The organism is Nocardioides nanhaiensis (genome assembly GCF_039542785.1).
GTDB classification, from domain to species: Bacteria; Actinomycetota; Actinomycetes; order Propionibacteriales; family Nocardioidaceae; genus Nocardioides; species Nocardioides nanhaiensis.
Map to the genome: position 1 here is coordinate 1 of NZ_BAABIM010000004.1, position 55,852 is coordinate 55,852.

At 73.5% G+C, this 55,852-nt stretch carries 53 protein-coding genes and 2 tRNA genes; 18 read left to right on the forward strand and 37 right to left on the reverse strand.

Annotated features, from left to right (window positions below; all coding sequences use genetic code 11):
* Positions 1–407: 407 nt before the first annotated feature.
* On the reverse strand, positions 408–1,676 hold the full coding sequence (gene tyrS, locus ABD948_RS17065) for a tyrosine--tRNA ligase (RefSeq protein ID WP_345268060.1): 1,269 nt from the start codon (positions 1,674–1,676) through the stop codon (positions 408–410).
* 285 nt (positions 1,677–1,961) lie between these two features.
* On the opposite strand from tyrS, the gene ABD948_RS17070 reads away from it, so the two are divergent.
* The 3 genes from ABD948_RS17070 (at position 1,962) to ABD948_RS17080 (ending at position 6,722) form a co-directional block, all read left to right on the forward strand.
* Complete coding sequence (locus tag ABD948_RS17070) at positions 1,962–3,473, forward strand: serine/threonine-protein kinase (protein WP_345268062.1); 1,512 nt, start codon at positions 1,962–1,964, stop codon at positions 3,471–3,473.
* Between the two features lie 95 nt (positions 3,474–3,568).
* On the forward strand, positions 3,569–6,424 hold the full coding sequence (locus ABD948_RS17075; protein WP_345268064.1) for an ATP-binding protein: 2,856 nt from the start codon (positions 3,569–3,571) through the stop codon (positions 6,422–6,424).
* Between the two features lie 28 nt (positions 6,425–6,452).
* Entirely contained in the window at positions 6,453–6,722 is a 270-nt protein-coding gene (locus ABD948_RS17080) for a DUF3072 domain-containing protein (RefSeq protein ID WP_345268066.1), read from the forward strand.
* Between the two features lie 7 nt (positions 6,723–6,729).
* Here the strand turns inward: ABD948_RS17080 and ABD948_RS17085 are convergent, their stop codons facing one another.
* From ABD948_RS17085 to ABD948_RS17095, 3 genes are all read right to left on the reverse strand, one after another.
* Positions 6,730–7,125: a hypothetical protein gene (locus ABD948_RS17085; protein WP_345268068.1), complete on the reverse strand. Its 396-nt coding sequence runs from the start codon at positions 7,123–7,125 to the stop codon at positions 6,730–6,732.
* A gap of 333 nt (positions 7,126–7,458) precedes the next feature.
* A tRNA-Ile gene (locus ABD948_RS17090) sits at positions 7,459–7,532 on the reverse strand.
* A gap of 97 nt (positions 7,533–7,629) precedes the next feature.
* Positions 7,630–9,231 (reverse strand): LCP family protein, encoded by a 1,602-nt coding sequence (locus ABD948_RS17095; RefSeq protein WP_345268070.1) that lies wholly within the window; start codon positions 9,229–9,231, stop codon positions 7,630–7,632.
* 99 nt (positions 9,232–9,330) lie between these two features.
* On the opposite strand from ABD948_RS17095, the gene ABD948_RS17100 reads away from it, so the two are divergent.
* Together ABD948_RS17100 and ABD948_RS17105 are read left to right on the forward strand one after the other, a co-directional pair.
* Complete coding sequence (locus ABD948_RS17100; RefSeq protein ID WP_345268072.1) at positions 9,331–10,092, forward strand: PIG-L deacetylase family protein; 762 nt, start codon at positions 9,331–9,333, stop codon at positions 10,090–10,092.
* A 61-nt stretch (positions 10,093–10,153) separates the two neighbouring features.
* Positions 10,154–11,161 carry a GNAT family N-acetyltransferase gene (locus ABD948_RS17105; protein ID WP_345268074.1) on the forward strand — a complete coding sequence of 336 codons (1,008 nt, stop codon included), beginning with the start codon at positions 10,154–10,156 and terminating at the stop codon, positions 11,159–11,161.
* On the opposite strand, the gene ABD948_RS17110 is transcribed toward ABD948_RS17105, so the two are convergent.
* Positions 11,119–11,472, reverse strand: coding sequence for a hypothetical protein (locus tag ABD948_RS17110; RefSeq protein ID WP_345268075.1), 354 nt, complete (start codon positions 11,470–11,472; stop codon positions 11,119–11,121). The two genes, ABD948_RS17105 and ABD948_RS17110, sit on opposite strands and share 43 nt — an antisense overlap.
* Positions 11,473–11,550: 78 nt before the next feature.
* On the opposite strand from ABD948_RS17110, the gene ABD948_RS17115 reads away from it, so the two are divergent.
* The gene (locus tag ABD948_RS17115) at positions 11,551–12,522 is read left to right on the forward strand and encodes an alpha/beta fold hydrolase (protein WP_345268078.1); all 972 of its coding nucleotides are present in this window, start codon (positions 11,551–11,553) and stop codon (positions 12,520–12,522) included.
* A 68-nt stretch (positions 12,523–12,590) separates the two neighbouring features.
* Here the strand turns inward: ABD948_RS17115 and ABD948_RS17120 are convergent.
* The 11 genes from ABD948_RS17120 to ABD948_RS17170 form a co-directional block, all read right to left on the reverse strand.
* Positions 12,591–12,663 (reverse strand) — tRNA-Asn (locus ABD948_RS17120).
* Between the two features lie 51 nt (positions 12,664–12,714).
* Entirely contained in the window at positions 12,715–13,227 is a 513-nt protein-coding gene (locus ABD948_RS17125; protein WP_345268080.1) for a hypothetical protein, read from the reverse strand.
* Entirely contained in the window at positions 13,224–15,107 is a 1,884-nt protein-coding gene (gene dnaG, locus ABD948_RS17130; protein WP_345268081.1) for a DNA primase, read from the reverse strand. Before dnaG ends, ABD948_RS17125 begins: the two co-directional genes overlap by 4 nt.
* Before the next feature lie 26 nt (positions 15,108–15,133).
* Positions 15,134–16,072, reverse strand: a complete 939-nt coding sequence (locus tag ABD948_RS17135; protein ID WP_345268083.1) for a 2-hydroxyacid dehydrogenase — start codon at positions 16,070–16,072, stop codon at positions 15,134–15,136.
* Positions 16,069–17,337, reverse strand: a complete 1,269-nt coding sequence (locus ABD948_RS17140) for a deoxyguanosinetriphosphate triphosphohydrolase (protein WP_345268085.1) — start codon at positions 17,335–17,337, stop codon at positions 16,069–16,071. The genes ABD948_RS17135 and ABD948_RS17140 overlap by 4 nt, the downstream gene beginning before the upstream one ends.
* A 49-nt stretch (positions 17,338–17,386) precedes the next feature.
* Positions 17,387–18,316: a VldE C-terminal domain-containing protein gene (locus ABD948_RS17145; protein WP_345268087.1), complete on the reverse strand. Its 930-nt coding sequence runs from the start codon at positions 18,314–18,316 to the stop codon at positions 17,387–17,389.
* Positions 18,317–18,450: 134 nt separating this feature from the next.
* Positions 18,451–19,608, reverse strand: coding sequence for a tRNA dihydrouridine synthase DusB (dusB, locus tag ABD948_RS17150; RefSeq protein WP_345268089.1), 1,158 nt, complete (start codon positions 19,606–19,608; stop codon positions 18,451–18,453).
* Between the two features lie 70 nt (positions 19,609–19,678).
* Positions 19,679–20,698 carry a TolB-like translocation protein gene (locus tag ABD948_RS17155; protein ID WP_345268091.1) on the reverse strand — a complete coding sequence of 340 codons (1,020 nt, stop codon included), beginning with the start codon at positions 20,696–20,698 and terminating at the stop codon, positions 19,679–19,681.
* Positions 20,699–20,730: 32 nt separating this feature from the next.
* Positions 20,731–21,462: a hypothetical protein gene (locus ABD948_RS17160; protein ID WP_345268093.1), complete on the reverse strand. Its 732-nt coding sequence runs from the start codon at positions 21,460–21,462 to the stop codon at positions 20,731–20,733.
* 82 nt (positions 21,463–21,544) lie between these two features.
* Positions 21,545–22,942 (reverse strand): glycine--tRNA ligase, encoded by a 1,398-nt coding sequence (locus ABD948_RS17165; RefSeq protein WP_345268095.1) that lies wholly within the window; start codon positions 22,940–22,942, stop codon positions 21,545–21,547.
* Positions 22,943–23,013: 71 nt separating this feature from the next.
* The gene (locus ABD948_RS17170) at positions 23,014–23,334 is read right to left on the reverse strand and encodes an antibiotic biosynthesis monooxygenase family protein (protein ID WP_345268097.1); all 321 of its coding nucleotides are present in this window, start codon (positions 23,332–23,334) and stop codon (positions 23,014–23,016) included.
* A 74-nt stretch (positions 23,335–23,408) separates the two neighbouring features.
* On the opposite strand from ABD948_RS17170, the gene ABD948_RS17175 reads away from it, so the two are divergent.
* The 3 genes from ABD948_RS17175 to ABD948_RS17185 are packed head-to-tail and all read left to right on the forward strand — an operon-like array spanning position 23,409 to position 26,259.
* Positions 23,409–24,455 (forward strand): metal ABC transporter substrate-binding protein, encoded by a 1,047-nt coding sequence (locus ABD948_RS17175; RefSeq protein WP_345268099.1) that lies wholly within the window; start codon positions 23,409–23,411, stop codon positions 24,453–24,455.
* Positions 24,446–25,261 carry a metal ABC transporter ATP-binding protein gene (locus tag ABD948_RS17180; protein ID WP_345268101.1) on the forward strand — a complete coding sequence of 272 codons (816 nt, stop codon included), beginning with the start codon at positions 24,446–24,448 and terminating at the stop codon, positions 25,259–25,261. The genes ABD948_RS17175 and ABD948_RS17180 overlap by 10 nt, the downstream gene beginning before the upstream one ends.
* Complete coding sequence (locus ABD948_RS17185; RefSeq protein ID WP_345268103.1) at positions 25,258–26,259, forward strand: metal ABC transporter permease; 1,002 nt, start codon at positions 25,258–25,260, stop codon at positions 26,257–26,259. Before ABD948_RS17180 ends, ABD948_RS17185 begins: the two co-directional genes overlap by 4 nt.
* A 212-nt stretch (positions 26,260–26,471) precedes the next feature.
* On the opposite strand, the gene ABD948_RS17190 is transcribed toward ABD948_RS17185, so the two are convergent.
* The 3 genes from ABD948_RS17190 to ABD948_RS17200 are packed head-to-tail and all read right to left on the reverse strand — an operon-like array spanning position 26,472 to position 28,880.
* Positions 26,472–27,245, reverse strand: a complete 774-nt coding sequence (locus ABD948_RS17190; RefSeq protein WP_345268105.1) for an isoprenyl transferase — start codon at positions 27,243–27,245, stop codon at positions 26,472–26,474.
* Between the two features lie 10 nt (positions 27,246–27,255).
* Positions 27,256–27,984: a DNA repair protein RecO gene (gene recO / locus ABD948_RS17195; protein WP_345268107.1), complete on the reverse strand. Its 729-nt coding sequence runs from the start codon at positions 27,982–27,984 to the stop codon at positions 27,256–27,258.
* A 23-nt stretch (positions 27,985–28,007) separates the two neighbouring features.
* Positions 28,008–28,880: an alpha/beta fold hydrolase gene (locus ABD948_RS17200; RefSeq protein ID WP_345268109.1), complete on the reverse strand. Its 873-nt coding sequence runs from the start codon at positions 28,878–28,880 to the stop codon at positions 28,008–28,010.
* Positions 28,881–28,978: 98 nt separating this feature from the next.
* Between ABD948_RS17200 and ABD948_RS17205 the strand changes: the two genes are divergently transcribed.
* Entirely contained in the window at positions 28,979–31,777 is a 2,799-nt protein-coding gene (locus ABD948_RS17205; RefSeq protein WP_345268111.1) for an ATP-binding protein, read from the forward strand.
* Between the two features lie 70 nt (positions 31,778–31,847).
* Here ABD948_RS17205 and leuA read toward each other — a convergent pair whose 3' ends face one another.
* Positions 31,848–33,599: a 2-isopropylmalate synthase gene (gene leuA, locus ABD948_RS17210; protein ID WP_345268114.1), complete on the reverse strand. Its 1,752-nt coding sequence runs from the start codon at positions 33,597–33,599 to the stop codon at positions 31,848–31,850.
* Positions 33,600–33,798: 199 nt separating this feature from the next.
* On the opposite strand from leuA, the gene ABD948_RS17215 reads away from it, so the two are divergent.
* Both ABD948_RS17215 and ABD948_RS17220 read left to right on the forward strand, forming a co-directional pair.
* Positions 33,799–34,626, forward strand: coding sequence for a septum formation family protein (locus ABD948_RS17215; RefSeq protein ID WP_345268116.1), 828 nt, complete (start codon positions 33,799–33,801; stop codon positions 34,624–34,626).
* Positions 34,626–35,456 carry a septum formation family protein gene (locus tag ABD948_RS17220; protein ID WP_345268119.1) on the forward strand — a complete coding sequence of 277 codons (831 nt, stop codon included), beginning with the start codon at positions 34,626–34,628 and terminating at the stop codon, positions 35,454–35,456. The genes ABD948_RS17215 and ABD948_RS17220 overlap by 1 nt, the downstream gene beginning before the upstream one ends.
* Here ABD948_RS17220 and ABD948_RS17225 read toward each other — a convergent pair.
* The 7 genes from ABD948_RS17225 to ABD948_RS17255 form a co-directional block, all read right to left on the reverse strand.
* A complete protein-coding gene (locus ABD948_RS17225; protein WP_345268121.1) occupies positions 35,429–35,869 on the reverse strand; it encodes a nuclear transport factor 2 family protein in 441 nt (146 codons plus the stop codon). The two genes, ABD948_RS17220 and ABD948_RS17225, sit on opposite strands and share 28 nt — an antisense overlap.
* Positions 35,869–36,822, reverse strand: a complete 954-nt coding sequence (gene era, locus ABD948_RS17230) for a GTPase Era (protein WP_345268123.1) — start codon at positions 36,820–36,822, stop codon at positions 35,869–35,871. Before era ends, ABD948_RS17225 begins: the two co-directional genes overlap by 1 nt.
* Positions 36,819–37,601 carry a siderophore-interacting protein gene (locus ABD948_RS17235; protein ID WP_345268125.1) on the reverse strand — a complete coding sequence of 261 codons (783 nt, stop codon included), beginning with the start codon at positions 37,599–37,601 and terminating at the stop codon, positions 36,819–36,821. Before ABD948_RS17235 ends, era begins: the two co-directional genes overlap by 4 nt.
* The gene (locus ABD948_RS17240; protein ID WP_345268127.1) at positions 37,598–37,975 is read right to left on the reverse strand and encodes a cytidine deaminase; all 378 of its coding nucleotides are present in this window, start codon (positions 37,973–37,975) and stop codon (positions 37,598–37,600) included. Before ABD948_RS17240 ends, ABD948_RS17235 begins: the two co-directional genes overlap by 4 nt.
* Complete coding sequence (locus tag ABD948_RS17245; RefSeq protein ID WP_345268129.1) at positions 37,968–39,281, reverse strand: hemolysin family protein; 1,314 nt, start codon at positions 39,279–39,281, stop codon at positions 37,968–37,970. The genes ABD948_RS17240 and ABD948_RS17245 overlap by 8 nt, the downstream gene beginning before the upstream one ends.
* Complete coding sequence (gene ybeY / locus ABD948_RS17250; protein WP_345268131.1) at positions 39,274–39,753, reverse strand: rRNA maturation RNase YbeY; 480 nt, start codon at positions 39,751–39,753, stop codon at positions 39,274–39,276. Before ybeY ends, ABD948_RS17245 begins: the two co-directional genes overlap by 8 nt.
* A 71-nt stretch (positions 39,754–39,824) precedes the next feature.
* On the reverse strand, positions 39,825–40,886 hold the full coding sequence (locus tag ABD948_RS17255) for a PhoH family protein (protein ID WP_345268133.1): 1,062 nt from the start codon (positions 40,884–40,886) through the stop codon (positions 39,825–39,827).
* 103 nt (positions 40,887–40,989) lie between these two features.
* Between ABD948_RS17255 and ABD948_RS17260 the strand changes: the two genes are divergently transcribed.
* A complete protein-coding gene (locus ABD948_RS17260; RefSeq protein ID WP_345268135.1) occupies positions 40,990–41,277 on the forward strand; it encodes a hypothetical protein in 288 nt (95 codons plus the stop codon).
* Between the two features lie 34 nt (positions 41,278–41,311).
* On the opposite strand, the gene ABD948_RS17265 is transcribed toward ABD948_RS17260, so the two are convergent.
* The gene (locus ABD948_RS17265) at positions 41,312–41,653 is read right to left on the reverse strand and encodes a histidine triad nucleotide-binding protein (protein WP_345268137.1); all 342 of its coding nucleotides are present in this window, start codon (positions 41,651–41,653) and stop codon (positions 41,312–41,314) included.
* Positions 41,654–41,809: 156 nt separating this feature from the next.
* On the opposite strand from ABD948_RS17265, the gene ABD948_RS17270 reads away from it, so the two are divergent.
* The gene (locus tag ABD948_RS17270; protein WP_345268139.1) at positions 41,810–42,787 is read left to right on the forward strand and encodes a Gmad2 immunoglobulin-like domain-containing protein; all 978 of its coding nucleotides are present in this window, start codon (positions 41,810–41,812) and stop codon (positions 42,785–42,787) included.
* A 31-nt stretch (positions 42,788–42,818) separates the two neighbouring features.
* Here the strand turns inward: ABD948_RS17270 and ABD948_RS17275 are convergent, their stop codons facing one another.
* From ABD948_RS17275 to hrcA, 4 genes are read right to left on the reverse strand one after another with little or no spacing between them, the layout of a single operon-like run.
* Positions 42,819–43,607, reverse strand: coding sequence for an enoyl-CoA hydratase (locus ABD948_RS17275; protein WP_345268141.1), 789 nt, complete (start codon positions 43,605–43,607; stop codon positions 42,819–42,821).
* Positions 43,608–43,612: 5 nt separating this feature from the next.
* On the reverse strand, positions 43,613–44,374 hold the full coding sequence (locus ABD948_RS17280; protein ID WP_345268143.1) for a 16S rRNA (uracil(1498)-N(3))-methyltransferase: 762 nt from the start codon (positions 44,372–44,374) through the stop codon (positions 43,613–43,615).
* A 29-nt stretch (positions 44,375–44,403) separates the two neighbouring features.
* On the reverse strand, positions 44,404–45,579 hold the full coding sequence (gene dnaJ, locus ABD948_RS17285) for a molecular chaperone DnaJ (protein ID WP_345268145.1): 1,176 nt from the start codon (positions 45,577–45,579) through the stop codon (positions 44,404–44,406).
* 32 nt (positions 45,580–45,611) lie between these two features.
* Positions 45,612–46,628 (reverse strand): heat-inducible transcriptional repressor HrcA, encoded by a 1,017-nt coding sequence (hrcA, locus tag ABD948_RS17290; protein WP_345268147.1) that lies wholly within the window; start codon positions 46,626–46,628, stop codon positions 45,612–45,614.
* Between the two features lie 218 nt (positions 46,629–46,846).
* Here hrcA and ABD948_RS17295 point away from each other — a divergent pair, with 218 nt between their 5' ends.
* The 4 genes from ABD948_RS17295 (at position 46,847) to ABD948_RS17310 (ending at position 49,726) form a co-directional block, all read left to right on the forward strand.
* The gene (locus ABD948_RS17295; RefSeq protein WP_345268149.1) at positions 46,847–47,587 is read left to right on the forward strand and encodes a hypothetical protein; all 741 of its coding nucleotides are present in this window, start codon (positions 46,847–46,849) and stop codon (positions 47,585–47,587) included.
* A gap of 80 nt (positions 47,588–47,667) precedes the next feature.
* Positions 47,668–48,519 carry an MBL fold metallo-hydrolase gene (locus ABD948_RS17300; RefSeq protein WP_345268151.1) on the forward strand — a complete coding sequence of 284 codons (852 nt, stop codon included), beginning with the start codon at positions 47,668–47,670 and terminating at the stop codon, positions 48,517–48,519.
* 29 nt (positions 48,520–48,548) lie between these two features.
* Positions 48,549–48,788 (forward strand): hypothetical protein, encoded by a 240-nt coding sequence (locus ABD948_RS17305; protein WP_345268153.1) that lies wholly within the window; start codon positions 48,549–48,551, stop codon positions 48,786–48,788.
* 83 nt (positions 48,789–48,871) lie between these two features.
* Positions 48,872–49,726, forward strand: coding sequence for a DUF3097 domain-containing protein (locus tag ABD948_RS17310; protein ID WP_345268155.1), 855 nt, complete (start codon positions 48,872–48,874; stop codon positions 49,724–49,726).
* A gap of 13 nt (positions 49,727–49,739) precedes the next feature.
* Here ABD948_RS17310 and hemW read toward each other — a convergent pair whose 3' ends face one another.
* The 5 genes from hemW to ABD948_RS17335 form a co-directional block, all read right to left on the reverse strand.
* Positions 49,740–50,969 carry a radical SAM family heme chaperone HemW gene (gene hemW / locus ABD948_RS17315; RefSeq protein ID WP_345268157.1) on the reverse strand — a complete coding sequence of 410 codons (1,230 nt, stop codon included), beginning with the start codon at positions 50,967–50,969 and terminating at the stop codon, positions 49,740–49,742.
* Between the two features lie 23 nt (positions 50,970–50,992).
* Positions 50,993–51,979, reverse strand: a complete 987-nt coding sequence (locus tag ABD948_RS17320) for a dioxygenase family protein (protein WP_345268159.1) — start codon at positions 51,977–51,979, stop codon at positions 50,993–50,995.
* A 67-nt stretch (positions 51,980–52,046) separates the two neighbouring features.
* Positions 52,047–53,867 (reverse strand): AMP-dependent synthetase/ligase, encoded by a 1,821-nt coding sequence (locus ABD948_RS17325; protein ID WP_345268161.1) that lies wholly within the window; start codon positions 53,865–53,867, stop codon positions 52,047–52,049.
* Between the two features lie 68 nt (positions 53,868–53,935).
* Positions 53,936–55,168, reverse strand: coding sequence for an MFS transporter (locus tag ABD948_RS17330; RefSeq protein WP_345268163.1), 1,233 nt, complete (start codon positions 55,166–55,168; stop codon positions 53,936–53,938).
* An 11-nt stretch (positions 55,169–55,179) separates the two neighbouring features.
* Positions 55,180–55,761, reverse strand: coding sequence for an MOSC domain-containing protein (locus ABD948_RS17335; protein ID WP_345268165.1), 582 nt, complete (start codon positions 55,759–55,761; stop codon positions 55,180–55,182).
* Positions 55,762–55,852: the final 91 nt, after the last annotated feature.

Here is a 55,852-nt window from a genome sequence, read left to right on the forward strand (position 1 = left end):
CAACCACACCCACACACCCCACCCAACCCACCACAAAGGCAGACCAGACAAGACACACAGATGCAGTCGCACAAACTTCCATCGACTATCTGACACACTGTTGAGTTCTCAAGAATCAGACGCACACGCTGAGCCGCTTCCACGACTCCCACGCAGCTGATCTGCTCCACCCGCTCCACGAGCCCGGGCCGAGGATCTCGTTCGTGCTGAGGTCCGTGGCACCGGGGGCGGTGCGAGGGGATGTCTACCGGGGGCCGGGAGCCCGGCGCTTCGGCCTTGCTCCCCGCCGCTCCCTGGCGACAGGTGAAACATTAGGGCACGCCAGGTGACGCGTGCAAATCGGGTGGCGGTGACCCGCGCCACAGGGGGCACACGGGCCCCTGTGGCCCCGTTGGTGGGCCTGGCCCTCAGGTCAGGCGCACACCGGCGAAGCGCTTCTTGCCCCGCCTCAGCACCAGGAGCGACCCGGCGAGCAGGTCCCTCTCGGCGACGACGGTCTCGGCGTCCGGTACCCGCTCGTTGTTGAGGTAGGCACCCCCCTCGGCGACGGTGCGCCGCGCCTCGCTCCGGCTGGCGCACAGTCCGGTGCCGACCAGCAGGTCCACCACCGCCGGCCACCCGTCGGCGGCGGCGACCTCGACGGTGCCCGTCTCGGCGAGCGCCGCGGAGAGCGTGGCGGGGTCCAACGCGTGGAGGTCCCCCCCACCGAACAGTGCGGCGGCCGCCGCCGTCGCCTGCTCGGTCTCGCGCCGACCGTGCACGAGCGTGGTGACCTCGTCGGCGAGCGTGCGCTGCGCCAGCCTCAGGAACGGCTTCTCGGCGTGCTCGCCCTCGATCCGCTCGATCTCCTCGCGCGGGAGGAAGGTGAAGATGCGCAGCAGCTCCCCCACCTTCTCGTCCTCGGCGTTGAGCCAGAACTGGTGGAAGGCGTAGGGGGAGAGCATCTCGGGGTCCAGCCACAACGCCCCGCCCTCGGTCTTGCCGTACTTCGTGCCGTCGGCCTTGGTGATGAGTGGTGTCGCGAAGGCGTGGGCGCGCACGCCGTCGGCGCGGCGCAGGAGCTCCACTCCCCCGGTGAGGTTGCCCCACTGGTCGGACCCGCCGAACTGGAGCGTGACCCCGTGCCGACGGTGGAGCTCGAGGAAGTCCATGGACTGCAGCAGGACGTAGCTGAACTCCGTGTAGCTGATGCCGGCCTCCAGCCGGGTGCGCACGACGTCGCGCGCGAGCATCCGGTTCACCGGGAAGTGCTTGCCGATGTCGCGCAGGAAGTCGATGGTCGAGAGTCCGCGGGTCCAGTCGAGGTTGTCGACCATGGTGGCGCCGTTCTCGCCCTCGAAGGAGAGGAAGCGCTCGATCTGCGCGCGCACCCGCCCCACCCACTCGCGCACGGTCTCCTCGGAGTTGAGGGTGCGCTCGCCACTCTCGCGAGGGTCGCCGATCATCCCCGTGGCGCCCCCGACCAGCGCGAACGGCGTGTGCCCCGCCAGCTGGAGACGCCGGGCGGTCAGGATCTGCACGAGGTTGCCCAGGTGCAGGCTGGGGGCGGTGGGGTCGAAGCCCACGTAGTAGCGCACTCCCCCGGCCAGCGCCTCGCGCAGGGCCTCGCGGTCAGTGGAGTGCGCGACGAGGCCGCGCCACTCGAGGTCGTCGAGGAGGGTGGGGTCGACGTGCACGGAGTGCCTTTCTCGTGGGGCCCGGGAGGGTCCCGTGCCGGGCCGGCTCACCGCCGGCGAGTGGGGTTGACACCCCCCAGCCTGCCGCACGCGGGGGCCCGGGTGGTCCAGCGGCACGTGACACGGACCCGTCCACGGGGTACCCCTCTGCCTGGCGCCTACGCTCGTCGTCGTGCCCCCGGGCACGCGGCGAGGGTGGGCCCCGGGACACGGCCCGCCCGACCGGGCGACAGCGAGCTGCGGAGACGCAGGGACGGGTACGAGGTGGGACACCAGGTGACCGAGGTGATCGGCGGACGCTATTCACGCGATCGAGTGGTCGGACGCGGCGGCATGGGCGCGGTGTGGTTCGGGCGCGACGAGCTGCTGGGGCGCCCGGTGGCGGTCAAGCGGCTCGGCGGGCAGGTGGGTGTCGACAACACCGACGCCGAACGCGCCGAGCGCGAGGCGCGCATCGCCGCCCGCATCGTGCACCCCAACGTGGTGGCGGTCTTCGACCTCGTCGACGCCGAGGACGGACTCTGGCTGGTCATGGAGTACGTCGCCGGCAGCACGCTGAGCGAGCGCATCAAGGCCGCGGGACGGCTGACGCCCGACGAGTCCGCCGCCGTGCTCGCCCAGGCGGCCGAGGCACTGACCGCCGCCCACGAGGCCGGCGTCGTGCACCGTGACGTCAAGCCGTCCAACATCCTGGTGACCGAGGACGGGGTTGCCAAGCTCTCCGACTTCGGCATCGCCCGGGCCGAGCAGGACCCCTCGCTCACCGCCACCGGTCTGGTGACCGGCTCGCCCGCCTACATCTCCCCCGAGGTCGCCTCCGGACGCCCCGCGACCCCCGCCAGCGACGTGTGGTCGCTCGGCGCGACCGCCTTCCACGCACTCACGGGCCACCCGCCCTACGACGTCGGGGACAACGTCCTCGGGGCGCTCTACCGGATCGTGCACGAGCAGCCGCCCGAGCTGGCGGACGGCGGCTGGCTGGCACCGCTGGTGCGCGGCACGATGGTGCAGGACCCGGCGGCACGCTGGTCGATGGTGCAGGTGACCGAGTTCCTCCACGCCGGCCCCGACCGCAGCGCCCAGGTCTCGGTCCCGGTCTCGGTCTCGGCTCCGGGACCCACGCCCTCCTCCTCGACCCTGGAGGAGCCGCCGACGGCGCTCGCCCCGGTCCTGGCGGGTGCCGGCCCCGTCATCGACGAGGCAACCACCCAGGTGGCCCCGACCCCGGCCGCGGCCCCGGCACCCCCGCCGGTGATCCCCCCCGGGCGCCCCGGCTCCGAGGGAGGGCGTCGGGCCGCCCGCCCCGGGCGCGCGCTGCCCGTGGTGGTCGGCGTCGTCCTGCTCGCCGTCACGGTGCTCGTGGCGCTGCTGCTGCTCACCGGCGGCGACGACGAGCAGCAGACGCCGTCCGCCGGCGGCTCCACCTCGGCGACGGGCGAGCCGAGTCCCTCGCAGGGCAGCCCCTCACCCAGCGAGCCGGCGGCACCGACCGCCGACGAGATGGAGTCCTACGTGGCCGACTACGTCAGCCTGGCGGCCAGCGACCCGAGCGCGGCCTTCGACCAGCTGACCCCGGCCTACCAGCGCGCCAGCAACGGCTTCCCGGGGTACGAGGGGTTCTGGGGCGGCGTCACCGACGTGAACGTGCGCTCGGCCACCGCCGACCCCGACACCCTGACCATCACCTACGAGTACAGCTACCGGTTCGAGGGCCGTCAGCGTCGCGACACCGTCCGGATGACCCTCGAGCAGACCGACGACGGCGCCCTGCTGATCGCTGGGGCCGACACGCTCTGACGACGAGCCGACGACGAGCCGAGGCTGAGCCGGGACGGGCGTTCGTGCCCCCGGCCTCCGCCGGCGGCACTACGGTGGACGCCGGGAGGCGCACGGTGGACCACGAGGACCTGTTCGGACAGATCGTCCGCGGCTTCGCCGACGGCATCGTCGCGCTCGACGCCACCGGCCGCGTCGACTTCGCCAACCCCAGCGCCGAGGAGCTGCTGGGAGTCTCGCCCCTGGCGGGGCGGCACGTCGACGACTTCCTCGACGAGCAGGGCCGCCGCGAGTCGGCCGAGCACCTGCGGCGGGCCGCCGGAGGCGAGTTCCTGGCCCACGAGGTCGACACCATGCTGGTCCGGGGGGACGGCCAGCCGCTGTGGGTGCGGCTGCGCCAGAGCCGACGCCTCGACGGCGGGCGACCCGCGGGGGTCATCCTGCGGCTGAGCGACAACGACGAGTCCAAGCGGCTCTCGGACCAGATCGCCACCAGTCGCGCCGAGCTGATGCGCGCCGAGCGGATCGCCCGGATGGGCAGCTGGACGTGGGAGGTCGCCTCCAACCAGGTGGCGTGGACCGAGGGGCTGCAGGAGCTGTACGGCGAGCGGACGGCCGACCTGGTGTCGGTCTCGCAGGACCGCCTGCGGTCGATGACCCACCCGGAGGACCACAAGCGACACACCCAGGCCTACGAGGGACTGATCTCCGGCGCCACCCCCGAGATCGACATCGAGATCCGTCAGCTGGGCGGGGAGGGGTGGATGTGGGTGCGGATGCGCGCCGTCGGCACCTACGACGACGCCGGACGCCTGCTCCGGGTGGCGGGCACCCACCAGGACATCACCCGGGCCCGGGACACCGACAACCAGCTGCAGGACCTGGTCACGCAGAACTCGCTCATGCAGGCGGTGGCGACCGCCGCCAACGAGGCCACGACGCTCGACGAGGTGCTCGCGCAGGCCCAGCACCTGGTGGTGCTGCACGACGACTGGGAGCGGGCCCGCGCCTTCGTGCCCACCGCCGACGCGACCGGTGTCGAGCCGCACTACGTGAGCGAGTCGGACCTGGCCGCCGACCACGACCGCGCGGAGACCGCCGAGCTGGAGCGGCGCACCGCCCAGGAGTGCTACGCCACGGGCCGCACCGTGTGGGACCCGGTGCACCGCCTGACCATCGCCTTCGCCGTCCGGCTGGGCGAGGAGGTCGTCGCCGTCATCACCATCACCTCCAAGCCTCCGCTCTACCGCCACGACATGATCGTGACGATGGTGGAGCAGGCCGCACTCCAGCTCTCCCGCGTGGCCGAGCGCGAGCGAGCGGCCCAGGAGCTGGCCGCCACCCGCGACCGCGCCCTCGAGGCCTCGCGCCACAAGTCGGAGTTCCTGGCCACGATGAGCCACGAGATCCGCACGCCCCTGAACGGCGTCATCGGGCTCAACGAGCTGCTCCAGCAGACGCCGATGAGCACCCACCAGCAGCACCTGGTCAGCGGCATCGCGGTCTCGAGCCGAGCGTTGCTCGACGTCATCAACGACATCCTGGACTTCTCCAAGATCGAGGCCGGGCACCTCGAGCTCGTGGTCGTGGACCTGGAGGTGCGCGAGGTGCTGGAGCAGGCGGCCAGCCTGCTCGCCGAGAGCGCGCGCGCCGCGGGCGTGGAGCTGGTGGTCTCCTGCAGCCCCGAGGTGCCGGAGGTCCTCGCCGGCGACCCGGTGCGGCTGCACCAGGTGCTGCTGAACCTCGGCAGCAACGCCATCAAGTTCACCGCCGAGGGGTCAGTGGGCATCCGCGCCACCAGCACCGCCTCCCCCGACGGCGGAGCCGTGCTGCGCGTCGAGGTGAGCGACACCGGCATCGGGATCGGGGCCGAGGAGCAGGCCCGGATCTTCAGCCCCTTCACCCAGGCCGACGCCACCACCACGCGCCGCTACGGCGGCACCGGCCTGGGTCTGGCGATCTGCGCCGAGATCGTGCGGGCCTTCGGCGGCGAGCTGGGGGTGGAGAGCGAGCAGGGCAGCGGCAGCACCTTCTGGTTCACCGCCCCGCTGGGTCCTGCCCTCGGCAGGCGCGGCGACCACGCTCCGGCGTCGACACACGCAGCGCCGCAGCCCCAGCAGCCCGAGCCGCCGACCGCGCTGTCGGATCCGGCGCTGGCGCCGGGAGCGGCGGGACCGCCCGTGGGCGCGGGGCAGGTGCTGGTGGTCGAGGACAACGCCGTCAACCGGATCGTCGCGCGCGGGCTGCTCGAGAGCCTCGGCTTCGCCGTCGAGCTGGCCGAGGACGGCAGCGAGGCGCTCGCCATGCTCGAGCGCGGCCGCTACGACGTCGTCCTCATGGACCTGCAGATGCCCGTGCTCGACGGCTACGCGGCGACCCGGGAGCTGCGGGCCCGTGAGCGCGACCGCGGGTCACGACGGCTGCCGGTCGTGGCGATGACCGCGGCGGCCGTGACCGGGGAGCGCGAGCGGTGCCTGGCCGCGGGCATGGACGACTTCCTCACCAAGCCCGTGGCGCTGGCCACCCTGGCCGGCGTCCTGGCCCGCTGGGTGCCGACCGTCGAGGCGGTCATGGCCTCGGCGCCTCGGCTGCCGGACGACGCACCCACCAGCCCCCACCTGGACCTGCTGAGGCTCGAGGAGCTGCGCGAGCTCTCCCCCGGCGACACCGGCTTCCTCGACCGGGCCATCGACGGCGTCCTGGACCGCGCGCCGGCGACGGTGGCCGACCTGCGGCGCGCGGTGGCGCAGGCCCAGGCAGCCACCCTCGCCAGCACCGCCCACGCCCTCAAGGGCAGCGCGCTCAACCTCGGACTGGTCACCATCGGCGAGCAGTGTCGGGCTCTCGAGGCGCTGGGGCGCTCCGGCACCCTCACCGGCGCCCCGGCGATCCTCACCGAGCTGGAGCCGACGCTGGAGAGCACGCTGACGGCGCTGCGGGCCTACCGGGACTGGTACCACGCGAGCGCGTGAGGGCCGACGAGGTGGGTACCGGCAGCCCATGAGCGATTCGAACACCAGTGCGACCCCCGACGACGCGGCTCCCGAGATGCTGGGAGCCGAGACCCCCGACCCCACCGCCACCGAGAAGGACCCCGAGCAGTGGGTCACCGGCGACGAGCCGATGACCGGCGCCCAGCGCAGCTACCTCGACACGTTGGCCCGTGAGGCCGGCGAGACCATCTCGGCCGACCTGACCAAGGCCGAGGCCTCCGAGCACATCGAGCGCCTGCAGGCCGCCACCGGGCGCGGCGACCCCAGCGGGGCCTGAGGCGCGTTCAGGTCCGCTCGGCGAAGATCGCCATCACGTACCAGGTCCCGTCGGCCGCCTGGCGGGCCGCCGAGGCCTGGATGCGCCAGCGCCGGTCGAGCACGAGGTCGCGCGCGTAGCGCAGGTAGACGTGCTGCAGGGTCCTGGTGCCGTCGGACCCGCCGACCGCGCTCTGCTGGGTGACGGCGTGGAGGTCGCACCGACGGTCCACCTCGCTCACGGAGACGGTGTCGTTGACGTCTCCGGCGGCGGCCATCCGGTGCGCGGAGGCGGCGGCGAGCCTCGTCATGCACGTGTCGACGCCCAGGCGCCGACGGTCCGCCTGCGCGCGGGCCCGGTTGACGGCGCGGTTGAACTGCGAGGCGTAGGTCGTCGGGCTGACGTCCCGGGACACGGAGGACACGGAGGACACGGCAGACGCGGACGAGCTCTCATCTGCGGCGGCAGACGTGTTCGAGACGCCGCAGATCAGGGCGGCGATCAGGGCGGAGGTCGCCGCGAGCGGGGCGAGGGACGGACGCATGAGGGCTCCAAGCTGGGGGGAACGAGGACCCACACGCTAGGGCGCCATCGAACCGATCGTGCGCGGTTCGGCCTGATGAGCGCCCGGGGTCCGTACCAGGCGCATCTCACCGTGACCTCACGCCTCGTCGCGACGTTGAGCCGGGGTTTGCGCCCGCTGGCAGCCCCGAGTGGTGGTCGGCTCGCGGCCAGGGTGGGACACGGCCTCGCCCGGTAGGGCGGGTGGGGCTCGAACCCACGACCCAAGGATTATGAGTCCTCTGCTCTAACCGACTGAGCTACCGCCCCGCGTGATCGCCCGCGAGCCTACCGAGCGGGCGACTCGGCACCCACCGTGGTCCGCGGAGGCTCCGTCCACCCACGACTCACCGGGAGGCGGCGTACCTCACTCGCCTGCCGTGGTGGTGACGTCCTCGTCGCCCTCGGGGGCGTAGGCGCAGACGTCGACGGGCTTGACGGCCTCGCGCTCGATCGCGGGGGCACCCGGCTTGCGCTTGGGCGGGCGCAGCGTGTTCTCGACCGTGGTCTGCACGTAGTCGAAGTCGGGGTCGCCGGAGAAGAACTTCTCGGAGTTGCGGAAGACCACCGAGCGCAGCGGCTGGTCCTTGACCTTGAGCGCCAGCTCGACGAAGGCCGGCGCCAGGTCGCGGGGGATGTCGGTGTAGACGACGTCCTCGCCGGCGGCGGCCAGCTCCTGGTAGCGCCGGAACAGGTTGAGCGGGTTGGCCTCCTCGATGATGGCGTCGACCATGCAGCGCTGGCGCTCCATGCGCTCGTAGTCGTCGCTGCCCCAGCGCCCGCGGGCGAACCACAGGGCGTGGAAGCCGTCGAGGCGCTGGTCGGGGCCGGGGTCGAGGTAGCCGGTGGGCGGGATGCCGAGATCGGTGTTGCCGTTGATGGCGACCGGCTCGTTGATGTTGACCGTCACGCCGCCCATGGCGTCGACGATCTGCTCGAAGCCGCGCAGGTTGACCAGCAGGTAGTAGTGGATCGGGATCCCGAGGCTGCCGGCGACGGCCTGCTTGAGCGCGTCCGCGCCCTCGTTGTCGCTCTTGCCGAGGACGCCGGGGTGCAGCTCGGGGACGGTCTTGTAGACCGCGTTCAGCATGTAGGTGGCGTCGTCGCCGTAGCCGCCGAACCCGTCGGGGTAGAGGTCGTGCAGCGGACTGCTCTCGGGGAACTGCGCGTCCATCATGTTGCGCGGCAGGCTGAACAGGGCGCTGCGACCGCTGGAGGTGTTGATGCTCAGCACCATGATCGTGTCGGTGCGCACCCCGGTGCGGTCCTCGCCGCCGTCACCGCCCAGCAGCAGCACGTTGACCCGGTCCTGACCGCCCCAGGGGTCCTCGGGCGTGACGTCCTCGGGCGTCGTCGCGCTCTCGTTGTCGCTGTCGTCGAGCACGCCGGCGACCACGTCGGCCTGGGCCAGCGAGTTGCGCGCGGTGTAGTAGGTCGGGGCGGCGACGGCCAGGCACAGCCCCACGACCAGGGTGTGGCCCAGCGCGGTCTGCCAGCGGCGTCGCTGCCGCGGCCGCACCAGGCGGTGGGAGGTGACGACGACGAAGGCCCAGGTGAGGAAGCCGATCGCGACGACGGCGGCGGCCAGCCGCAGCCGAGCAGGGTCGAAGGCGAGCTCGAGGGCCTCGCGGGTGCCGCGACCGGCCACGTAGTAGAGGCCGCCACCGAGCAGGGCCAGGTACCCGAGCAGCACCAGCGCGCCGAGGGCGCGTCGACCGGCGAAGAGGTAGCCCGAGCCGGGGACGGCGGCGCCGAGCACCGTCATGCCGAGCATGCCGGGCACCGAGCGGGTGCGCCGGCGGGGTCGCAGCACGCGTCGGCCACCGCGCGGGGTGCCGCGGCGCGCTCCCGGGGCGCGGCGCCACGGCGTGCTGGGCCGCGTGGACGCCCGGCGCGAGGCAGAGCGCGCCGCACGGCGCACGCCGGAGGGGCGCGGCGGATCGCTCGGCTCGGTGGCCGGGTCGGTCATGGGAGCCTCGAGGGGACGACGACGGGTGGTCGGTGCTGGTGGAAAAATAACACCGCGAGCGGCATGGCCGCCGCAGCAGCGCGGTGCCATGCTCGCCGCATGAGCCAGGAGCACGCGGAGGAGCGCCCGAGCGCGCTGGAGCCGCTCACCGAGGCATGGGACCGCGCGCTGTGCGTGGTGGCCCACCCCGACGACCTCGAGTTCGGTGCGGCCGCGGCGGTGGCGCGCTGGACCGGGCAGGGCAAGACGGTCACCTACTGCATGGTCACCAGCGGCGAGGCCGGCATCGACGCCCTCTCCCCCGCGGACTGCCGGGCGGTGCGGGAGGCCGAGCAGGTGGAGTCGGCGCGGCTGGTCGGAGTCGACGTCGTCGACTTCCTCGGTCTGCCGGACGGCGTGCTCGAGTACGGCGTGGCGCTGCGGGCGGCGATCGCCCGCGAGGTGCGCCGGCACCGGCCCGAGGTCGTCGTCACGAGCAACTTCCGCGAGACCTGGGGTGGGCGCAACCTCAACCAGGCCGACCACGTCGCGGTGGGCCGCGCCGTCGTCGACGCCGTCCGGGACGCCGGCAACCGCTGGGTCTTCGACGACCAGCTCACCGAGGGCCTCGAGCCCTGGGGCGGGGTCGGCGAGGTGTGGGCGTTCGGCTCGCCCGAGGCCACGCACGCCGTCGACACCACCGCCACCTTCGACGCCGGGGTCGCCTCGCTGGAGGCCCACCGCGCCTACATCGACGGTCTGGGCTGGGAGGACTTCGACGCGCGCGAGTTCCTGGAGGGGATGGCGCGCCAGGCGGGCGCCCGGCTGGGGACGACCTTCGCCGCGCCGTTCGAGGTCTTCCCGATGGGCTGGGGCGAGTAGCCGGCACGCGCTCGGAAAGTCCCTGGCCCTCGGGGCGCCGGGATACCTACGCTCGCTGCTCGTGACCTCCACTGCCGCCGGCGTCACCCTGCGCCCCCTGACCACCGACGACATCCCTGCGCACGCCGCGCTGCTGGCTGCGTGCGAGGCGGTCGACGACACCGGCGAGCACTACAGCGCGGCCGACCTGGTCGAGGAGTACGCCAACCCCGACCTCGACCCCGCCCAGGACATCGTCGGAGCGTGGTCGGGCGAGGAGCTGGTGGGCTACGCGCTCGTCTACCCGCGCTCGACCGACGGCACCCACCAGCGGGTGCACCTGGAGGGGATGACGCACCCCGAGCACCGCGGTCTGGGCATCGGGTCCCTGCTGGTGGGCGCGATGCTCGCCCGCGCCGACGCCGTGCACGCCGAGCGGCACCCGGACCTCCCGCTGCGCCTCGGCGTCCACGGCGTGAGCACCAACAGGGCGCAGGAGGAGCTGCTCGCCGAGCACGGACTCGTGCCCGACCGGTGGAGCTTCGCCATGCGGGTGCGCCTGCCCGTCGGTGCGGCCGCTCCCCCGTCGCTGCCCGAGGACCTGGCGCTGCACACCTGGACGCCCGAGCTGGACCCGGCGCTGCACGCCGCCCACAACGAGGTCTTCCTCGACCACCCGGGCTTCACCCCCTGGACCGAGGTGATGTGGGAGCAGTGGGTGCGCGGCTCGCGCAGCTTCCGACCCGACGTCACGCTGCTCCTGACGCCCCGCGACCGCCCCGACCACGTCGTCGCCTACGTGCAGACCAGTGAGTTCGACGCCCACCAGGAGGCCACCGGCCGCCGCGAGGCCTACGTGGCCAAGGTGGGAACCCGGCGCGAGCACCGCGGACGCGGCCTCGCCGCGCTGCTGCTCGGCGAGGCGCTGAGGCGCTACGCCGACGCCGGGTACGACGAGGCCGCGCTCGACGTCGACTCCGAGAACCCGACCGGTGCGCTCGGGCTGTACCGGCGCGCCGGTTTCGAGGTGGAGCGGCGCTTCACGACCTACGCGCTGGTGCGCCCGCCGCTCGCCGAGGGCGGAGCCTGAGCCAGCACCTGCTCGAGCACCTCGGCGCCGGCGGCCGCCACCAGGGCGCGCTGCTGGTCGCCGCGGGAGCGGTGGTCGCGCTCGGCGAGGCGCAGGTCCGCCGCCTCGTCCCCCACGAGTCGGCGCTCCTCGTCTGCTCCCAGCACGCGCCGGTCCACCTCGGTGACGGGGCCTGCCGCGGGGATCGGCACGGCCTCGGCGTTCTCGACGGCGGCGATGGCGGTGCGCAGGGCACTGACCGCGGCGGTGTCGCGCTCGCGCCGGGCGCGCAGCAACCGTGAGCGGAGGGACTCGCGCAGCGGGGAGGTCATGGTCGGGGACAGTAGGTGCTGCGGCTTCGGCACCGCCATCGCATATCGTCCGCCGCGCGTCCGTGGTTGGCTCGCGGCATGAGCCTGGACGATCGCCCCGCCGCCCACGGGATGCTGCCGGTGGATGGGGACACCGAGGTGTACTGGGAGGAGTGGGGCCGCGCGGACGGGGTGCCGGCGCTCTACCTCCACGGCGGGCCGGGCGGCGGGCTGGGTCGCAGCGCCTACCGCCAGCGGTTCGACCTGGACCGGATGCGGGTCGTGGGGCTCGAGCAGCGCGGCTGCGGGAGGTCGACACCGCACGCCAGCGACCCGTCGGTACCGCTGACCCGGCAGACGACCGCACACCTGGTGGAGGACGTCGAGCGCCTGCGCCAGCACCTCGGGATCGAGTCGTGGGTGGTCGACGGGGTGTCGTGGGGCTCCACCCTGGCGCTGGCCCACGCCCAGGCGCACCCCCAGCGGGTGCTCGGCATCGTGCTGTTCGCGGTCACGACGACCAGCCGCCAGGAGGTCGACTGGATCACCGAGGGTGTCGGGGCCGTCTTCCCCGAGGCGTGGGACCGGTTCGCCCGCCACGCGGAGGCCGCCGAGATCGGCTACCGCCGCGGGGAGGGACGCCTCGTCGAGGCCTACGCGACCCTGTTGGAGTCCCCGGACCCGGCGGTGCGGGACGCGGCGTCCTGGGAGTGGGCACGGTGGGAGGACACCCACGTCTCCATCGGGGCCGGCGGCGTGCACAGCGATCCGCGCTGGCAGGACGACCGGTTCCGCCACGCCTTCCTGCGCCTGACGGCGCACTACTGGTCGCACGACGGCTTCTGCGACCCGCCGCTGCTGGACCGGACGGAGCTGCTGCGCGACATCCCCGCCGTCCTGATCCACGGACGCCGCGACATCTCCTCGCCGGTGGTGACGGCCTGGGAGCTGCACCGTCGCTGGCCGGGCTCGCAGCTGGTGGTCGACGAGGGCGACGGCCACGGCGGGGCCTCGATGGTGCAGCGGTGGCGTGCGGCGAACGACGCCCTCGCCGGGCGGTTCGGTGGGTGAGCGCCGACCGCGGGAAATGGTCGAGGGCTCCTGACCTGTCGTGACAGGTCAGGAGCCCTCGTCTCGTGCTCCCCCGGTTGGACTCGAACCAACAACCCTCCGATTAACAGTCGAATGCTCTGCCAATTGAGCTACAGGGGATCGCGCCGGCATACCGTAGCAACTGCCCCGGGTGCACAGAAAATCGAGTGCTCAGACCAGGCCGACGTCGGCCTGCGCGTGGCGCAGCTCGGCCTCGGCGAGGCGGCGCACGCGGGGGTCGTCGGGGTCGACGCCCTCGTCGAACTCGTAGACCCAGAACAGCTCGCCGCGCCCGTGCGGGGCGCGCCGGGCGATCACGCGCAGCCCGCGGCGACCGCGCACGACGACGTGGCGCTGCAGCACGACGCTGGCGGTCACGCGCTCACGGACCAGCTGCAGCAGCCGCTCGGCCTCCTCGAGGCGGTGCTCGTGCGCCGCTCGCGCCTCGCCCCAGGTGCCGACCTCGGTGACGCGCAGCGTCTCGGTGTCGGCGTCCCAGTCGGCGGCCTCGACCTGCTCCCACGGCACCCGCCGCTCCCCCACGTACAGCGCGTCACGGGTGCCGGCGACGACGACGCCCGCCTCGCCGTCCTCGTCGACACCCGTGGCCCAGGCCAGCACCTTCTCCCCGGGCCCCACCGGCACCGAGGTGGCCGGGCCGGTGCTGCGCCGCAGCCGCCTCACGCCGCACCCACGATGTGGTCGCGCAGCACCCGGCGGTGCTGCTCCAGGGCGGCCAGCTCGCCGAACATCCGGTTGTACTCGGCGGCCTGCTGCACCGGGTTGGTGCGCTGCAGCGTGGCCTTGACCTCGCCGATGCGCCGCAGCACGGTCAGCTCCAGCAGCCGGAACACGTGGTGCGCCACGTAGGCGGCGTCGGGCTCCTTGGCCGTCTGCAGGGGCTCGACGGCCAGCGCGCTCACCTCCGAGGCCACCCGCGGCTCGCGGGCCGCCTGCTGCAGCCGCTGCGCCCAGCCGGCGTCGTCCGCACCCGCCACCAAGCCGCCGGCGACCGCCACCAGCTCCCACACGGCGCGGTAGAGCGGGTGGGTGAAGTCGTTGGCGCCGATGTCGGCGGTGGTGCGTCCGATCGCGATGGGGTGCTGGATGGCCAGCTGCAGCACCGCCCGCTCGATGGCGAAGCGCGGGTCGCGCGGGTCGGGCATCGAGCCGCGCTGCGCGGGCGCTGGGGCGGGGGCCGGGGCCGACTGGCCGGGGCGCCGCATCGCGCGGTCGACCTCGGTCTGCACGTCGAGCGGGTCGACGCCGGTGAGCGCCGCGATGTCGCGGGCGAAGGAGCTGCGGGCCACCGAGGCGTCGCGGCTGCTCACCACGAGCGACGCCGCCTCCCGCACCGCAGCCACGCGGGCGTCGGCCCGGTCCAGGTCGTACTTCTCCACCACGTTGCGCAGCACGAAGCGGTACAGGGGCTCGCGCCGCGCGACCAGGTCGCGCACGGCCGTGTCGCCGTCGCGGATCCGCAGCTCGCACGGGTCGAGGCCCTCGGGCTGCACGGCCACGTAGGTCTGCGCCACGAACTTCGCGTCGCCCTTGAAGGTCTTGAGCGCAGCCGCCTGGCCGGCGGCGTCGCCGTCGAAGGTGAAGATCACCTCGCCGCGGAACTCCTCGTGGTCCATCAGGAAGCGCCGCAGCACCCGGGTGTGCTCCTCGCCGAACGCGGTGCCGCAGGAGGCGACGGCGGTGGTGATGCCGGCCAGGTGGCAGGCCATCACGTCGGTGTAGCCCTCCACGACCACCGCCTGGTAGCTGCGACCGATCGAGGTGCGGGCCAGGTCGATGCCGTAGAGCACCTGGCTCTTCTTGTAGAGGCTGGTCTCGGGGGTGTTGAGGTACTTCGCCTCGATCTTGTCGTCGTCGAACAGGCGCCGTGCGCCGAAGCCGATCGTCTGGCCGCTGGGCTCGCGGATCGGCCACAGCAGGCGGCCGCGGAACCGGTCGTAGGGCGAGCGCTGCCCCTGGGCCACGAGTCCCGCGGCGATGCTCACTCCGTCGTCGATGCGCTTGCTCCGCAGGTGGCGCAGCAGCGCCTCGCCGTCGCGGGGGGCGAAGCCGATGCCGAAGTGCAGCGCGGCGTCGTGGTCGAAGCCGCGGTCGGCGAGGAACTGCCGGCCCACGGCGGCGTCAGGGCCCTCGAGCTGCTCGGCGTAGAACTCCTGCGCGATCCGGTTGGCCTCCACCAGCCGCTGCCGGGGCGGGCCCTTGGGCCGCTCGCCACCGCCCCCGCCACCGATGCCGTCCTCGATCCGGCGCAGCTGCACGCCGGTCTTGTCGGCCAGCCGCTCGACGGCCTCCACGAAGGAGAGACCGTCGATCTTCATCAGGAAGTCGATCGCGGTGCCGGACTCCTGGCAGCCGAAGCAGTGGAACAGCCCGCGGCTCGGCGTCACGTTGAACGACGGCGACTTCTCGTCGTGGAAGGGGCACAGCCCCTTCATGTTGCCGCCGCCGGCGTTGCGCAGGGTCACGTAGTCGCCGATCACCTCGTCGATGCGGACCTTGTCGCGCACCTCCTGGATGTCGTCCTCTCGGATCCGGCCGGCCACCCGGCGATCCTACGGGCGCACCGCGACTACCCGCCCACCACGTTCCACAGGTCCTCCCCCGCGGCCCACCGGTGCAGCTGACCGCTCACCAGCCGGTGCGCACGCGGCCACATCGCGCTGCTGGCGCCGCCCACGTGGGGCGTCACCAGCAGGCCCGGGCAGCCCCACAGGGGGTGCCCGTCGGGCAGCGGCTCGGGGTCGGTGACGTCGAGGGCCGCCAGCACCCGCTCCTCGCGCAGCGCCTCGACCAGGGCGTCGGTGTCGACGACGGCGCCCCGGGCAGCGTTGACGAGCAGCGCACCGGGCCGCATCGCTCGCAGGAAGTCGGCGTCGACGAGCCCGCGGGTCTCGTCGGTCAGCGGCACCACGAGCACGACGACGTCGGCCTGCGGCAGCAGCGCGGGCAGGTCCTCGATGCCACGCACGTCGTCACGGGCGGTGCGCCCCACCAGCGTCACCTCGGCCTCGAAGGGCCGCACCCGCTGCTCGACCGCCTGCGCGATGGCGCCGGCGCCGACCACGACCACGTGCTTGTCGGCCAGGGCCGGGCGCCACTCGAACGCCCACGTGGCACGGTCCTGCGCCCGCACGAACCCCGGCACCCCGCGCAGCGAGGCGAGCACGAGGGTCAGCACCAGCTCGGCGGTGGAGGCGTCGTGGATGCCGCGGCCGCTGCACAGCGTCACGCCGTCGGGCACCGCGTCGAGGAGGTTGTCGACGCCCGCGGTGAGCGTCTGCACCACCTCCAGACTGCTCATCCGCGCCATCACCTCCGCGGCCGCGGGGTCGGTGCGGTAGGGCGGCACGTAGAGCCGCACCTGCTCCACCGAGTCCGGCACGGACTCCGTGGGGTCGACCACCTCGTAGCGCAGCCCGTCGGGCGCTCCCCCGGCGTCGTCGAGGTCGGCGGGGTCGAAGGGCAGCCACACCAGGGGGCGGTCGTCCTCGCGTTCGGTGCGCGTCATGGCACCAGTCTCGCGTGCCGGGCCACGGCGCTGGCGTCGGTCAGCGAGGCCACCTGGTCGACGACGGCGCGCAGGCGGCCGGCGTCGTCGTCCGCGGCGCGCCAGTCGGCAGCGTAGGCGGGGTCCAGCGCATCGTCGCCGCGCGCCACCAGCACCTCCACCAGCTCGGCCAGCAGGGTGCGCTGGCGGTCGAGCAGCGCGACCCGCTCCTCGGCTCGCATGACGTAGTGGGCGGCCAGGCCCTTGAGCACCGCGATCTCCAGCGCGGTGGTCTCGGGCACCACCAGGTCGGCGCGGTAGCGCGTGAAGGGGCCGGCGCCGGCGGCGAACGTGGCGGCCTGGACGGCGCCGCAGAACCGGCCGATGAGGTCGCTGGTGAGGTTCTTGAGCGCGGCCTGGGCGCGACGACCGCCGTCGTAGGGACGAGTGGGCCAGCCGTCGACGGCCCGCAACCCGGCCAGCACCTCGTCGAGCCGGTCGTCGCTCACCCCGGGGACGTACCACTCGCGCACCGTCTGCCAGACCGCGGCGGTGTCGATCGCCGAGAGGTCGATGCGGCCGGCCACGGTGCCGTCCTCGACGTCGTGCACGGAGTAGGCGACGTCGTCGGCCAGGTCCATCACCTGCGCCTCCACGCACTGGCGCCGACCGACGGCGCCGTCGCGCATCCAGGTGAAGACCGGCAGGTCGTCGGTGTAGACGCCGAACTTGGAGGCCGCCACCACGGTGCCGTCGGCGTGGACGCCGGCCGGCGCACCCGCCTCCGCGCGCGACCAGGGGTACTTGGTGCAGGCGTCGAGGGTGGCGCGGGTCAGGTTGAGACCCACCGTGCGGCCCTCGGCGTCGAAGGTCTTGGGCTCCAGGCGGGTCAGCAGCCTCAGGGTCTGCGCGTTGCCCTCGAAGCCCCCGCACGCGTGCGCGACCTCGGCCAGCGCCCGCTCGCCGTTGTGGCCGAAGGGCGGGTGCCCGAGGTCGTGGGCGAGCGCGGCCGTCTCGGCGATGTCGGGATGGGTGCCGAGCGCGCGCGAGAGGTCGCGGGCCACCTGGGCCACCTCGAGGCTGTGGGTCAGCCGGTTGCGCACGAAGTCGTCGGACTGCGGCCCCACCACCTGCGTCTTGGCGGCCAGCCGCCGCGACGCCGCGGCGTGCACCACCCGCGCCCGGTCGCGCTCGAACGGCGTCCGCTCGGGAGCATCCACGCGCTTGGGTGGCTCGGTGACCAGCCGCTCCCGGGCGTGCTCGTCGTAGTGCTCGTCGGGTGTCATCGTGGCGCGACCCTAGGGCACGGGGCCGACGGCGACCCGACCGTGGGGATCAGTAGACGGTGACGTGCACGTGGTCGTAGTGGTTGGCCGTGGTGGAGCCACGGTCCTCCATGCCACGCCAGCCCTCGCCGGAACGGTCGACCGACCAGATCTGCTGGGAGTAGATGAGGTAGTTGATGCCGAGGTCGGCGTAGTACTCGCGGAGGAACTCCGCGACCTGCCAGCCGCGGTCGCCGGAGACCATGATGTCGACGGCGATGCCCTGGCTGTGCTCGCCGTCGCTGCGGAACGTGCCGTAGGTGGTGATCTCGGGGAACTCGGCGCACACCGCGGCGTGCACGAGCTTGATGTTCTCGGCGACGCCGTCGGGCACGCTGGTGCCGTTGGTGCAGTCCCCGCCCAGCGCGAACGGCTCCTCGGCGGAGAGGTAGCCCGCGGTGACCCAGCGGGGCTTGCCCTCGAGGACGATCTCCTCGCGGCCGTACAGGGCGCGGCCGGTGACCAGCACCTGCTCACCGGCGGCGAGCTCGCCGACCTGCTCGGCCCGGTCGCCCGGCTCGGTCCACAGGTTCAGGGCCTCGGTGGTCCACAGCTTGGTGTCGGCCTGGCGCAGCGCGGTGCGCACGGCGGCCGGGTCGAGCACCTTCTCCAGCTCGGTGGGCTCGGCCGCGGCGGCGATCGCGCGGCGCGAGGCACGGCTCTCGGCGGCGGCGGCAGCGGGGGCCTGGGCCCGGGCGGCGCCGCGGCTCACGGTCTCGGAGCGGTCGCCCAGCGCGGCACCGACGTCGGCGGTGGCCGCGTCGGTGATCTGGGCGCGGGTCACGGGAGACGCGACCTCGATGTCGGCCGCCAGGACCCCCACGCCGATGGCGGAGGCGGTGGCCATGACCGCGAGCGGCGCGGCCAGGGTGCTGGCGCGCAGTCGGGTCGGGATGAACCTGCGGGCATTGGTGTCCCGCTTGTGGCGATGATCAGCCACAGCGACGATCCTTTGCTGTCGGTGTCTCGGACGTGTGCACGCAAACCCCCCGAGGCGTCCGGCACGAAGTTCGAGGAAACAGTGCGGGGACCCGGTTGGTCAATTCGTCAACCACATGTCGAGCGTGTTCCCGCTCACCCACCCGTGGTCTCGCTCACGTCCTCGCCGCCGATGCAGCTCTCGCCGTCGGTCAGGCCGTCGGTGTCGTCGAGCCATCCCTCGGGCAGCACCACCCGCGCGCGCGGCGAGCCCTGACGGCCCCGCGGGGCGCCCAGCTCGCCGACCGGGAACGGCTCGTCGGGGTCGAGGTCGGCCAGCAGCGCGTCGAGGTCGGCGAGGCTGCTCACCAGGCCCAGCGACTTGCGCATCTGCCCGCCGGCGGAGAACCCCTTGAGGTACCAGGTGACGTGCTTGCGGAACTCGATGCAGCCCTTCTCCTCGCCCATGTGCTGCGCGAGCAGCTCGGCGTGGCGCCGCATCATCGTGCGGACCTCCCCCAGCGTCGGCAGCGTGGCCACCTCCTGGCCGCGGAAGGCGGCGGCCAGGTCGCGGAAGAGCCACGGGCGGCCCAGGCATCCCCGCCCGACGACGACGCCGGCGGCCCCGGTCTGCTCGACCATCCGCAGCGCGTCGGCGGCCTCCCAGATGTCGCCGTTGCCGAGCACCGGGATGTCGACGTGCTCGACCAGCGCGCCGATGGCCTCCCAGTCGGCGCGGCCGGAGTAGGCCTGCACCACGGTCCGGCCGTGCAGCGCGATGGCGGCGACCCCCGCCTCCTGGGCGATGCGGCCGGCGTCGAGGTAGGTGAGGTGGTCGTCGTCGAGCCCCTTGCGGGTCTTCATGGTCACCGGCACGCCGTAGGGAGCGGCGGCAGCGACGGTCCGCTCGAGGATCGCGCCCAGCAGGTTGCGCTTCCAGGGCAGCGCTCCGCCGCCTCCCTTGCGGGTCACCTTGGGCACCGGACAGCCGAAGTTCAGGTCCACGTGGGCCACGCCGTACTCGGCGCAGAGGATCTCGGTGGCACGCGCCACGTAGTGCGGGTCGGTGCCGTACAGCTGCACCGAGCGGACGGTCTCGGCGTCGTCGAAGGTCAGCATGCGACGCGTGGTCGCGTCGCCCTCCACCAGACCGCGACTGGTGATCATCTCGCAGACGTACAGGCCGGCACCCTGCTCGGCGCACAGGCGGCGGTAGGCCGCGTTGGTGATGCCGGCCATCGGCGCCAGCACGACCGGCACCTCGACGTGCAGGTCGCCCAGGCTCAGGCCGGGCAGTGGCGGGGCGAGGGTCATGCGCCCATTGTCCGACGTCGACGCCGCCCCGCCCAAACGCGCCGGAGGCCGCCGCCGGCCGTGCGTGGGCTCAGGGCTGCCGGTTCGACCCCGAGACCTGCGTGGGGAAGGTGATGGACCCGGTACCGGCCGGCCCGACCCGGCGGCACGGTCCACCGGCCACGGCGCAGCGCACCATCGCCTGTCGGTCAGGGCCGGCGTCGACGACGGCGAGCACGGCGCCGTTGCCGGCCCAGCCCAGGTTCTGGGTGTAGATCCGGCGACGCGGGACCGGCAGGTCGCGCACCAGGTGCCCGTCGCGCATGCGGCGCACGGTGCCGTCGGCGGAGAGCAGCAGCCGGCCGTCGGGCGAGATCACCAGGGGCTCGGTGCGTGCGGTCCAGGTGCGCTCCCCGGGGTCGCTGAGCGAGGTGGGACCGATCTCGGAGCCGTACCGGGTCGTGCGCACGAACACCACGTCCCGCGCGAGGTCCACCAGTCCGGCGCCCTTGCGGACGAGCCGCTCGACCCGTCCGGTCGCCAGGTCGACCGTGCGCAGGCCACGGTCACCGGTGAGGTAGACGCGGGAGCGGTCGGCCGCCGTCGGGGTCCCGTCCGTCACGTACCTGCTCAGCACCCGGTCGCCGTCGAGGTCGGTGACCTCGAGGCTGAACCCGTCGGCCTGGTCGGAGTACCCGTGCACGACGTGACGGCGGTCCCTGCCCAGCAGCGTGGTGTTCTCGAGGTCGGTCGAGCGGGGACCCAGCCTCGTGGTGCCCTCGGCGGAGAGCAGGTAGAGGTCGGAGTAGGTGGCCACGGCCCAGCCCCGCGGCGTCCTCCCGAGCAGGATCGTGGACTCCCCCTGGCCCGGGCCGACGTCGAGGCGCAGCACCGAGCCGTCGCGCAGGTGCAGGTCGCGGCCCTGCATGTAGACCGCCCCCGCCGGGTTGCCGGCACCGTCGGCGGGTCGCCCGGCAGCGGTGGCGGCACCCCCGGCCGGCGCCAGGAGCAGCCCGAGTGCCAGGGCGGACGCGAGCAGGAGCGCCAGCAGCGGCCCCCGGGTCAGCGGTCGGGTGGGGTGGAGCGGGGCGAGGAGTCCGAGTCGTCTCATGCCCGGTGTGATGCCGCGAGCACCCGATCGGTTCAGCGCGGTGCGTCCTCCTGGGCGCCCCGGTCCTGGCGCCGGCGCTGCTGGTCCTCTCGCTGGTCCGGCTCGGGCACCTCCCACACGATGCCCTCGAACTCCTCGGTGGGACGGAAGGCGACGCCCTGCAGCTCGTCGCCCTCGGGGACCAGCACCACCAGGCAGCGCTCGGCCAGCTCCTGCGGGCCGAACTCCTGCGGGAACAGGCCGTTGCCGGGGCAGGGCTCGAAGCGGGTGGCGAAGCTGGCTGCCGGGACCAGGCTGCCGGAGGCGCCGAGCCCGTACAGGGGTACGGCGCGCCCACCCAGGTCGGACTCCCCCTCGTTGCGCACGGCCACCCGCACGAACCACGGCGTCGTCGCGCGGGTGGCGTCGTCGAGCTGCCAGCCCGCGAACGAGCGGGCGAAGGTGGTGCGCTCGGCCTCGCGGACCTCGACCTCGATGACACCGACCTCCTCCTGCCGCGGCTTCCACGCCACGGTCGCGGCGTCACCGAGCGCGAGCTCGGTGCCGGGGTCGGTCAGCACGACGCCGTCGGGCACCGGCAGCTCGGTGGGCTCGGCAGGCTCGGTCGGCTCGGGCGGTGGCGCCGAGGGGGTCTGCGACGGAGTCGCCGAGGCGGGGTCGCCGTCGGCGCCGCGGTCGAAGAGCACCAGCGCCGTGACGGCGACCGCGAGCACCACCACGAGCGCGACCGTGGCGAGCAGGCTCGAGGTGGGTCGGCGCGTCATGGAGTCGTCCTCACGCAGGACATCATGCCCCCGCGACCTGGGTGGTGTGTCGGATCCGGGCCAGCTGCCGTCCAGCAGCCGGTCAGCAGCCGATCAGGCGCTGGGCGAACCATCCCGAGATCCCCTCGATGGAGATCCGCTCCTGGGTCATGGAGTCGCGCTCGCGCACGGTGACGGCGCCGTCCTCGAGGGTGTCGAAGTCGATCGTGACGCAGTACGGCGTGCCGATCTCGTCCTGGCGGCGGTAGCGCTTGCCGATCGCGCCGGAGTCGTCGAAGTCCACGTGCCAGGTGCGGCGCAGCTCGGCGGCGAGGTCTCGCGCCTTCGGCGAGAGGTCGGCGTTGCGCGAGAGCGGGAGCACCGCCACCTTGACCGGCGCCAGGCGCGGGTCCAGGCGCAGCACCGTGCGGGTGTCGACGCCGCCCTTGGTGTTGGGCGCCTCGTCGACGTCGTAGGCGTCGACGAGGAAGGTCATCAGGCTGCGCGAGAGCCCGGCGGCGGGCTCGATCACGTAGGGCGTGTAGCGCTCGTCGTTGGCCTGGTCGTAGTAGGTGAGGTCCTTGCCGGAGTGCTCGCCGTGGGTGCGCAGGTCGAAGTCGGTGCGGTTGGCGACGCCCTCGAGCTCGCCCCACTCCGAGCCGGCGAAGTTGAAGCGGTACTCGATGTCGACGGTGCGCGTGGAGTAGTGGGAGAGCTTCTCCTGCGGGTGCTCGTAGTGGCGCAGGTTGTCGGCCTTGATGCCGAGCTCGGTGTACCAGCGGGTGCGCTCGTCGATCCAGTACTGGTGCCACTCGGCGTCCTCGCCGGGCTTGACGAAGAACTCCATCTCCATCTGCTCGAACTCGCGCGTGCGGAAGATGAAGTTGCCGGGGGTGATCTCGTTGCGGAAGCTCTTGCCGATCTGGGCGATGCCGAACGGGGGCTTCATCCGGTTGCTGGTCACCACGTTGGCGAAGTTGAGGAAGATGCCCTGGGCGGTCTCGGGGCGCAGGTAGTGCAGCCCGGACTCGTCCTCGACGACGCCGAGGTAGGTCTTGAGCAGGCCGGAGAACTGGCGCGGCTCGGTCCAGGCTCCGCGGGTGCCGCAGTTGGGGCACGCGAGGGTGCTGAGCTCGACGGTGTCGGGGTCCTCGATGCCCTTCTTCTCCGCGAACTGCTCCTGGAGGTGGTCGGCGCGGAAGCGCTTGTGGCAGCTCTGGCACTCGGTGAGCGGGTCGCTGAAGGTGGCGACGTGGCCGCTGGCCTCCCAGGTCTGCCGGGGCAGGATGATCGAGGAGTCCAGGCCGACCATGTCGTCGCGGCTCTGCACCATCGAGCGCCACCACTGGCGCTTGATGTTCTCCTTCAGCTCCACACCCAGCGGGCCGTAGTCCCAGGCCGAGCGGGTGCCTCCGTAGATCTCGCCGCACGGGTACACGAAGCCCCGGCGCTTGGCCAGCGAGACGACGTGGTCGACGGTGGAGGCGGGCGGCTTGGCCACGGGGACAGAGCTCCTGAGGGTGGTGCGGGGTGGGCTGGGGCGGTCGTGCTCGCGCTGGGGGCGGAGCGGCGTCAGCCTAGCGATCGGGCGCCGGCGGTGTTGAGGTCGGTGCCGGGCTCGACGGGCTCGTAGGCGCTGGGCTCGTCGAGGGCGCGCGAGAGCAGCGGGACGGCGTGCAGCTTGACCTCGTAGGAGGAGAGCGCGCGGCGGTAGGCGCCTACGTGCTCCCAGGTGGTGGTCAGCACCCAGAGCTCGGGGTCGTCGAGGTTGCGCCCGATCTGCCCGGAGCGGTAGCCGGGTCGTTCGGCCAGCGTCGCACGGGCCAGCTCGAGGCCGTCGCGGAAGTCGGCGCCCTCCGCCGCGGGCACCCGGAACCTGTTGACGACCAGCACCGTCGCAGCCTACGACCGGGACGCCGGGACCCTTGTTTTGACAATCGTTCTCAGCGAGGCTGAGAATCGTTCTCATGCGTCTGCGCCTGGCCCCTGCTGCCCTGACCGCCCTGCTGCTCGCCACCTCCGGGTGTGCGGCCTTCAGCGACGAGGGTGGCACCGCCACCGAGGGCGGCTCCGGCGCGAGCGGGTCCGGGGCACCCACCGTGGTGGCCGCCTTCTACCCGCTGCAGTGGACCGCCGAGCAGGTGGCCGGCGACCTCGCCGAGGTGGAGGTGCTCACCGCACCTGGCACCGAGCCCCACGACCTCGAGCTCGACGTCAGCCAGGTGGCGCTGATCTCCGAGGCCGACCTCGTGGTGCTCGAGGACGGCTTCCAGCCCGCCGTCGACGACGCCGTGGCCCAGAACGGCTCCGGTGAGACGCTCGACGTCGTCGACGTGGTGGACCTGCTGGCGGCCGACGAGACCGAGGCCGAGCACTCCGAGCACGCCGGTGAGGAGGACCACGCCCACGCGGAGGGCGAGGAGCACGCCGAGGAGGAGGGCCACGAGGAGGGAGAGGAGCACGCCGACGAGGAGGGCCACGACCACGACCACGGCGAGTTCGACCCGCACTTCTGGCTCGACCCGGCCCGCGTCGCCGACCTGGGCGACGCGATGGCCGAGAAGCTGGCCGAGCTGGACCCCGAGAACGCCGAGACCTTCCGCGAGAACGCTGCCACGACGCGCGCCACGCTCGAGGAGCTCGACGCCGCCTACAGCGAGGGCCTGGCCCAGTGCGAGCGCTCCACGATCGTCGTCTCCCACGACGCCTTCGGCTACCTCTCCAAGTACGGCCTGGACGTCGAGGGTGTCGCCGGCCTGACCCCCGACGCCGAGCCCACCCCGGCCGACCTCGGCGCCCTGCAGGAGCTGGCCCGCGAGGAGGGCATCACCACCGTCTTCTCCGAGCGCCTGGCCAGCCCCGCCTTCACCGAGGCGCTCGCGGGCGACCTCGGGATCCAGACCGCTATCCTCGACCCGATCGAGGGTCTCACCGACGAGACCGCATCAGAGGACTACGTCTCCCTGATGGAGCAGAACCTCGACGCTCTCCGAGGTGCCAACGGATGCCAGTAGCCGATCCCGTCGCGCTGCGCGACGGCGCCGTCGCCCTCGGCGGCCGCCCCGTGCTGCGCGGGATCGACCTGGCCGTGCGCCAGGGCGAGTTCGTGGCGCTGATGGGCGCCAACGGCTCCGGCAAGTCCACGCTCGTGCGTGCGATCACGGGGCTGGTGCCGCTGAGCCGCGGTGAGCTGACGCTGTTCGGCACCCCGGCCGCCCGGTTCGCCGACTGGGCCCGGGTCGGCTTCGTGCCGCAGCGCCAGGGCGCCACCTCCGGGGTGCCCGCCTCGGTCGGCGAGGTCGTCACCGCCGGCCGTCTGGCCCGACGTCGCCTCTTCCGGCCGCTGACCCGCGAGGACCGCGCCGCCGTCCGCGAGGCGCTCGAGGTCGTCGGTCTCGCCGACCGGGAGCGCGAGCCGGTGGCCACGCTGTCGGGCGGTCAGCAGCAGCGGGTGCTGATCGCCCGCGCGCTGGCGGGTCGACCCGAGCTGTTCCTGCTCGACGAGCCCACCGCCGGCGTCGACCAGCCCAACCAGCACGCCCTCGCCGAGGCGCTCGCCGAGCTGAAGCGGCGCGGCGCCACCATCGTGCTCGTGGCCCACGAGCTCGGTCCGCTGGCGCCGCTGCTGGACCGCTCGGTGGTGATGCGTGACGGCCGGGTGGTCTACGACGGCGCCCCGCTGGGCGACCACGAGGTGCACGCCCCGTGGCTGGGCGAGGCGCACACGCACCACCACCACCACGACGCCGAGCGCCGCACCGACCACGTGCCGCACCTGGCTCCCCCGCTCCCCGACCACGGACGGCGGTCGCACCCGTGAGCCCCATCGAGCTGTTCGGCACCGGCTTCATGCAGCGCGCCCTGCTCGCGGCGCTCTTCACCGGGCTGGCCGCGCCCGCCGTGGGCACCTACCTCGTGCAGCGCCGGCTGGCGCTGATGGGCGACGGGATCGGCCACGTGGCCGTCACCGGCGTCGCCATCGGCCTGCTCACCGGCGCCTCCCCCACCTGGACCGCGGTCGTCGTCGCCATCCTCGGCGCGGTGCTGATCGAGGAGATCCGCGCCCGCGGCCGCACCAACGGCGACGTCGCCCTCGCCCTGCTGTTCTACGGCGGCCTCGCCGGCGGCGTCATGGTCACCGGCATCGCGGGCCAGAGCGCAGCGCGCCTGCAGCAGTTCCTGTTCGGCTCCCTGCTGACCATCGGCATCGCCGACGTGCTCGTGACGATGGTGCTCGCCGCGGTGGTGGTGGTGCTCTGCGTCGGGCTCTCGCCGCAGCTGTTCTCGGTCTCGCAGGACCAGGACTTCAGCCGCGTGGCCGGCCTCAACGTGCGCCTCTACAACATCCTCGTGGCGGTGCTGGCTGCCGTCAGCGTGACCGTGGCCATGCGCACGGTCGGGCTGCTGCTGGTGAGCGCGCTGATGGTGGTGCCCGTGGCCACCTCGCAGCAGGTGGCGCGCACCTTCCGCGCCACCCTGGCGGGGGCGATGGCGCTCGGCGTGGTCGCCTGCGTCGGGGGCCTGGTGATCTCGGCCTTCGCCTCCTACCAGGCCACCGTGGCGCCCGGTTCCACCATCGTGCTGCTCGCCCTCGCGCTGTTCGCGTTGGCCTGGCCGGTGGGTGTGGTGCTGCGGCGGCGCCAGCGGGTGCGCGCGCCCTTCTCCGACGAGCCGCCCGACGAGCACCAGCCCGCCGAGCACGACCACCGGCACGGCGACGGCTGCGGCCACCTCGCCGTCCCGCACGGCGACCACGTGGACTACGTGCACGACGGCCACCGCCACGCCCCGCACGGCGCGCACTACGACGAGCACTGACGCCGTCCCCGGTCTGATGCCTCCGTGGGCCGGTGCCGGCGTGCGCACCGGCGTGGCGGCCGATCGTCACACCCGCCCCACCAGCCACTCGCGTGGTGACCCGGAGGGGTGATCGCGGAACCGGAGGGCCAGAATTCCGGCCCCCCTGTTCCGCGTTCCCACGTCCACGTGGGATCACCCCCCACGCCCGGCACGACCCACCGGCCGCAACCTCAGCGCGGCTGCGCACCGCCGTAGCGCCGGTCCCGCCGGGCGTAGAGCTCGCAGGCACGCCAGAGCGCGAGGCGGTCGACGTCGGGCCACAGGATGTCGGTGAAGACCAGCTCGCTGTAGGCGGCCTGCCAGAGCATGAAGTTGGAGAGCCGCTGCTCGCCGGAGGTGCGCCACACCAGGTCGGCGTCGCCCACCTCGGGCACGTAGAGGTGCCTGGCCACGGTGCGCTCGTCGACCTTGTCGGGGTTGAGGCGACCGGCGGCCACCTCGCGGGCGATGGAGCGCGCGACGTCGGCCAGCTCGGCGCGGCCGCCGTAGTTGACGCACATGGTGAGGGTCAGCACGTCGTTGTCGCGGGTGAGCTCCTCGGCCGCCTGCAGCTCCTTGATCACCGACTTCCACAGCCGAGGCGCCCGGCCGGCCCAGCGCACGCGCACACCGAGCTCGTGCATCTGGTCGCGCCGGCGACGGATCACGTCGCGGTTGAACCCCATCAGGAAGCGCACCTCCTCCGGGGAGCGCGACCAGTTCTCGGTGGAGAAGGCGTAGGCCGAGATGGCCTTGACCCCCAGCTCGATGGCGCCCTCGACGACGTCGAACAGCGCGTGCTCGCCCTGCTCGTGCCCGCGGGTGCGCGGCAGGCCACGGTCCTTGGCCCAGCGACCGTTGCCGTCCATCACGATCGCGACGTGGCGCGGTACCAGCTCGCGCGGGAGGTCCGGCGGGCGGGCCCCGGAGGGGTGCGGGGTGGGGGGTCGGACGGCGCGCTTCACGGGCGCGACGCTATCGCTCCAGGTGCTCCAGCGAGCGCAGGGAGCGCTCCAGGTGCCAGGAGAGGAACGCCGAGACCAGGCCGCTGGCCTCGCGCTGGTGCCGCTGGTCGGCCGCCTCGACGACGGGCCAGTCGCCGGCCAGCAGCGCGCCGAGCAGCTGCACCGTCTCGGGCGCGGGCCGCGCCGACCCGGGGAGCCGGCAGGTGCTGCACAGCACGCCGCCCTGGGAGGGGTTGAACCAGGTGTGCGGACCCGGCCGCCCGCAGTGCGCGCAGTCCTCGAAGGAGGGCGCGTAGCCGGCCACGGAGAGCGAGCGCAGCAGGTAGGAGTCGAGCACGTGCCCGGGCCGCCGCTCCCCCGAGGTCATCGCGCGCAGCGCGCCGACCAGCAGCAGGAACTGCTGCAGCGCCGGCTCCTTCTCCTCGGTGGCGAGCCGCTCGGCGGTCTCGAGCATCACGGTGCCGGCGGTGTACCGCTCGTAGTCGGTGCCGAGGCCGGCCGAGAACGCCGCCCGGGTCTCGGCCTGCGTGACAATGTCGAGGTTGCGACCCTCGGCCAGCTGCAGGTCGACGTGGGTGAAGGGCTCCAGCCGCGACCCGAACTTGGAGGTGGTGCGCCGCACGCCCTTGGCGACCGCGCGGACCCGCCCGTGGTGGCGGGTCAGCAGGGTGATGATGCGGTCGGCCTCCCCCAGCTTGTGGGTGCGCAGCACGATCGCCTCGTCGCGGTAGAGAGGCACGCGCCCAGTCTCCCCGACGGGGCCTACTGGGCGGTGGAGGAGCGCTCGCGACGCGAGGCGCGGCGCTGCTCGCCCCAGCACTCCTGCGCGAACCCGACGGCGGCCCGGGTCAGCCGCTCGGGGCGCAGTCGCCACTCCAGGATGCTGCGGGCCTGCACGAACCGGGCGTGCGGCAGCTCCCCGGCCAGCATGGCGGCGTCGGCGGCGGGGTGGATCGGGTCGGCGGGGTGGCCGACGACGAGCGCGGGTGCGGTGATGCCGCGGCGCTGCGCCGAGGAGGGCGCGACCCGCCCGAAGAAGAGGCCGTGGACGACGGCGGCCATCGCGTCGGCGCGCTGGTCGAGGGTGTCGAGCACGATGCCGGTCCAGAAGGGCACCAGCCCGCGCGGCACGGGCCGGGTGACGGCGCGCACGCCGGCGACGGTGAACGGCATGAAGCGCGCGGCGAAGAGCAGGGGTGCGAACGCGAGGATGCCCGCCTCGACGGCGTTGTCGAGCACCGGCATCTCCACGAGCAGGCCGCGCACGCGCTCGGGGGCCAGCACGGCCACCTCGAGCGAGACGTTGGCCCCGAGCGAGGTGCCGCCCACCACCGCCTGCTCCGCCCCGAGGTGGTCGAGCAGCGCGATCACCTGCTCGCCGAACGCCGTCATCGAGTAGCGCAGGGGGTCGGCGGGGCGGTCGGAGCGCCCGTGGCCCAGCAGGTCGACCGTGACGACGTGCAGGCCCTCGGCCGCCAGCGCCCGCGCCAGGGGCTGGTGCATCCGGCGCGGCATCAGCTGACCGTGCACCAGCACCACCCAGGCGTCACCGGCGCCGTACTCGGTGTACTCGAGGCGGTCGCGGCTGCCCTCGCCGGTCAGGAAGAACTGGCCGATGCGTTCGGAGACGAGCATGAGCTGAGCGTAACCAGCGGTACGCCGGACCACGAGGCGGCGCGACGGGGATCGCGGACCGCCGGACAGGGGGCCGTGCGGGTACCAGAATGCTGGTCGTGGCCCCCGAGTCTGCTCCCCCGGGTCCGCGCCTGGGCTGGCGCGGCGCACTCGGCGTGCTCGCCGCCGCCCTCGTGGCGGACCTGGCGCTGCTGCTGCTGGCGCCCGCGGACGCCGAGACCGGGGTCTGGTGGAGCGTGGTCGGGCTCCAGGTGGGAGCACTCCTCGAGAGTCCCCGACGTCGCTGGCCGGCGCTGCTGCTCGTGGTCGCGGCCACCGGCGCGGTCTCGCTGCTGGCGCGTGGCACCGACCCCACGACGCTCTCGGTCGGTGTCCTGGTGGTGGTCGTGCAGGCGGTCCTGGGGGCCGCCCTCCTGGCGCACGGCACGACGCGGTTGCTGCGCACCCCCGGCGACGTCGCCCGGCTCGCGGGCGCCGCCCTGGCGGTCGGAGCGGTCGCCGCGGCAGGCCTGGGCCTGGCGGCCGGGCTCGGCTCCGCCCCGGCCGGGGCGGCACAGCTGGTCGGTGCGCTCACCGCCGCCGCGGTCTCCGTGGCCGTGCTCACGACCCCCGTGGTGCTCCTGCCCCAGCGGTCGGCGGCACCGCACCCGTGGGCCCTCCTGGGCGCGCACGCGCTCCTGGTGGGCCTGGGGGTCTGGCTCACCCTGGGACCGGACCCGGTGGCGCCCCTCCCGTTCCTGTCGTTGGCCCTGTTGGGGCTCGGCGCCTTCCTGTTCGACCTGGCCGTCACCTCCCTGGAGCTGGCCGTCCTCTCCGGGGTCGTGGTGGCGCTCGCGGCGCGCGGCAACGGCCCCGTCGGCGACATGCTCGCCGCGGGCGACCTCACCTGGGTCGAGGCGGCGGCCTGGACCCAGGCCTACTGCCTGGCCGGCGCGCTAGTGGTGCTGCCGCTCGGCGTCGCCGTGCGCCAGCAGCAGCGGCTCCGGCAGCGCGTCGACGCCGAGGAGTCGCAGCAGCGGCTCACCTTCGAGCACTCCACGGTGGGCATGCTGCTGGTGAGCCGGGCCACCGAGGGCGAGGCCGCCGGGCGCCTGGTCGTCGACGACCTCAACAGCGCCGCGGCGGGCGCCCTGGGGCTGGACCGCGCGACGGCGGTGGGCCGGCAGGTCCTCGAGCTGCTCGCCGTCCAGGGCGCGACCCCGGTGATCCGCGACGGCCTGCTCGACGGCGAGCCCGTGTGGCGGGGGCGCTGCAGCGTCGTGGCGCGGCCGGGCAGCCTGCTCGACGTGGTGGTCGCCTCCCGCTCCGCGGGCGAGAACCCCCGCCTGGGTGAGGGCTTCACCCTGCAGCTGGTCGACATCGGGCTGGAGGCCGCTGCCGCGGAACGGGCGGACCGGGCGCGACAGCTGACCGAGGCCACCATCGACACCGCGGGCTGCGTGATCGTCGTGACCGACGAGCGGGGGCTGGTGCTGCGCGTCAACGCGGCCACCGAGCAGATCACCGGCCACCTCCCGACCTCGCTGCTCGGCCGCCCCATCTGGGAGACACCCGTCTCACCCAGCGGCCGCGCCGACCTGGAGTCCCTGCTGGCCTGGCCCAACCGCTCGGGCCTCCCGGTGGTGCGCGAGAGCACGATCCGCGCCGCCGACGGCCGCGAGCTGCGGCTGATCTGGAGCAGCAACGTGGTGGCGGCGCACGACGGTCAGCCGGCGTACTGCGTCATCACCGGCGTCGACGTCTCGGCCGAGCGGGCCAGCACGACCCTGGTGACCCACCTGATGCAGGCCTCGATCGCCACCGCCCTGGTGGGCACCGACCCGCAGGGCAACGTCTCGGTGCTGAACTCCGGCGCCGAGCGGCTGCTCGGGCTCACCTCGGACGCTGCGGCCGGCCGCCCCGTCACGGCCTTCCTGGACCCGGCCGAGGTGGAGCAGCGCTGCCCTGGCGGCTTCGTGGCCTGTGCGGCCGCGATGGCCGCCGGGAGCGAGAGCGAGACGCAGGACTGGACGTGGGTGGGCGACGACGGCACCCGGCACGTGGTGGCGATGACGGTCAGCCCCACGGCCGACGCCACCGGGCGCCTGGGCTACCTGCTGGTGGCCCAGGACGTCACCGAGCGCCAGGCCGGCCACGCGGCGCTCGCCGCGGCGCTCGACAAGGAACGGGCTGCCGTGGAGCAGCTGCGGTCCCTCGACCGGGCGCGCGACGAGCTGGTCTCCACGGTCTCGCACGAGCTGCGCACGCCGGTGACCAGCATCCTGGGCTACACCGAGCTGCTGCGCGAGGGCGCGATCGTGCCGCCCGACCCCGCCCAGGTGCCGCTGCTCGACACGATCACCCGGGGCAGCCACCGGCTCATCGACATCTGCAACGACCTGCTCCTGCTCAGCGGTCTCGAAGCTGGCGCGATCAGCCTCACGATGCAGCCGCTGGACCTGCGCGAGACGGTGCGCACGGCGGTGGAGGGCAGCGAGCCGCTGCTGGCCGGCCGCCACCTGCAGGTGGAGGTCGAGCAGCCCGAGCACCCCGTCGAGGTGCGTGGCGACGCGCACCAGCTGGAGCGAGCCGTGGCCAACCTGCTCGGCAACGCCGTCAAGTTCACCAGCGACGGCGGCCGCGTCGTCGTCACGCTGGCGCGCGAGGGCACCGAGGCGCTGGTCGCGGTCTCCGACACCGGCATCGGCATCCCGCTCGCCGACCAGGAGGCGGTGTTCACCCGGTTCTTCCGCACCGACGAGGCCCAGCACCAGGCCATCCCCGGCACCGGGCTGGGCCTCTCGATCGTCGCCGACATCGTGCACGCTCACCAGGGCCGGGTGGAGCTGGAGTCCGCCCCCGGGTCCGGCACCACGGTGCTGGTGCGCCTGCCCGCGGACCACCCGGACCCCGCCTGACCGCCCGGTCGCCAACCCCTCGATCGGCGACGCGTGACGCTCGACGAGGTGCGAGGACCCGGGGCGGGTCTCAGCGGTGCGCGCGGTTGACGGCCGAGACGATCGCCTTCAGCGAGGCCGTGAGGATGTTGGCGTCCACGCCGACCCCCCAGAGCACCTGGTCGCCGACGGCGCACTCCACGTAGGCCGCCGCGAGGGCGTCGCCGCCCGCGCTGAGCGCGTGCTCGGCATAGTCGAGCACCCGCACGTCACCGGCCTGGGGCAGCTCCTCGAGCGCGGCCACGAACGCCGCGATCGGGCCGTTGCCGGTGCCGCTGAGCGACCGGCGCTCGCCGTCGACGATCACCTCGACGTCGAGCCGGTCCCGCTCGCCCGCGGCCGAGCTGGTGTGCACGGAGTCCAGGTGCAGCGGCGCCGTGCGGTCCAGGTACTCGGCGCGGAAGACCTGCCAGATCTGCTCGCCGGTCATCTCGCCGCCCTCGGCGTCGGTGCGCTCCTGGATGACGCGGCTGAACTCGATCTGCGCGCGGCGCGGCAGGTCGAGCTTGTGCTCGGACTTCAGCAGATAGGCCACCCCGCCCTTGCCCGACTGGCTGTTGACCCGGATCACGGCCTCGTAGGTGCGGCCGACGTCCTTGGGGTCGATGGGCAGGTAGGGCGCCTCCCAGGGCATCTCCCCCACCGGGATCCCCTGCTCGCCGGCCTGCCGCTCGAGGTCCTCCAGACCCTTCTTGATGGCGTCCTGGTGCGAGCCGGAGAAGGCGGTGTAGACGAGGTCGCCGGCGTAGGGGTGGCGCGGGTGCACCGGCAGCTGGGTGCAGTACTCCACCGTGCGGCGGATCTCGTCGATGTCGGAGAAGTCGATCTGCGGGTCGACGCCCTGGCTGAACAGGTTCATGCCGAGGGTCACCAGGTCGACGTTGCCGGTGCGCTCGCCGTGGCCGAACAGGCAGCCCTCCACGCGGTCGGCGCCGGCCATCATGGCCAGCTCGGTGGCGGCGACCGCGGTACCACGGTCGTTGTGCGGGTGCAGGCTGATGACGGTGTGCTCGCGCCGGGTGAGCTGGCGGCTGAACCACTCGATCTGGTCGGCGTACACATTGGGCGTGGCCACCTCGACAGTGGCGGGCAGGTTGAGGATGATCTCGCGGCCGTCCTCGGGCTGCCAGACGTCGGTGACCGCCTCGCACACCTCCAGCGAGAACGGCAGCTCGGTGCTGGTGAAGATCTCGGGGCTGTACTCGTAGCCGATCACCGTGGTGTCGAGCAGACCCTCGACGTGCTTCATCACCAGCTGCGTGCCGCGGGTGGCGATGTCCTTGACCTCGTCCTTGCCCGCGTGGAACACCACGCGCCGGAACAGCGGCGCCAGCGCGTTGTAGAGGTGGATGTTGGCGCGCGGCACGCCCACCAGCGACTGCACGCTGCGCTCGATGAGGTCCTCGCGCGCCTGGGTCAGCACCGAGATCGTGACGTCGTCGGGGATGTGGTCGCCCTCGATCAGCTGGCGGACGAAGGCGAAGTCGGTCTCGCTGGCAGCCGGGAACCCGACCTCGATCTCCTTGTAGCCCATCCGCACGAGCAGGTCGAACATCGTCATCTTGCGCGCCGGGCTCATCGGGTCGATCAGCGCCTGGTTGCCGTCCCGCAGGTCGGTCGAGAGCCAGCGCGGCGGGGCGGTGATGGTGGCCGAGGGCCAGGTGCGGTCGGGCAGCTCGATCGGCGGGAAGGCCCGGTAGCGGTGGTGCGGCATGCCGCTGGGCTTCTGGCCGTTCTCGCTGCGGCTGGTGATGACGCGGGCGCTGCTGTTGCTGCTGGTCATGGGATTCCTCGGCTCGGTGTCGACGGCGCCGGCCGGCTGGTGCGCCTGGCGGGCGTCTGCGGTGGGTGCCGGGCGCGCAGCAAGCTCTCCGCAGCGAGGGGGTCCGGCTCTCAGACCTCGCTGCGGCAGCGAAGGAGCAGCTGGCGCGTCATGACCCGGCCACGATAGCGCAGCCGGCGGTCCCGTCTACCATCGCACCGTGCCTCCCCTCCAGCCCCTCGCCGCCTCCGGCCTCTCCCTGGTCGCGGCCCCGGTGCTGGTGCTGGTCCTCGTGCTGAGCGGGTGCGGCGGCGCCGCGGTGCCCGGCCTCGGCGGCGAGGACGCCGCGGAGGCCGCCGAGACCCCGGAGCTGGGCGCGTGCCGCGACCTGACGCCCGCGGACGTGGCCCAGCCGAGCAACCAGACCGAGACGGTGCCCTGCGCCGAGCCGCACACCGCCCAGACCTACGCGGTGGGCGAGGTGCCCGACGACCTGCGCGACCTCGACCACGACGACGACGCCATCGGCGCGTTCGCCTACGAGACCTGCACCGAGAAGCTGCAGGGCTTCCTGGGCGCCGACCAGAGCCTGGCCCTGCGCACGATCCTGAGCTGGGCCTGGTTCCGGCCCACCGAGGAGGCCTGGGCGGCCGGCGCGCGCTGGTACCGGTGCGACGTCGTCGGGGGCAACGACCAGCTCGAGGAGCTGATCGCACTCCCCGAGACCGCCGAGGGGCTGCTGCTGGGACGTGCGGCCGACCGGTGGATGACCTGCGTCGACGGCGAGACCGTCGCCGAGGGTCGCAAGGTGCCGTGCTCGCAGCCGCACGACTGGCGGGCGGTCACGACGATCAAGCTCGGCGAGGACGCCGACCCCTACCCGGGTGACCGGCTAGTGGAGGTGCGCACCCGCGACTTCTGCTCGGACTCGGTGGGCGCCTGGCTGAACTACCCGGTGGACTACGACTACGCCTACAGCTACTTCCACGAGGCGGAGTGGCAGGCCGGCAACCGGCGCTCCATCTGCTGGGCGAGGACCCCCGACTGATGCGTCTGCGCTCCCTCCTGCTCGCCACGGCCGTCTCGTTCTCCCTGGCGGCCTGCACGGGCGACGCCCCGGACGAGCCTGCCGACCCCGGCGCGGCGTCCTCGAGCGCCGCGCCCACCCCGCTCCCCTCCGCCGAGCCGGTCGCCGCGCCCACCGCGCCGGCCTGCTACCGGTTGACCTTCGAGCAGGCGCTCGCACCCACCGACAGCTCCGTCGACGTGGAGTGCGGGCGCGGTCACACGGCCACCACCATCGCCGTCGGCACGCTGGAGAACCTGCGCTCGGGGCACCTCCTCGCCGTCGACTCCCGCCAGGTGCGCGACTACGTCGCCGAGACCTGCCCGGCACGCTTCGCCGACTTCGTGGGCGGCACCGAGGCCGACCGGAGGCTCAGCATGCTGCGGCCGGTCTGGTTCACCCCCACCCTGGAGGAGTCTGCCGCCGGCGCGCAGTGGTACCGGTGCGACGTGATCGCCGTGGCGGGCACCGAGCAGCTGGCCCCGCTGACCGGACGACTCCGTGGCGTCCTCGCCCGACCCGAGGACCGCGACCGGTACGCGATGTGCGGCACCGCGGCCCCGGACACCCCCGACTTCGAGCGCGTGGTCTGCTCGGCGCGGCACAGCTGGCGCGCCATCGAGGTCGTCACCTTCGACGACGAGCGCTATCCCGGTGCCCGCGTCGCCCGGGAGCGAGGTCAGACGCAGTGCGAGGACGCCGGTGCACGCGTAGCCGATGACCCGCTGGACTACCAGTGGGTCTACGAGTGGCCCACCGCCGAGCAGTGGCGCGCCGGACAAACCTACGGTCGCTGCTGGGCCCCTGCCTGACCGGTCGCCAGCCGGGCCGCCATCCGCTCGATCAGCGCGTGCAGGCCCTTGACCGGCCGCACCATGACGGTGAACTCGCGCAGCCGCCCGTCCTCGCCCCAGGCCAGCATGTCGATGCCGTGGACGCTGATGCCGTCGAGGTCGGCCTCGAACTCGAGCACCGCGGACCCCTCGGCGTACCACTGCCGGCGGTAGACCAGCGTGGGCCCGAGCACGTCGACGGCGGCGGCGAGGTAGGCGGTCGCGAGCTGCTTGCCCTCCTGCGGCGTGTGCACGGCGGGCGAGCGGAACACGACGTCGTCGGCCAGCAGCTCGTCGAGCCCCGCGGGGTCGCGGCTCTCGGCGATGCGGTGCCAGGCCGCGACGGGCGCGGGCATGGACGGCGAGGACGACGTCGTCGGCACGTCGGTCATCAGAATCCCAGCCTCCTCAGCTGCTTGGGGTCGCGCTGCCAGTCCTTGGCGATCTTGACGCGCAGGTCGAGGTAGACCGGCGTGCCGAGCAACGCCTCGATCTGCTGGCGTGCGCGCCCACCGACCGACTTCAGGCGGGAGCCGCGGTGCCCGATGACGATCCCCTTCTGGGAGTCGCGCTCCACGAAGAGGTTGGCGTGCACGTCGAGCAGCGGCTTGTCCTCGGGGCGGCCCTCGCGCAGTCCCATCTCCTCGACCACCACGGCGATCGAGTGCGGCAGCTCGTCGCGGACACCCTCGAGGGCCGCCTCGCGGATCAGCTCGGCCACGAGGATCTCCTCGGGCGCGTCGGTGAGGTCGCCGTCGGGGTAGAGCTGCGGTCCCTCCGGCAGCAGCCCGACGAGCAGGTCTGCCAGCAGCCCGACCTGGTCACCGCCCACGGAGGAGACCGGCACCACCTCGGCCCACTCGATGCCCGTCTCGGCACCGAGAGCAGCGATCTCGACGAGGTGCTCGGCGATCCGGTCCGGACTGGCCAGGTCGGTCTTGGTGGCCACGGCCACCTTGATCGAGCGCCGGGCCTTGGCGAGCTCGGTGACCAGGAACCGGTCACCGGGTCCGACCCGCTCGTCGCAGGGGAAGCACACGGCGACGACGTCGACCTCGCCCCAGGTGGTGAGCACCAGGTCGTTGAGCCGCTCGCCCAGCAGGGTGCGGGGTCGGTGCAGCCCGGGGGTGTCGACCAGGATCAGCTGCGCGTCCGGCCGGTGCACGATGCCGCGCACGACGGTGCGCGTGGTCTGCGGCTTGTCGGAGGTGATCACCACCTTCTGGCCCACGAGCGCGTTGGTCAGCGTGGACTTGCCGGCGTTGGGGCGGCCCGTGAACGAGACGAAACCGCTGCGGAACGCCTCTGCCCCCTGCTTGACGGTTGGCTGGATGATCTCACTCACTGCTGTGCCTCTCGGGCTGCGTCGTAGTCGGCCCAGATCTGCTCGTCGGTGTGTCCCGCCGCCTTGCCCGCGCGCCACACCGGCCCGGGGTCGACGGCGCGGGGCTGCCGGGTGGCCACTCCGCGCCAGTAGCCCATCACGTCGTAGGCGGTGCTGGGCAGGCGGCGCTCGCGCATCAGGTGCTTGCGCACCGCGCGCATCTGTGCGGACTCGCCGGCCATCCAGAAGTACCCCTGACCCTCCGGCCACGCCAGGTGCTCGACGGCGGGGGCGAGGTCGCTGCGGCCGTCCCCGGGCTGCTGGAGCCACGTCACCTCAGCCCCACCCGGCGGCAGGTAGCCGGGGAGCGGCTCGGGTGCCTCGGCCAGCACGCGGGTGGGCAGAGCGGTGCTCTCGAGGATGCGCGCCATGGCGGGGAGCGCGGTCAGGTCACCCACCAGCGTCAGCCACCGCGCCTCCGGCGGCAGGGTGAACGACCCCTTGGGCTCACTGATCGTGACGACGTCGCCGACGCAGTCGCGGCGCACCCACTCGGCCACGAGACCGACGTCGTGCAGGGCGACGTCGAGCACCAGCTCGACGCCGTCCCAGGAGCGCACCGTGTAGTACCGGCTCTGGAACTGGTCGGGCACCACGAGCGCCACCCACTCGTCGGGCACGCCCGTGGAGGTGAACGCCTCCTCGCCCGTGGGGGCGGAGAGCACCAGTCGCACCAGGTGCGAGCCGAGCTGCTCGCGGCGCAGCACCTCCGCGCGGTACTGCCGCGCGCGCGCCGTCACCGTGCGTCGACCGTGAGACTCGCCCCGACGGTGCCGCGGGCGTCACCGAGGTGGACCGCCACGCCGCCGGCGACGGCCAGGTCCGCGAGCGCGCCCCGGTCGTCGTCGCCCAGCGCGTCGACCTCACCCAGCAGGGCGCACGCCGCGATGCCGCGCGAGCCGGAGGCCACGGCCATGGCCACGCAGACCTGCACCGCGGAGAGCTGCAGCGAGGGCAGGTCGACGGTCGCGGCCGCGTAGGTGCGCCCCATCTCGTCGCGCACGGCGGCACCCTGGGCGGCGCCGACGCGGGCGCGGGTGGCCCGGGCCAGGGTGACCAGCTTGGCGTCCTCGGGACCCAGCGCGTCCGAGGCGGGGGCAGGGCGGTCAGTCACGGGAGGCAGTCTCCAGCTCGTCGTCGGTGGTGGCGGGGGCGGCCGGTTCGGCGCGCCGGATCAGCACCGTACCGATCTTGTTGCGGCGTCCCGCGGTGTCCTCGGCGGTGAAGTGCAGCCCGTGGGCCTCGACCGACGAGCCGGGGATCGGCACGACGCCCAGGTGCTTGGCCATCAGACCGCCCACGGAGTCGACGTCGTCCTCCTCGACGTCGAAGCCGAAGAGCTCGTCGAGGTCGCCGATCGGGTAGCGCGAGGAGACCCGGACGACGCCCTCCTCGAGCCGCTCGACGTCGATGTGGTCGACGTCGTACTCGTCGGTGATCTCGCCGACGATCTCCTCGAGCAGGTCCTCGATGGTGATCAGGCCGGCGGTGCCGCCGTACTCGTCGACGACGGCGGCGATGTGCTGGCGGTCGGCCTGCATCTGCGCCAGCAGGGTGTCGACCCGCTGGGACTCCGGCACCCACAGCACCGGCCGCATGATCTCCGCCACCGGCTGGGTCAGCTCGGCCCTCGGGTTCTCGAAGTCGCGGCGCACGACGTCCTTGAGGTAGGCCATGCCCAGGATGTCGTCGAGGTTCTCGCCGATGACCGGCACCCGCGAGAAGCCCGAGCGCAGGAACAGCGACAGCGTCTGGCGCAGGTTCTTGTGCTGCTCGATGAACACCACGTCGTTGCGGGGAACCATCACCTCGCGCACCGTGGTCTCACCCAGCTCGAAGACCGAGTGCAGCATCCGGCGCTCGCTGGACTCGATGAGTGCCGAGGCCTCGGCCATGTCGACCATCTCGCGCAGCTCGGTCTCGGTGGAGAACGGCCCCTCGCGGAAGCCCCGACCCGGCGTGATCGCGTTGCCGACCAGGATCAGCAGCCTCGGCAGCGGGCCGAGCACGGTCGCGGCGGCCATCAGCGGCCCCGCCGAGAGCGTGGCCACCCGGTCGGCGTGCTGCCGGCCGAGCGTGCGCGGCGCCACGCCGATCATCACGAAGGAGACCACCAGCATGGAGCCGATGGTGACCAGCACGGCCTTCCACCACGAGCCGCCCACGGCGTCGTCGACGACCAGGGTGACCAGCACGATCGCGGAGATCTCGCAGGCCAGGCGGAGCAGCAGGGCCGTGTTCAGGTAGCGCGGGGCGTCCTCGAGCAGTGCCACGAGGCGCTCGGCGCGGGGCCGCCCCTGCTGCACACGCTCCTGGGCGCGGGCCCGGGAGTAGCCGGCGATGGCGGCGTCGGCCGCGGTGAACACGCCGGCGAGCAGCACCAGCGCGCCCGCGGCGACCAGGAGCCAGAGGTCAGACATCGGGGCCGGCCCCCGAGGAGGGCGGGGACTCCCGCCAGGCCGCGAGCAGCTGGTCCTGGAGACCGAACATCTCGCGGTGCTCCTCGGGCTCGGCGTGGTCGTAGCCGAGCAGGTGCAGGATGCCGTGCACCGTGAGCAGCTCGACCTCGGCCACCGTGCCGTGACCGGCGCTCTCGCCCTGGCGCTGCGCCACGGCGGGGCACAGCACGAGGTCGCCCAGGACCCCCTCCTCGGGCTCCTCGCCCACCAGGCCGGGGCGCAGCTCGTCCATCGGGAAGGCCAGCACGTCGGTGGGGCCGTCCTTCTCCATCCACTGGCCGTTCAGCTCGGCCATCGTGGCCTCGTCGACGGCCTTGATGCACAGCTCGGCCAGGGGGTGCACGCGCATCCGGTCCATCGTGAAGCGCGCGAGCCGCGCGAGGTGGCGCGTGTCGAGGTCGGTGCCCGACTCGTCGAGGATCTCGATGCTCATCGTGGACTCGTCGGTCGGCTCATCGGCGGGCTCCGGCTCGTGCTCGGGTCGGGCGGGTTCCGGAGGCTCCATCAGGAGCGCTCCGTGCGGGCGCCACCGGCGCGGGGGCCGGCGCCTGCGGCCGCCTCCGAGCGGTGGGCGTCGAACTCGTCGTAGGCGGCGACGATCCTGCCCACCAGGCGGTGGCGCACCACGTCGTTGGCGGTGAGCCGGTTGAAGGAGATGTCCTCGACCTCGTCGAGGATCCCCTCGACCACGCGCAGGCCGCTGCGCACCCCGCCGGGGAGGTCGACCTGGGTGACGTCGCCGGTGACGACGATCTTGGAGCCGAACCCGAGGCGGGTCAGGAACATCTTCATCTGCTCGGGCGTGGTGTTCTGCGCCTCGTCGAGGATGATGAAGGAGTCGTTGAGCGAGCGGCCGCGCATGTAGGCCAGCGGCGCCACCTCGATCGTGCCGGCGGCCAGCAGCTTGGGGATCGTCTCGGGGTCGATCATGTCGTGCAACGCGTCGTAGAGCGGCCGCAGGTACGGGTCGATCTTCTCGCTGAGCGTGCCGGGCAGGAAGCCCAGGCTCTCGCCGGCCTCGACGGCCGGGCGGGTCAGGATGATCCGGTTGACCGACTTGGCCTGCAGCGCCTGCACGGCCTTGGCCATGGCGAGGTAGGTCTTGCCGGTACCGGCCGGCCCGATGCCGAAGGTGATCGTGTGCTTGTCGATGGCGTCGACGTAGCGCTTCTGGTTCAGCGTCTTCGGGCGGATGGAGCGACCGCGGTTGCTGAGGATGTTGAGGCTCAGCACGTCGGCGGGTCGCTCGGTGGTGTCGGCGCGGAGCATCTGCACCACCCGCTCCACGGTCTCGGGCGTCACGCCCTGCCCGGTGCGGATGATGGCCACGAGCTCGTCGAGCAGCCGCTCGACCAGGGCGACCTCGCCGGGGTCGCCGTGCATGCTGATCCGGTTGCCGCGCACGTGGATCTCGGCGTCGAAGCTGCGCTCGATCAGGCCGAGGTGCTCGTCACCGGGCCCCAGCACGCTGACCATGTTGACGCTGTTGGGGACGACGACCACGTGCTTGGTGCGCGGGCGGGCGCTCTCGCCGGGCTGGTGGCTCGGCTGGGTGCTGTCTGTCATGGAGTCTTTCTGTGACGGGTCCGGCGGACCTCCCGAGTCTACGGGAGCGCCCGCGGCACGACCATCCACTTCCGGGTGGGCCCGAGCCGCGTACGGTGTGCCCATGCAGCGGGGTGAGCGCGACTGGGAGCGCGACGAGTTCGACGAGGACCCCGATCCCGACGACCCGCAGCTCGCGCCGGTCTGGTTCCCCGGCGGTCACCTGCCGCCCGATGCCAAGGCGATGGGGCTGACCCACCACGTCCCGGACGGCGCCCTGCTCGACTTCGCGGGCCGGCTGGACAGCACCAAGCCCGTGCACCGCTTCACGGCCTGGACCCTGCTGCTGGTGCTGTGCCTGCCGCTGGCGATGCACGTCGTGCGGATCGCCCAGTGGTGGCTCGGCGACTGACGCCGACCACTCCCGCCGGCCAGCCCCAGCGGACTCAGCCCGGCGGCCAGCCCAGGTCGCGTCCGGCCAGCACGTGCAGGTGGGTGTGGAAGACGGTCTGTCCGGCGCCGGCGCCGGTGTTGAACACCAGCCGGTAGTCCTCGCCGTGGCCCTCGGCCACCGCGACGGCGGCCGCCGTCGTCACCAGCTCGGCGCTGGCCTGCGGGTCGCCCGCGGCCAGCTCGGCGGCATTCGCGAAGTGCTGGCGCGGCACCACCAGCACGTGCGTGGGCGCCTGGGCGTTGATGTCGCGGAAGGCGACCGTGCGCTCGGTGGTGTGCACGACCTCGGCGGGCACCTCACCGCGCACGATCTTGCAGAACAGGCAGTCGTCCATCTGGTGATCATGGCACCCCCCGATCCAGCGGCCACGCAACCGGTCGGCCCGCCCGCGCGTCTCAGCGGTGAGCGGCGACACCTCGACCCGTGGCACCGACACGCGCACGCCCGCTCGTCCGCCAGTTCACCCGCCGACCCGACCAGGATGGTTGTCATGAGCGCTCGCCCCCTCCCCCGCACCCGCGCCCGCCTCGCCGTCCTGGCGGTGGCCACCTCGCTGGCCCTGGCCGGCTGCGGCGGGTCCGACGACGACGGCGGCACCGCCGAGGAGCCCACCTCCAGCGCCCCCGCGAGCCCCTCGGAGTCCGCCGCCGAGCCCAGCACGCCCGCCGAGACCTCTGAGGCTCCCTCCGAGAGCGAGGACGCCGGGGAGCAGGTGGCGGCGCCGGTCTACTTCGTGGGCGACGGGCCCTCGCTGGCCGGACGCTCCCGCGGCCCGGTGCTCTTCCGCGAGTTCCGCGACGTCGACGCCGCCGACCCCGTGACCGACGCGCTCGAGCTGCTGCTCAGCGGCGACGCACTCGACCCCGACTACCGCTCCCCGCTGGCCACGCCGACCGCCGCCGGGCTGGCCGGCACCAGCCTGGACGGCACGGGCGACCAGGCGCAGGTGACCCTCGAGCTGGCCGACGACAGCCTGGTCGCGCGACCGGCCGGCATGAGCGCCCGCGAGGCCCGCACCGCCGCCCAGGCGGTCGTGTACACCGTCTCCGGCATCGCCCAGGCCCGGGTGCGGGTCTTCGCGACGCTCGACGGCGCCCCCACCACGCTGTTCGGCGTCCCCACCGAGAACGGCCTGCGCAGCGCCCCCGAGCTCGACGTCCTCAACCTGGTGAGCGTCAGCGACCCCGCCGAGGGCACGACGGTCAGCGGCAGCTTCACCGCCACGGGCGTCGGCAGCTCCTTCGAGGCCACCATCCCCTGGCAGGTGCGGCGCGGCGAGGAGGTCGTGCTCGACGGCTTCACCACGGCCGAGGGCTGGATCGACGGGCTGTACCCCTGGGAGGCCGAGGTCGACGTCTCGGGGCTCGAGCCGGGCGAGTACACCTTCGCCGCGATGACCGACGACCCCACCGCCGGCACCGAGGGGTTCGGGCCGGCCGAGGACACCCGCACGATCGTCGTCGAGTAGCCGCCGACGCGCCCGGCGCGACCGGGCCGGCTCAGCGACCGCGGAAGACCGGCGTGCGCTTCTCGGCGCGCGCGGCGGCTGCCTCGCGCACGTCCTCGCTGGCCCAGCACGCGTCGAAGGAGGCCTGGGTGGCGGCGTCGTGCGCGGTGTCGACCATCGCGCTCAGCACGGCCTTGTTGTGCGCGAGGCTGAGCGGTGCGAGCGCCGCGATCTCGTGCGCCCACGCCAGCGCGTCCTCCAGCGTGCCGGTGCGGTCGACGAGCCCGTGCTGGAGGGCCTCGTCGCGGGTCAGGGTGTCGGCGGCGACCATGAGGCGCCGGGCGACCCCGCCGCCGGCCAGATGGGCCAGCATCCGCATCGTCCAGGCGTCCACGGCCATGCCGTTGCGGGGGGTCGGGACGGCGAAGCGCGCGGTCTCGTCGGCCACGCGCAGGTCCGAGGCGATCGCGAGCTGGGTGCCCGCCCCGATCGCGGGGCCGTTGACCGCCGCGATCACCGGGACGGGCAGCCGGGTCAGGCCGTGCAGCATCCCGTAGAGCGCCTCCAGGAACTCCTCGCCGTAGACGCCGCCGAGGTCGGCACCCGCGCAGAAGGCGGTGCCGTGCCCGGTGATCACCAGCACCCGGGCGCCGTCCTCGACGGCGCCGGCGGCGGCGTCGTGCAGGGCGCGGCACAGGGCCAGGTCGAGCGCGTTGCGACGCTCGGGGCGGTGCAGCTCCAGCACGGTCACGTCGCCGTCGCGGTGGGTGTGCAGCACCTGCGCGGTGTCAGGCGTCGCTGGGGTCGCAGGGGCGGCGGGGGCGGTCTCCTCGGCAGGCACGGCCGTCAGGGTAGGGGCTCGCCGGCCGCGCCCCAGCGCGGTGTCCGCGCCAGCAGCGCGGCGGCGGCGGCCAGGCCGGCGGTGCTGGTGCGCAGCACCTCCGCGCCGAGCCGCACCACCTGTGCGCCGGCGTCGCGCAGCGCCGCCAGCTCCGCCTCGGCCAGGCCGCCCTCGGGACCCACCACGAGGAGCACCTCGCCCTCGGCGGGCAGTGCCAGGCCGGCCAGCCCGACCGTGGCGTCCTCGTGCAGCACCAGGGCCAGCGTTGCCGCCGCCACCCGGGCCAGCACGTCCTCGGTGGTGGCGAGGTCGGCCACCTGCGGGTGCCAGGGGCGCCGGGCCTGCTTCGCGGCCTCGCGGGCCGTGGCGCGCCAGCGGGCCAGCCCCTTGGCCACCCGCTCGCCGCGCCACACCGCCACCGAGCGCGCCGCGGCCCACGGCACGACCTCGGCCACACCCACCTCGGTGAGCACCTCGACGGCGAGCTCGCCGCGATCACCCTTGGGCAGCGCCTGCACGACCACGAGGCGCGGCTGCGGCTCGGGCTCGGTGCGCACCTCGAGGGCCCGCACCAGCAGCCGTCGCTTGCCGGTCTCGGCCACCTCGCCGGTGACCACCGTGCCCCGACCCTCGGTCAGCTGCAGCTGCTCCCCCACGCGCATCCGGCGCACCGCGACGGCGTGGTGGGCCTCGTCGCCCTCCACGAGCACAGTCCGCCCGGGGGCGACGCCGGCGAGGTCGGGCACCAGGTGCACGGGCAGGCTCACCGGACGCGCCCCCTCACCGGATCCGTGCCTCAGTGCGGGTTGAAGGCGTCGCGCAGCCGGCCGAAGACCGACTTCTGACCGGGCTTGACCTGCCCGGTGGGCGACTCCTCCTCGCGCAGCCCGGCCAGCTCGCGCAACAGCTCCTCCTGGCGGGCGTCGAGGCGGGTCGGCGTCTCGACCGCCACGGTGACCAGCAGGTCACCGCGCCCGCCGCGCAGACCGGGGACGCCGCGCCCGCGCAGCACCGTCTCGGTGCCCGACTGGGTGCCGGGTCGCACCTCGAGCTCGAAGGAGGTCTCGACGCCCGAGCCGGCGCCGCTCTCGACGTCGGCCTCCAACGTGGGCAGCTCGATGGTGGTGCCGAGCGCGGCGGCCGTCATGGGCACCGTCACGGTGCACAGCAGGTCGTTGCCGCGTCGGGTGAAGACCTCGTGCGCGGCCACGTGGATCTCCACGTACAGGTCGCCGGCCGGGCCGCCACCCGGGCCGACCTCGCCCTGCTCGGTGAGCTGCACCCGGGTGCCGTTGTCGACGCCGGCGGGGATCTTGACCGTGAGCGTGCGGCGCGAGCGCACGCGGCCGTCACCCGCGCACTCGCGGCAGGGGTCGGGGATGATCGAGCCGAACCCGCGGCAGGCCGCGCAGGGACGCAGGGTGCGGATCTCGCCGAGGAACGAGCGCTGCACGTGGGCGACCTCGCCCTGGCCGTGGCAGGTCTCGCACGGCACCGGACGGCTGCCCGGTGCGGCGCCGTCGCCCCCGCAGGTGGAGCAGAGCACGGCCGTGTCGACCTTGATCTCGCGCGAGACGCCGAACGCGGCCTCGGCCAGCGAGATCTCGAGACGGATCAGGGCGTCCTGGCCCCGGCGCACCCGTGAGCGGGGCCCCCGGCCACCGCCACCGCCACCCGGGCCCTGGCCGCCGAAGAAGGCGTCCATGATGTCGGTGAACGAGAACCCCGCGCCCTGGCCGAAGTCGGCTCCGCCGGCGCCGAAGGGGTTGCCGCCACGGTCGTAGGCGGCCCGCTTCTGCGGGTCCGAGAGCACCTCGTAGGCGGCCGAGACCTCCTTGAAGCGCTCCTGGGTGGCGGGGTCCGGGTTCACGTCCGGGTGCAGCTGGCGCGCCAGCTTGCGGTAGGCCTTCTTGATCTCGTCGGCCTCCGCCTCGCGGGTCACGCCGAGCAGGTCGTACAGGTCCTGGGGCACAGAAGGGTCCTTCGATTCCGGTCGGGAGGCCCTCAGGCCTCGTCGAGGATGCGGGAGACGTAGCGGGCCACGGCACGCACCGCAGCCATGGTGCCGGGGTAGTCCATGCGGGTGGGGCCGACGACGCCCAGGGTGGCCAGCGCGTCGTCGTGCGGGCCGTAGCCGGTGGTGACCACGCTGGTGGAGGAGAGCTGCTCCACGGGGCCCTCGGCGCCGATGCGCACCGTGACCAGACCACCGGTCGTGGCCTCGCCCAGCAGGCGCAGCAGCACCACGTGCTCCTCGATGGCCTCCAGCAGCGGACGCACCGCGGAGTCGAAGCTGTCGCCGTAGCGGGCCAGGTTGGCGGCGCCGCCCACCACCAGCCGCTCGTCGGAGCGGTGGTCGCTCATCGCCTCGGCCAGGGTCTCGACCACGACGCGGGTGGTCGCCTCGGCGTGGGGGTCCTCGGCCAGATCGCGCAGCACCGCCACGGCCACCGAGATCTGCGCGCCCGTGGCGATGCCGTTGACCCGGCGCCGCAGCGCCGCGAGGTCGTCGTCGCCGAGGTCCTCGGCCAGCTCGACGACGCGCTGCTCGACCCGCCCGGTGCTGAGGATCAGGACGAGCAGCAGACGGTTGGGCGCGAGGGCGACCAGCTCGACGTGGCGCACGGTGGAGCGCGAGAGCGTGGGGTACTGCACCACCGCCACCTGCCGGGTCAGCTGCGAGAGCAGGCGCACCGAGCGGCCCACGACGTCGTCGAGGTCGACCGCCCCCTCCAGGAAGGTGCTGATCGCCCTCTTCTCGGCGGTGCTCATCGGCTTGACGGTGGTGAGGCGGTCGACGAAGAGCCGGTAGCCCTTGTCGGTGGGGACCCGGCCGGCGCTGGTGTGGGGCTGGGTGATGTAGCCCTCGTCCTCGAGGGCGGCCATGTCGTTGCGCACCGTCGCCGGGGAGACCCCGAGGCCGTGGCGCTCGACCAGGGCCCGGGAGCCCACGGGTTCCTCGGTCGCGACGTAGTCCTCCACGATGGCCCGGAGCACGGCCAGGCGCCGCTCCTCCTGCACGCTCCCACCTCCCGGCTCGTCGACTACCCGGCTGCGCGGGCACCTGTTGGCACTCGCCTGTTCAGAGTGCCAAGACTACTCGCCCGGCACGGTCGCCGCCGAACCTGCGGCGGGCGTCACGTGGCCGGAGCCTTCCCGACCGGGCAACGCGTAGGTTAGGCTTGCCTAAGCCAACCTGGTCCTCGATCCCGAGGACCTCGTCGACCCCCGAGGTGACCATGACCGTCGAGCACTCGATCCCGCAGCAGACCCTGGCGCGCGCCGACGAGCACCGTCTGGCGACCGCCGCCCGCAGCGTGCTGGCCTGCCCCGCCGACGTGCAGCTGGTCGTCGACGGCGTCGACGACGTGCTGGCCGACGGCGCGGACCTCGGCATGCAGGACCTCGACGGCGAGCCGACCTTCTCCTGCCCCGCGGGCTCCGCCCTCGCGCTGGCGGCGCGCGGCCGGCGCAGCGCCCTGCTGACCCTCGAGAGCGGGTTGGGATCGCCCGGTTCCGCCGACCGCGCCGCTCGGCTCACCCTCACCGGCCGCCTCGAGTGGCGCGGCCGCGCCGAGTGCCCGTGCTGCACCGAGCCGCGCGAGGTGGTCGTGCTCGTCGTCAACGTGGTGCTGCTCGGTCGCGAGGGAGCGCCTCGCGGCACCCAGGTGCGGGTGCCCGTCGAGCACTTCTCCGCCCCTGGACAGAGCCTGAACCGCGGTTTCCTGCAGCGCTCGGTCGAGCACGCCAACGGCGCCCACCAGCAGGAGCTGCGCCAGGCCGTCGCCACCCGCACCGGCACGCGGTTGACCGACGTCGTCGGCGTCAGCCTCGCCGACCTGGACGCCACCGGCCTCGACCTGACCTGGGTCGACCCCGAGGGCGCCCACCTGACCCACCTGGACTTCCCCCGCCCGGCCCGCGACCCCCACGACCTCGCCGAGCTGCTGCGGGCCACGCTGCACGCCGGGCTCTGCTGACGGGGGCCCAGTCCTCCGGGATCCTGGGGTGGGTGTGAGCCCGCGCCGGCAGCAGGGCCGGTCCCACCTAGGCTGACCAGATGTTCACCGAGGTCGCCGATCGGGTCTGGGTCGCGCGCCACGCGTGGTTCGACGTCAACGTCTCGCTGGTCGGGGGTGAGGCGGGCCTGGTGCTCGTCGACACGCACGCCAGCGGGCTGGCCGCCCGCGCCGTCGTCGACGACGTACGCCGGCTCGGCCGCGGCGAGGTGGTGGCTGTGGTCAACACCCACGAGCACTTCGACCACACCTTCGGCAACGCCACCGTGCGGGAGGCCTGGCCCGCCGTGGCGCTGCACGCGCACGAGGAGGCGGCGGCCCGCACGCTCGAGGCCGGCGAGCGGGTCAAGGCGCGCTACGCCGAGGGCGAGGACCCCCACCGCGAGGAGGTGCTTGCCACCGAGGTGCTGGCGGCCGAGCGCACGTTCTCCTCGGCCACCACGCTCGACCTCGGCGACCGGTTCGTGGAGCTGGTGCACCCCGGCCGGGGCCACACGTCGGGCGACCTCGTGGTCCGGGTGCCGGACGCCGACCTGGTGCTGGCCGGCGACCTGGTGGAGGAGTCCACCGTGGCCGGCGGTCCGGGCTTCGGCGAGGACTGCTGGCCCCTGGAGTGGCCGCACTCGCTCGACATCGTGCTCGGTCTGTTGACGTCGACCTCGACCGTGGTGCCCGGGCACGGGGCGCCGGTGGACCGCGACTTCGTCGAGGAGCAGCGCAACGCCATCGGCGTCGTCGCCCAGACCGTGCGCGACCTCGCCGCGCGCGGCGTGCCGGCCTCGCAGGCGCTGGAGGCGACCACCTGGCCCTACCCGGCCGAGCACCTGGTGCACGCGGTCAACCGCGGCTACGCCCACCTGTCGCGCGGCGAGAAGCGGCTGCCGATGGTCTGAGAGCGTCGTCGCGGGGGTACCGCCCGGGCATGAGCGAGCAGGAGCACGAGAAGAGCCACGCCGGGAACGACGCCACCGACGAGGGCCTCGGCATCTCCGACGACCAGCTGCCCGAGGACCTCGTGCCCGGCGAGGACAACCCGCTGGCCGAGGGGCTGGAGGACCGCGAGACGGTCGAGGGTCTGCTCGACGGCGGCAAGACCGCCGACGAGATGGAGTCCGAGGAGTCCGACGGCGACTCGGTCGGTCAGGACGACTCCTCGGCCTGACCGACCGTGACCCCGGCGACAGACGACCTCGCCGCGGTGTGTCGCGACCCGTTGCGCCGTCCGGCCTCCTACCGTCGGGCAGCGTGACCGACCGCTACGGATCCGACGTCCTCGCCGGCGACTGGCGCAAGCCCGCCCGCGGCCGCGCCACCGAGGCCCCTGCCCAGATCGGCACGGTGGTCGAGGAGGTCACCACCGACTGGTGCGGGGAGATCGTGGCGGTCGACCGGGACCTCGACACGCTCACCCTCGAGGACCGCCGCGGCCGGCGCCGCACCTTCCCGCTCGGGCCGGGCTTCCTGGTGGAGGGTCGCCCCGTGATCCTGACCCGCCCGGTCCGTGCGGGGGCCGCCTCGGCACGGCCGACCCGCACGGCGTCCGGCTCGGTGGCCGTGCACGGCGCGAAGGCGCGGGTGGCGCGGCAGAGCCGGATCTTCGTCGAGGGCCGCCACGACGCCGAGCTGGTCGAGAAGGTCTGGGGCGACGACCTGCGCATCGAGGGCGTCGTCGTGGAGTACCTCGGCGGCGTGGACGACCTGGCCGACCACCTGCGCGACTTCCGTCCCGGGCCGCAGCGCCGCGTGGGCGTGCTCGTCGACCACCTGGTGGCCGGCTCGAAGGAGAGCCGGATCGCGCAGGGCATCGCGCGCTCCGAGGTGGGCAAGCACGTGCTGATCGTGGGGCACCCGTTCATCGACGTGTGGCAGGCCGTCAAGCCCGACCGGCTCGGGCTGCGGGCCTGGCCCACGATCCCCCGCTCGATCGAGTGGAAGCGCGGCGTGTGCCAGCACCTGGGCTGGCCGCACCGCACGCAGACCGACATCGCCCGCGCGTGGCAGCACATCCTGGGCAAGGTCTCCTCGTTCGGCGACCTCGAGCCCGCGCTGCTCGGGCGCGTCGAGGAGCTGATCGACTTCGTGACCGCCGAGGGCTCCTGACGGGCGGCCGCTGCTACACGAGGTCGCGGACGACGGCGTCGGCCAGCAGCCGACCCTCGAGGGTGAGCACCAGGCGCTCCTGATCGCCCGAGCCCTCGACGACGGCGAGCCCGCGGCGCACCTGCTCGGGCACCGCGGCCCGACCGGCGTCGTCGAGCGTCGCGAGCGGCAGGCCCTCGCGCAGCCGCAGCTCCAGCAGCACCCGCTCGACGCGCCGCGTCTCGTCGTCGAGCACCTCGCGCGCCAGCGCCGGCGAGAGCCCCTCGACCAGCCGACCGGTCCACGCGGCCGGGTGCTTGCGGTTCCACCACCGCACCCCGCTCACGTGCGAGTGCGCGCCGGGGCCCACGCCCCACCAGTCCGCCCCGCGCCAGTAGCCCTCGTTGTGACGACACCGGGCGGCACCACCGGCGGCGTCGCGGGCCCAGTTGGAGACCTCGTACCAGCCCAGCCCCGCGGCGCTCAGCCGCTCCTCGGCCGCCAGGTACTTGTCGGCCAGGTCGTCGTCGTCGGGCGCCGGCACCACGCCGCTGCGCACCTGCCGCGCCAGCGCGGTGCCCTCCTCGACGATCAGGGCGTAGGCCGAGACGTGGTCGGGCTCGCAGGCCAGCGCGGCGTCGAGACTGGACTCCCAGTCGGTGGCCGACTCCCCCGGCGTGCCGTAGATCAGGTCGAGGCTGACCTGCTCGAACCCGGCCTCCCGTGCCCAGGCCACGGCCCGCGGCACGCGCTCGGGGTCGTGCGTGCGGTCGAGCACCCGCAGCACGTGACCCACGGCGCTCTGCATGCCGAACGAGACCCGGGTGAAGCCGGCCTCGCGCAGCTGCACCAGGCTCTCGGGCGTCACCGAGTCGGGGTTGGACTCCGTGGTCACCTCGGCGTCGGGCGCGAGACCGAACTCCTCCCGGGCGACGGCGAGCACGGCCCCCAGGTCGGCCGGCGCGAGCAGCGTGGGCGTGCCGCCGCCCACGAAGACCGTCCGCACCGGCAGCTGCGCCTCACCCAGCACGCGGCGCGCCAACCGCACCTCGGCGCCGGCGGTGCCCGCCCAGTCACCGCGCGAGACACCCGGGCCGAGCTCGGTGGCGGTGTAGGTGTTGAAGTCGCAGTAGCCGCAGCGCACCGAGCAGAACGGGACGTGCAGGTAGAGGCCGAAGGGGCGGTCCCCCAGCTCCTGCAGCGCCGCCGTCGGCAGTGCGCCGTCGTCGGGAACCGGGTCGCCGGGCGGGAGGGTGGAGGGCACGCCCCATCCTCACACCGGCCACCTCAGACCGGCACGTTGATGGCCAGCTCGTAGCCCTGCGCCACCGACCCGGTCACGGTGCCCATCTGCAACGAGTAGCCGTCGCTGAAGATGCCGTCGGAGTCCAGGCTGACGCCGTCCAGGTTGCCCTGGGAGGCCTCGTAGCCCTCGGCGGTGTCGTAGACCGTGCGGCAGACCTCCTCGGGGAAGGCGATCTGGGAGGTGCGCAGCTTGGTGCCGGCGGCCGTGGCGTCGTCCAGCGAGCCGTAGACCTCGAAGTGCAGGTGCGGCCAGCGGCCGCTGTAGCAGGCCGGGAAGATGCTGGTGAAGGTGATCGTGCCGTCCTGCGCCACCTCCTGCACGCCGCGCAGGTAGTTCTCCTCCTCGACCCCCTCCGAGTACAGCGAGTAGCGGCCCTCGCGGTCGCAGTGCCACAGGTAGACGGCCGCACCCGCGTACGGCGTCATGCCGTCGGCGGTGTTGTCGTAGACGCGCAGCCGGATCTGCAGCGGCACGCCCTCCGCCACGCCGGAGGCATCGCCGAAGCTGCGGGTCAGGTCGCTGCGCACGATGCCGGACTCGGTCAGCACGTTGACCCCGTTGCTGCCGTCGCCGGGGTAGGGCCCCGCCGTCTCCTCGGGCACGTCGCCGTCGTCGAGGTCGGCCTGCGAGACCGACATCCCTCCCCCGCCAGCACCTCCGGGACCCCCCTCCGGCGGAGCGCCGCCCGGTCCGGAGCCGGCGCCGGTCGTCGTCGAGGTCGCGCCGCTGGAGGAGGAGTCGCTCGCGCAGCCCACCAGCGCCGCGGCGCCCAGACCGCCCACCAGCCCCAGCAGCCCTCGGCGCGCCCACGGGCGGCCGGGGGTGCGCACCATGCCGCGAGCCTGCATGGCCGGCAGGTCGTGGTCGAGCCCCTCGCGGTGCTCGTCGTGGTCGGTGTGCTCGGCGTGGTCGGCAGGGTCGGCGGGCTCGTGCGAGAACGGCACAGGGCCGGTGGGTGTGGTGGTCATGCGACCACCGTGCCCACCGACCCTGTGCGCCGGCTGTGCCCGCGTTGTGCGGGCCGTCAGAGCCGTCTCAGCCGTAGAAGGCGGCGATCTTGTCGGAGTTGTTGGCCTCCACCACGTTGCGCTTGACCTTCATCGAGGGGGTCAGCTCGCCGGACTCGATGGTCAGGTCGTGGTCGAGGATCTCCCACTTCTTGATGGTCTCCCAGCGGTTCAGGCGACCGTTGAGCTCCTCGATGTAGCCGCCCACCATCTCCTGCACCTTCTCGGAGCGGACGATCTCGGTGTAGTCCTTGCCGGCCATGCCGTTCTCCTCGGCCCACGACGCCATCGCGTCGGGGTCGAGGGTCACCAGGGCGACGACGAAGTTGCGGTCGTTGCCGAAGACCATGAACTGGCTGGCGTAGGGACACAGCGCCTTGAACTTCGACTCGATGGCCGAGGGGGCGATGTACTTGCCACCGGAGGTCTTGAAGAGGTCCTTGATCCGGCCGGTGATGGTCAGGAAGCCGTCGGCGTCGAGGCTGCCCTTGTCGCCGGTGTGCAGCCAGCCGTCCTCGGTGAGCGTCTTGGCGGTCTCCTCCGGGAGGTTGTGGTAACCCGCCATCACGTGGGGGCCGCGCAGCATGACCTCGTCGTTCTCGCCGATCTTGACCTCGGTGCCCGGCAGCGCGGGGCCCACCGTGCCCATCTTGTAGTCCTCGGGGTGGTTGACCGTGGCGCCGGCAGCGTTCTCGGTCATGCCGTAGCCCTCGAGGATGAGGATCCCGGCCGCGTGGAACCAGTCGGCGATCTCGGCGTTGAGCGCCGCCGAGCCGGAGATGAAGAAGCGCACGCGTCCGCCGAAGCGGTCACGGACCTTGCTGAAGACCAGCTTGTCGAAGAGCCCGTGCTGCAGCTTGAGGCCCAGCGGGACCGACTGGCCGGCGCGCTTGCGGCGGTCGACCTCGGTGCCGACCTTGAACGCCTGGTTGAACAGCTTCTCCTTCGCACCGCCCTCGGCCTGCTGCATCATCACGATGCGCGCGTGGGCCTTCTCGAAGATGCGCGGCGCCGCGCCCATGAACGTCGGCTTCACGATGCCCAGGTTGTCGACGATCTTCTCGACCCGGCCGTCGATGGCGGTGGCGAAGCCGCAGGCCAGCTGCGCGGAGAGCAGCACCTTGCCGAAGGAGTGCGCCATGGGCAGCCACAGGAACTGCAGGTCGCTCTCGTCGAGGATGTTCTGCACCTTGATGGCGGCGCCCTCGTAGACCCACGACTTGTGGAGCAACCGCACGCCCTTGGGGCGACCGGTGGTGCCCGAGGTGTAGATGAGCGTGGCCAGCTGCTCGGGCGGGATGCTCTGCGCGGTGCGCTCGATGACGCCGGGGTGCTCGGCCAGGTAGGCGTCACCACGCGCGGCGAGGTCGTCCATGGTGATGACGCGCTCGCCGTCGGCGGTGCCGTCGAAGGTGACGATCGTGCCCAGCTGCGGCAGGTCGCCCTGGTGCTCGGCCAGCTTGGCCAGCTGCTCGTCGTCCTCGGCGAAGACCACGCGGCACTCGGAGTCGCTGAGGATGTAGGCGACGTCGTCGCTGTTGGTGGTCGGGTACACGGTGGTGGTGGCGCCCGCGGCGCACATGATGGCCAGGTCGGCCAGGATCCACTCGTACCGCGTGCCGGAGGCGATGCCCACGCGCTGCTCGGGCTCCAGGCCCAGCGAGAGCAGACCGGCGGCCAGCCGGTCGACGAGGTCGCCGGCCTGCTTCCAGGTGACCGACTCCCACGCCTCACCCCGGGGGTAGCGGTAGGCCTCGCTCTGGGGCGAGGAGGCGACGCGCTCGTGGAAGAGCACCGCGACGTTCTGGGTCAGGTTGTCGACGAAGGTGGTGTCGTGATTGACGGGCACGGTGGGTTCGCTCCCCCTGGGGACGTCCGAGACGGGCAGGTTGCTGGCCAGTAACCTAGATCACTCGGTCATGACGCCGATAGGGGCGTCCCCGCGCCGACGTGCGGCCGCGATCGCGCGGCCCAGCGCACCGCGGGACCCGTCGCCAGCGCGGCGGCCGCCAGCAGCCCGCCGAGCACCAGCCAGCCCGCGAGGCCGTGCCGCAGCGGCAGCAGCGCCATCGCCGTGGGGGCCAGCAGCGAGCTGATCGCGAAGCCCAACCCCCACGCACCCTGGTACTGCCCCATCGCATGGTCCGGCGGCAGCTCGAAGGAGAGCACGAAGGAGGCGGCGGCCTGGGTGAGCTCACCGCCGACGGCGACCGCCGTCGCCACCACGAGCAGCAGCGTCGCCACCGCCGGTCCGGGTGAGCCGCTGAGGCCGTAGACGGCGCAGGCGACCAGGAACAGCACGCCGGAGAGCACGGTGGCGCGCACGGCCCCCGGCACCGTCGTCACCCGGCGCGCGACAGCGACCTGCAGACCGACGACGGCCAGGGTGTTGACGACCATCAGCGCCGCCACGAGCGCGCGCGGCGCGCTGGTGTGCTCCACCACCCACAGGGGCACCGCGATCTCGAGGATCCAGTAGTGCATCGTCAGCACCGAGCTGACCAGCACGACCGCCATGAACGGCCGATCACGCAGCGCGGTGAGCATCCCGCTGGCCTGGTCGGCGGGCACGGGCGGCAGGTGCGGCAGCCCGCGCAGCAGCAGCGCGGTCACCACGTAGGTGGCGCCGTCGAGGTAGAGCACGGTCAGGTACGCGGCGCGGGTGTCGGCGACCAGCGCCAGGGCCGCCACGCCCGAGCCGAGTGTCATGCCGACGTTGGTGATCGAGCGGAGATAGGCCTTGGTGGCGGCCCGGTCCGCGCCCTGCACGAGCCCGGCGATCATCGCGGCCCGCACCGCGCCCGACCCGCGGTCGAGCACCGCGACGAGGACCGAGAGCACCACGAACTGCCACCAGGTCTCGACCAGCAGGTAGGCGGCGCTCAGCGCCGCGATGGCCGAGACGAGCCAGATCTGCACCTCGCGCGGCCCGCGCCTGTCGGCCAGGTGCCCGATCGGGACCCCGGCACCCAGCGCCACCGCCGCGGCGATCGAGAGGCCCAGCCCCACCTCGACGACGCTGAAGCCGACGATCCGGGTGAAGTACAGCGCGCTCAGCGTGTAGTAGATGCCGCGGCCGGAGGTGTTGACGAGGGTCGCCAGCGCCATCCGGCGCACGGCCGGGTCCTCGGGGACCAGGCGGGCGAGCATCCTCGTGGGAGTCACTTCTGCACGACCGGGTGGACCTCGCGGAACCAGGAGGCCACCGTGCGACCGGTGCCGGGACGGTGCACGACCGTCACGGGGTCGCCGGCACGCACCGTGCCGGGCGCCAGCACGCGCAGGTAAGCACCGGGCCTGCCGACCTCGGCGAAGCGGCGCAGCCAGGCGCGGTGGTCGTGGCCGGTCTCGCGCATCCAGGCGGCGAACGTGGCGCACGGGGTGCGGAACATCGTCACCTCGAGCAGGACGGCGTCCTCGCCGTCGCCGATGCGCCAGCGCTCACCGATCTCGGCGTCGTTGACCTCCAGGCCCGAGGTGGTGAGGTTCTCCCCCACCTGGCCGTCGGGCAGCTCGACGCCGAGCAGGTCGCCCCAGTGGTCGAGGTCCTCGCGCTGGAAGGCGTAGACCGCCTTGTCGGGGCCACCGTGGTGCCGGCGGTTGGCCACCTCGTCGCCGTCGAGGCCGCTCGGCCCCACGCCCACCGGACCGGTCGCCGGCGTCTTGTCGATGGCGGTGCGGCCGATCGTGACCCACGACGCGGGGCGTGGGCGTCCGACGTTCACCGAGAGCACGTGAGACACCTCCCGATCCTCGCACCAGGCCGGCTCACCCCTCCACCCAGTTTCCCCGGATCCGGGCTTTCCACTTGCGACACTGGAAAGTGAAGCGTAC

What these genes read in the sequence shown, in the direction of transcription:
- ABD948_RS17080 (WP_345268066.1), top strand. Translation starts at nt 6,453, where the DNA reads ATGAGCGATTCGAACACCAGTGCGACCCCCGACGACGCGGCTCCCGAG.
- ABD948_RS17095 (WP_345268070.1), bottom strand. Translation starts at nt 9,231, where the DNA reads ATGACCGACCCGGCCACCGAGCCGAGCGATCCGCCGCGCCCCTCCGGC.
- ABD948_RS17100 (WP_345268072.1), top strand. Translation starts at nt 9,331, where the DNA reads ATGAGCCAGGAGCACGCGGAGGAGCGCCCGAGCGCGCTGGAGCCGCTC.
- ABD948_RS17110 (WP_345268075.1), bottom strand. Translation starts at nt 11,472, where the DNA reads ATGACCTCCCCGCTGCGCGAGTCCCTCCGCTCACGGTTGCTGCGCGCC.
- ABD948_RS17115 (WP_345268078.1), top strand. Translation starts at nt 11,551, where the DNA reads ATGAGCCTGGACGATCGCCCCGCCGCCCACGGGATGCTGCCGGTGGAT.
- ABD948_RS17135 (WP_345268083.1), bottom strand. Translation starts at nt 16,072, where the DNA reads ATGACGCGCACCGAACGCGAGGACGACCGCCCCCTGGTGTGGCTGCCC.
- ABD948_RS17140 (WP_345268085.1), bottom strand. Translation starts at nt 17,337, where the DNA reads ATGACACCCGACGAGCACTACGACGAGCACGCCCGGGAGCGGCTGGTC.
- dusB (WP_345268089.1), bottom strand. Translation starts at nt 19,608, where the DNA reads ATGACCCTCGCCCCGCCACTGCCCGGCCTGAGCCTGGGCGACCTGCAC.
- ABD948_RS17155 (WP_345268091.1), bottom strand. Translation starts at nt 20,698, where the DNA reads ATGAGACGACTCGGACTCCTCGCCCCGCTCCACCCCACCCGACCGCTG.
- ABD948_RS17160 (WP_345268093.1), bottom strand. Translation starts at nt 21,462, where the DNA reads ATGACGCGCCGACCCACCTCGAGCCTGCTCGCCACGGTCGCGCTCGTG.
- ABD948_RS17175 (WP_345268099.1), top strand. Translation starts at nt 23,409, where the DNA reads ATGCGTCTGCGCCTGGCCCCTGCTGCCCTGACCGCCCTGCTGCTCGCC.
- ABD948_RS17180 (WP_345268101.1), top strand. Translation starts at nt 24,446, where the DNA reads ATGCCAGTAGCCGATCCCGTCGCGCTGCGCGACGGCGCCGTCGCCCTC.
- ABD948_RS17200 (WP_345268109.1), bottom strand. Translation starts at nt 28,880, where the DNA reads ATGCTCGTCTCCGAACGCATCGGCCAGTTCTTCCTGACCGGCGAGGGC.
- leuA (WP_345268114.1), bottom strand. Translation starts at nt 33,599, where the DNA reads ATGACCAGCAGCAACAGCAGCGCCCGCGTCATCACCAGCCGCAGCGAG.
- ABD948_RS17220 (WP_345268119.1), top strand. Translation starts at nt 34,626, where the DNA reads ATGCGTCTGCGCTCCCTCCTGCTCGCCACGGCCGTCTCGTTCTCCCTG.
- ABD948_RS17225 (WP_345268121.1), bottom strand. Translation starts at nt 35,869, where the DNA reads ATGACCGACGTGCCGACGACGTCGTCCTCGCCGTCCATGCCCGCGCCC.
- ABD948_RS17245 (WP_345268129.1), bottom strand. Translation starts at nt 39,281, where the DNA reads ATGTCTGACCTCTGGCTCCTGGTCGCCGCGGGCGCGCTGGTGCTGCTC.
- ybeY (WP_345268131.1), bottom strand. Translation starts at nt 39,753, where the DNA reads ATGAGCATCGAGATCCTCGACGAGTCGGGCACCGACCTCGACACGCGC.
- ABD948_RS17255 (WP_345268133.1), bottom strand. Translation starts at nt 40,886, where the DNA reads ATGACAGACAGCACCCAGCCGAGCCACCAGCCCGGCGAGAGCGCCCGC.
- ABD948_RS17260 (WP_345268135.1), top strand. Translation starts at nt 40,990, where the DNA reads ATGCAGCGGGGTGAGCGCGACTGGGAGCGCGACGAGTTCGACGAGGAC.
- ABD948_RS17265 (WP_345268137.1), bottom strand. Translation starts at nt 41,653, where the DNA reads ATGGACGACTGCCTGTTCTGCAAGATCGTGCGCGGTGAGGTGCCCGCC.
- ABD948_RS17270 (WP_345268139.1), top strand. Translation starts at nt 41,810, where the DNA reads ATGAGCGCTCGCCCCCTCCCCCGCACCCGCGCCCGCCTCGCCGTCCTG.
- ABD948_RS17295 (WP_345268149.1), top strand. Translation starts at nt 46,847, where the DNA reads ATGACCGTCGAGCACTCGATCCCGCAGCAGACCCTGGCGCGCGCCGAC.
- ABD948_RS17300 (WP_345268151.1), top strand. Translation starts at nt 47,668, where the DNA reads ATGTTCACCGAGGTCGCCGATCGGGTCTGGGTCGCGCGCCACGCGTGG.
- ABD948_RS17305 (WP_345268153.1), top strand. Translation starts at nt 48,549, where the DNA reads ATGAGCGAGCAGGAGCACGAGAAGAGCCACGCCGGGAACGACGCCACC.
- ABD948_RS17320 (WP_345268159.1), bottom strand. Translation starts at nt 51,979, where the DNA reads ATGACCACCACACCCACCGGCCCTGTGCCGTTCTCGCACGAGCCCGCC.
- ABD948_RS17330 (WP_345268163.1), bottom strand. Translation starts at nt 55,168, where the DNA reads ATGCTCGCCCGCCTGGTCCCCGAGGACCCGGCCGTGCGCCGGATGGCG.